This window comes from Aeromonas sp. R2-4 (genome assembly GCF_040908365.1).
Taxonomy (GTDB): domain Bacteria; phylum Pseudomonadota; class Gammaproteobacteria; order Enterobacterales; family Aeromonadaceae; genus Aeromonas; species Aeromonas veronii.
The window spans coordinates 1-57671 of the sequence record NZ_JBFODO010000004.1; the positions used below are offsets into that span (position 1 = coordinate 1).

A 57671-nucleotide genomic window follows, 5' to 3' on the forward strand; every position below is an offset into this window, starting at 1 on the left:
CGACCTTCGGGTTATGAGCCCGACGAGCTACCGAGCTGCTCCACCCCGCGTCCGAATTGTCACCCTCAAGCCGAGCAGTAGCTTGGTGGCGTTTGCCTGCTTTCGACTGTTTACACAATCGCAAGCTGACGAAAGAGTTGGTTGCGGGGGCCGGATTTGAACCGACGACCTTCGGGTTATGAGCCCGACGAGCTACCGAGCTGCTCCACCCCGCGTCCGAATTTTTCTCGAAGTGGCCGAGCAGTAGCCAGTTCGATTTCTCCTTTTCCACCAACCGGTTATACCGGTTTGACGGGTCAGGATCTCAGATGGTTGCGGGGGCCAGATTTGAACTGACGACCTTCGGGTTATGAGCCCGACGAGCTACCGGGCTGCTCCACCCCGCGTCTGAGGTCGCCAATAATAGGCGCCAGCGCACAGATTGCAAGTAAATATCTCAAAAAAAGTTTATTCGTAGATTAATCGGACAAATAGTGCGGTCATTAGCAGCATCATGCTGTTTTTTCAAGCAATCGAGTCCTTGCCAGGCATCCGGCACTACACTCAATAAGGTGAACACTCCTCATTTTGGGTAGGTAGAATATGCGCATCTCCGCCGGTCACTGCCGTCAGTTGGGGGCCACACCCGACAGTAACGGCGTCAACTTCGCGATCTGGGCACGCCTCGCCAGCCGGGTCGAACTACTGCTCTTCGCAAGCGCAGACGATGCGACCCCCGAGGTGATCCCCCTCTCCCCGCGCCTAAACCGCACCGCCTACTACTGGCATATCCATGTGGAGGGGATCTTGGTCGGGCAGCGTTACGCCTATCGCATTCAGGGCCCATGGCGCCCATATGGCGGCACCCGCTTCGATGCCGAGAAGGTGTTGCTCGACCCTTACGGCCGCAGCATCGAGCTTGGCGCCAATTACGATCGATGGGCGGCGGCCCGTCCAGGCAGCAATCTGGCTTGTTGCGCCAAGAACAAGGTGGTCGATACTCGCCACTACGACTGGGAAGGAGACAAACTGCCCGCACACTCCCTCTCCCGCTCGGTGATCTACGAATTGCATCTGGGGGGCTTTACCAAGTCCCCGAGCTCCGGAGTCGATCCGGCGCTGCGTGGCACCTATCTCGGATTGATTGAGAAGATCCCCTATCTGCAATCTCTCGGCGTCACCGCCGTCGAGCTGCTGCCGGTGTTCCAGTTCGATCCTCAGGATGCGCCCAAAGGACTCTCCAACTACTGGGGTTACAGCCCCATGTCCTTTTTCGCCCCCCACGCCCAGTACGCCTGCGGCGATGATCCGCTGACCGAATTTCGCGACATGGTCAAGGCGCTGCACAAGGCCAATATCGAGGTGATCCTGGACGTGGTTTACAACCACACCGCCGAAGGGGGTGATGATGGCCCCACCTTCTCGTTTCGCGGCATCGACAACGAGGCCTACTACATCCTCGACAACAACCAGAAGGACACCAACTATTCGGGCTGCGGCAACACCTTCAACGGCGCCCATCCGGTGGTGCTGCGGATGATCATGGACAGCCTCCACTTCTGGCGTCAGGAGATGCACGTCGATGGCTTTCGGTTTGATCTGGCCGCCATTCTGTCGCGGGATGAATCGGGTCAGCCGCAGGCCAATGCGCCTACCTTGCGCACCATAGATACCGACCCCAACATCGCCGACATCAAGCTGATTGCCGAAGCCTGGGACGCGGGGGGGCTCTATCAGGTGGGGTCACTGGCCGGCGCCCGCTGGCGTGAGTGGAACGGCCAGTTCCGGGATGATGTGCGCCGCTTTCTGCGCGGGGATGACAACAGCGTCACCGCCTTTGTCGAGCGGCTCTGCGGCAGCCCCGACATCTACCACTATCACCACGCCGATCCCGAGAAAAGCATCAACTTCGTCACCTGTCACGACGGGTTTACCCTGTGGGACTGGGCCAGTTACAACAGCAAACACAACGAGGCCAACGGGGAGGAGAACCGTGACGGTTGCGATCACAACTTCAGCTGGAACCACGGCCATGAAGGGGTAACGGAAGATCCCCAGATCAACGCCCTGCGGATGCGCCAGGCCAAAAACATGATGGTGGCGACCCTGCTCTCGGTGGGCTCCCCCATGCTGCTGATGGGGGATGAGCTGCTGCGCACCCAGCGGGGCAACAACAACGGCTACTGTCAGGACAATGCCACCTGCTGGATGAACTGGCTGCCCAATGCCCGCAGTCAGGAGATGTTCCGCTTTATGAAGGAGCTGATCCAGTACCGCAAACACCTGTTCCAGCGCCCGGAGCAGGAGAGCATGCCGCTGTCGCTCACCGAGATCCTGCGCCACAGCGAGATCTGCTGGCACGGGGTCAACGCCGGGCAACCGGATTTCAGCCCCCACTCCCACGCCATCGCCATGTCAGCGCTGTCGAGCGAAACCAAGCTGGCGCTCTATGTGCTGTTCAACGCCTACTGGGAACCCCTCACCTTTAACCTACCGAGCCCCCCCAAGGGGGTCGGCGGCTACTGGCGGCGGATCCTCGATACCGCCCTCCCCTCGCCGCAAGATATCTGCACCTTCGGCATGCCGCTGGAGGGATTGACCCGGGAGTATCTCGCCCAGCCGCGCAGCAGTTGCCTCTTTATCTGCGGGGCCGACGATTTCTATTGATCGATTGCTGTGAATTGATAGTTGCGATTCCTGCAAGCCAGATATGCAAAAGCCCCGAGCCAAGGCTCGGGGCTTTCTCTTTTCAGAGCAAGTATCAGATCAGCTGGTGCAACACACTGGTAGCGGCAATCTGGGCGATCAGCAGGCCGCAAAGCGAAGTGGAGACCACCACAGGCGCGGTATCACGCTGCAGATAGAGCGGACTGAACCAGAGCAGCAGAGAGGCCACCAACAGCGCTGCCTGGGTCACCACCGCCGGGATCAGGGCATCGAGATTGGCCTCACCCCCTTGCCAGCCCACCAGCACTGCCAGCCAGACAAGGCTGGCCATCGCCCCCACCAGACCGGCCAGCGGCAACAGGGTGTTGAATGCCTTGAGACGATGACGGGCCCGCAGCAGCATCAGGTGGGCAAAGGCAGCCCCCAGTATCGCCATCTGCAGCAGGCCGCTCACCCACCCCTGCAGTTGCAGCAGCCCGATGCCATAGAGAGCGAGCGGCAACGCTGGTAGCCAGAGCAGTGTCGAGGGGACTGAACGCTTGCCCTCCAGCCGTGACTGGGCCAGTGACAAGCCGACTCCGAGCACCAGTGCGCCCCCACCACTCCAGATGAGCCAGCTGGCCGCCTTGGCCTCTACCGCCAGCATCAGGGAGAGCGCGGTAATGACCCAGATGGAGAAGAGCTGCTGAGTGATGCGCGAGCGCTGGCCAGGGCAGATATCACCGCGCCACAGCACGATACCGAGGGCGATCAGGGCGCCAAGCGCCATCAATCCGGTGAGGGGAAAGAGCCAAAAAGGGAGTTGGACGAACACGACGCCTCCAGCAGTAAAGATTCGAGGTGCGCCACCGGGGCGCCAGAGAGGGGCGAGTATACCCAAACCGGCGGCTATCCCCAATCGCGACAAACAATCGTGGGCAAACTATCCGGGGCAATTTGCTGCCAGCAGAGCCCACCTTGAGGGGCGCCCTGCTGGCAGCCATATCCATAGTGACGGGATGCAGCGCTGGCGTTAGCCCTGACCGCGGGCCAGCGCCACCACCCGGGCAAACATCTGGCGGATCACCGGCGGAATATGTTCGGCGCCGAGCCGCTCCGCCTCTTCCACCACCGCCAGCGCCATTCCCGGCTTGCTGCGGTGATGAATAGCCTTGTTGATGATGTGACTGGCGCTCCACATGGCGCGCCCGCCCACCCCGGCCTCGCGACGAAACACAGCTTCAAAACCGTTGTGATAGAGGTAGTGCTCGATGTCTGCGGCAGGGAGCTGGGTCAGTCGGTCCCGCTCCCGCTCTCCCTTGAGCTGGCCCCGGGCCGAGGTGGCATACTTGAGCCCCGCCTCGTCGCCATCGGTCAACAGGTGCCACTCGATGCCAAAATCCCGCGCCACCTTGATCAGCGGCGACTGGCCGCACTGGGCAAACTCGATGATCCGCACCCCCTCGGCCCGCAAACTGTAACCGCAGATCTGGGCCAGCTCGGAGAGCAGCCAGATCTCGGTCTCCCCCTCCACCAGCAGCCAGCAACGGGCAAACAGCGACATGGGGCGGTTGATCCGCACGTGGAAGGCGATCTTGCGCAGATCGTCGCTGCTGTAACGCTCCCCCCCCAGCTGGTGACAGAGGATATCCTGCTGACGGCGCACTAGCCGCCGCACCTGATTGAGCGGCAGGGAAGAGAGCAAGTCCCCCGAGTTGGTGGTGAGCAGCTTCTGGCCCGGCAGTTGTTCCAGCAGCCCCCACGCCAGCGCCAGCATAGTCGGGTGCAGCCGGCTCTCCGGGTCCTCCAGGATCATGATGGGACGGGCCCCCTCCTCCAGCTCCCGGTTGCCCCGCGCTTGCAGCAGGGTAGCCGCCATCCCCGCCATCGCCAACTGCAGCGCACGGTTATCGGCGCGGCGCAGCAGGGTATGCAGGTTGCCAGGATTGCGCAACGTCATGGGACGATTGATGATGTCGCGCTGACTGCGCGGCTTGTTCTTGATGGGGGCCAGAGCGTTGAAGTAGTGGTCCATCAACTGGCGCACCGCCTGCAGCGCCTCTTTGAGCTCCGGCTCGCCGATCCGCTGGGGTTCATCGATCAGCTTGTCCGCCAGCTCGCTCAGGCGATGCTCGGAGAGATCTCCCCACTGCAATGTCTCCACCCCGTTGCGAGCGGTACGAGCGTCCCGCAGCCGGAACACCGGGTTCATGGTGATGAGCATGCAGACCAGCTCGTGGGTGTTGGTGATGGGCAGGCTCTTGCCTACCCCGTCGAGAAAGTCGTGAATGGTGAGCACAGAGCCATCCGCCTGCAGCTCGGCGCTGGCGCGATAGTGAATGCGGTGGAATTTGTCCTTGTGCAGCACCCAGGAGGGGCAAAGACGGGCCAGCCGACGGGAGTGCTGACACATCTGGGGTCTGTGCTCACTGAAGGTGAGCACCAGTTGCAAGTGGCGCGCCGGGGCCAATTCGGGATCTTCCGGTTGGTGAAAATCCTCGGCGGTGAACTGATAGGGCTCGGCATCCTGCCCCAGCAGACACCAGAGGGCGCGCAGCAGGCTCGATTTACCCCAGGTATTCTCGCCGATCAGCACTGTGGTCTGATCCAGCCCGAGCGACAGGCGATTTATACCGCGAAAACCTTTGACTTCAATACGTTCCAGAAACATCCAGCCGTGTCCACATCATTGTGATGGGGCAATAGTGGCAAAGTTACCGGAAAAATCCTATCGCAGGCGGGGCTTTTTCAACGTGAACTGTGAGGCACTGCAGGTTCGGGAGGGGTAACAACAGCGGTGCGATCTTGCGGGGCATTCCAGTGGCTGAACCAGAGATGACGGGTACGGATTTGACGTTTGCGATAATTCAATGGGCATTCCTTTCAATGGATAAGTGGTAGAGAGTACACCTCTTTTGCCCAAAGTCTCAGGGTTATCTGTGACGGGAAGATGACAATTGTGCCCGCCACTGCCCCGGCGTCAAACCAAACGCCTCGCGAAAACGATTGCCGAAATGGGCCTGGGAAGAGAAGCCACACTGACTGGCGATACTGGCCAGCGGCTCGGGGCCGGCCAACAGCTGCTTGGCCCGTTTGAGCCGCAGCCCAAGCAGATAGCGGTGGGGCGGGCAGCCGAGACTCTGGCCGAACATGCGGGCGAAGTGGTACTCGCTCAGCCCCGCCTGCTGCGCCAGCTCTGCCAGCGTGACCGAATCGGCCAGATGGGCCTGCAGATACTCCTGCACCCGCTTGATCACCACGGGCGCCAGCCCGCCGCGCAGAGGCGGCAAACCGGGAGCCTCCTCGGTGTGGTGGCGATAGGCGTGGAGGATCAACATCCAGGCGCCGTGGGAAAGCGCCAGCCGATCGACCCCTTGCTGCCACTGCAGTTGCATCAACTGGCGCTGCACCAGCGAAGCCGCCTGCGGATCGTCGATAAAGGTCTTGTCCACCAGTTGCAGGTGGCGCCCCTCCTTGTCACACACCTCCTCGGCGATACGGGTGAGGTGAGCCGGGGTGAAGTAGAGATGAAAGAAGCGAAACTCTTCGCGCACCAGCCACTCGGATCTGTGGTGATCCGGCATGATGCACACCTTGCCGGTGCCGCCGTGGCCACCCGGCCCATCGAGTCGCTCGGTCTGCTCGCCCCCCTGCAGATAGACGCTCAGGGTGTGGTGGCCCGGCTTGTGATAGCGGGTCTGGTCATAGCAGTTGCGCCAACTGGCCACCCCGAGCCCGGGTTCGAGCCAGCAAGCGTCCTCCAGCTGGGCGCCGGTGCTGACCAGTGCATCAAATACCCCTGCTGTTTTCATTCGCCCCTGCCACCTGTTCCGGTTATGTGTACGGGTTATCCCGCTGCCATCCATCTTACCGACCGCGCCCGCAGATGACAGCGCAGGGCGATGAAAAACCGCAAGATGGTGCAATCCAGCCATCAGGGCTCGCCCCATAGTGGGTCATCTCTCCCTGACTCACCGGAACTGTGATGAATCTGATGCTCTATCTTGCCACCGTGCTTATCTGGGGCAGCACCTGGATTGCCATCGCCTGGCAACTTGGCCCCATCCCCATCGAGGTGTCGGTGCTCTACCGCTTCCTGCTGGCAGCAGTTGCGCTGTTTGCACTGCTCGCCGCCAGCGGCCGCTTTCCACGCCTCCCCTGGCACGGCCAGCGTTACGCAGCACTGCTCGGTGCCCTGCTCTTTTCCACCAACTTTCTCTGCTTCTACCACGCCACCCGTTATATCCCGAGCGGCATGTCGGCAGTGATCTTCGCCAGTGCCAGCATCTTCAACGGCCTCAACCTCTGGCTGTTCGAGAACAAGCGCCCCACCCTGCGCTGGTTGCAAGGCTCCTTGCTGGGGCTCTTTGGCACCCTGCTGCTGTTCTGGCCGGTGCTGGCGGATGCGCAACTGGGTGCAAACGGCTGGAAGGGGTTGCTGCTCGCCTGCGGCGGCACCCTCTGCTTTTCGCTGGGCAATCTGGTCTCGGCCCGGGGCCAGCGCCATGGCTACCATGTACTGCAACTGGTGCCCTGGGGCATGGTTTACGGCGTGGTGCTGTTGCTGGGCTGGGTCATATTGCTCGGGCTGCAACTGATGGTACCGACCGATGGCCACTATCTGGCAGCCATGGTCTACCTCGCCCTGTTTGGCTCGGTGATCGCCTTTACCGCCTATCTGACGCTGGTGGGGCGCATCGGTGCCAGCAAGGCCTCCTACGCCACCGTGCTCTTTCCGCTAGTGGCGCTTACCCTATCCACCTTTTATGAAGGCTTTGTCTGGCAGCCGGTCTCGGTGGCCGGAGTGGTGATCAGCCTCATCGGCAATCTGGTGATCTTCGCGCCGCCCTTAAGTGAATGGCGCATTCGACCGGCCAAGGCAGCAAACGACCCTTGCTCCTGAACCAGTCAGCCCCTAAGGTAGCGCTGATCAATCTGTGACGATCCTGATGGCGATAAACAAGGGGGCGAGATGTTACTGGAAGGGCTGGAGACGCTGGGCCTGCTGGCGAGCGAAGGGACCATGGCCAAGGTGGCCAGCCGCCTCTATATCAGCCAGTCGGCAGTGAGCAAGCGGATTGCCCAGCTGGAGCAGCGCCTCGGCAAGAAGCTGATCGAGCCGGAGGGGCGCCAGATCCGGCTCACCCCGCAGGCGCAGGAGCTGCTGGAGAGAGTGGCCCCGAGTCTGGCAGAGATGAAGGGGGTGCTTGCCGATAGTCAGGATCTGGCGGATCAGAGCCCCCTCCCCATCGCCAGCTCCGAAACCCTGCTGGCGGGTTATCTCGCCCACTTTATGCGCGACTATCTGGAGCGCGATCCCCACCTTGCCCTCTCTACCCACCACACCCCGGTCATTCTGGCGCGGGTGCGCAGCGGTGATGCCCTGCTCGGCATCTGCGCCGGTCGGCTCCCACCCGGCCATGGCCTCGACGCCGATCTGCTGCTTGAGGAGCCCTTTTATCTGGTGGGCGAAACGCAGCAGAGCCTGCCACCAGCCAGCGCAGAAAGCAGGCGCAAGATCCTTACCATGGATCTGGAGAACCCCTCCAACCGCTACCTGCGCGAACCGCTGGCTGATTTGGGGCTGGAGCCCGCCATGGAGCTCGACTCCTATCTGGCGCTCATCGAACTCGCCAAGGCAGGCATTGGCCCTGTGCTGCTCCCCGCAGGGCTGCTGGGGCTGGTGGGCGAACAGGGGGAGATGGCCCGCCCACTGCCCGGACTGGGCCGTCCCCTGCATCTGGTCTACCGACCAAACAGCCTAAAGCGAGAGCGGATAGCCAGGCTGGTGAGCGCCCTGCACCAACACTTTCGCCACCGCAGCGACACGCCGAGCTAGCGCTGTAAAACCGCAGATATGACAACGGGGCCCTTGGGCCCCGTTAACAATTGCGATGCGGCAAGCAAGGCGCACATCAGATCCAGGCAAACAGCTCCGGATACTGGCTCCAGACCAGCTTGACAGACATCAGCAAGGAGACGGTCACCAGCAGCGGCTTGATCAGTTTCACCCCTTTTTTCAGCACCATTTTGGAGCCAAAACGAGCGCCGATAAACTGCCCCAGCGCCATGCAAAAACCGACACTCCACACCACCTTGCCACCAAGCGCAAAGAACAGCAGGGAGGCAATATTCGAGGTGAAGTTGAGCAGCTTGGTATGGGCGGTGGCGCGCGCCATGCCAAAGCCCGCCAGCGCCACGAAACCGATGGCAAAAAACGAACCTGTGCCCGGCCCGAAGAAGCCGTCATAAAAGCCGACCCCGCCCCCCACCAGCAGCGCAAACAGCATGGGAGTCAGACGGCGGGAGCTCTCGGCATCGCTTACCCGCGGCGAGAAGTAGAAGTAGCAGGCAAAGGCCATCAGCAGGAAAGGGAGCAGGCGCTCGAGAATGGCAGCGTCTATGGTCTGCACCGCCAGCGTGCCGATAGCCGCACCGATAAAAGTGCAGATCACCGCAGGCCAAATCATGGCCCACTCCAGCAGCCCCTTGCGGGCATAAAACCAGGTGGCAGAGAAGGAGCCGAAACTGCTCTGCAGCTTGTTGGTGCCGAGCACAAGCGCGGGCGGCATGCCGGTAGCCAGCAGGGCCGGCACCGTCAGCAGACCGCCGCCACCGGCGATGGCATCGATAAAACCGGCGACAAGCGCCACACCGAACAGGGCAAACAGGGTAACCAGTTCCAATTCCATCCATAGACCTCACGAGAGCGGGTTGCCCGAAGGGTCGAGCAACCGGATATAACCAAAACGACGTTGTGCGGGGGGGCACAGGCTGTCCGCTATCCTAGCGAGCCACTGACCATGAATCTAACGAAACAGTGGCAGCCAATTGATTCCTGATTTTCATTAATTTGAGCGGCCATGCCCCTGGCCCCCCCTCAGAAGGCCAGTTAGCAAGCCGTTGAAGCGACGTTCGCTTCCTTGATGGCCGCCAGCGCCTCACGGAGATGCTCCTCATCGGCACCGGGGAAACGGCTGACCCGACCGGCCATGTAGCGGCTGCTGAACAGATTGAACCAGTGCTGCAGTGCCTGCCCCGCCTTGAGCTCCCCCGCCACTTCCAGCACACAGGCCGCCACTTCGGCGGTGCAAAGGTGCTCCTCGCAGTTGGCCACCCGCATACCATAGGTGGAGAGCGTATCGGGTTTGATGGCGAGCACCGGAAAACCGTCGAGATAGGGGCTCTTGTTGAACATCTTGCGCGCCTCCGGCCAGGTGCCGTCGAGCAGGATAAAGAGCGGTTTTTTACCCGGTGCCAGCGTCACCTCGCCGGTCAGGCGGGCAGGCTCCTTCTCGCAAGCGGGAAAGACCACATAGGGCTGCCAGACGGGATCGGCCAGCAGGGCCAGCAACTCGGGATGGGGCTGGGTACGTGACCAGAGAAACGCCCAGGTGGTATCCGGCAACACATCGGCGATCAGGCGACCGGTGTTGGAGGGCTTCATCGGCTCGCTATCATACATCAGCAGGCAGAAACCGGCCTCCGCTTTGAGCTCGGGGCGCCACTCGCAGGCACACCAATCCTCGCGCAGCTGACAGGCCGGACAGCGAGCCAGGGTGCCGCCACGGGCAAGAAACGGTCGGGTAGAGATACTCTTGCGCCAGGCCCGCAGGCGGTTGACGGCGTGATCAGGAACAGGCTTCATCTAGGTTCACAACTGGAGTCAAAACAGGAACGGCAGCGGTGCCAACATGTCATGGCGCCACAGGGCGCGATAACAGGGGGGCTGCCGGAAAAGCGCAAGATTGTACCCAGTTACGTGCTGGCGGAACAGCAATCCCTGCCCCTTTCGCCAGACACAGTGCCAACTCCTATTGCCTTACGACTCCTGACAGCTGCGCAGCAGCTCCAGCAACAGGCTGCCATCGCGCAGTGCCTTGTGCACCTGCACCGAAGTGGGCTTGGTGGGATCTTCGTAGAAGTGGGTGGATTCAATCTGCAGCCGCACCAGATATTCGGCGGGCAACTGGCTGGCCAGCGACTGGTGCAGCATGGGGAACAGCAGCCGATCGGCACGGGTGATTTCCCCCCCCAACAGCAGCTTGCCCGGATTGAGCAGGCAGATGAGATTGGAGAGTACCTTGGAGAGGCGACCTGCCGCCTGATGGAGAATATCCTGACAAAGGCTGTTGCCTGCCAGCGCCAGCTCGCACAGCTCGCGGATGGTGACGCTCTCGGGCAAGTCGTGCTCCTGCATCCGCTCGCGCAGATCCCGGTATTGCGCCTCCAGTGCCTGATTGGTCACCAGGGTGCAGGCGCAGCCAAAACCGCCGCAGTAGCAGCGCTGGCCATAGGGCTCGAGCTGCAGGTGGCTGAGATCTCCGAGCAGCGCATTCTCGCTCTCGATAAGCTGACCATTGACCACCATGCCGACCCCGATGTCGTTGTGGACAAACACCAGCACCGCATCGGCACAATTTTTGGCGGCACCCCACTCCCGCTCGGCCTGGATCCAGGTGCGCACGTCACCGCTCACCAGCACAGGTACCGAGAACGCCTGTTGCAGAGTCGGGCCAAGGGGCCAGTTGCGCAGATCGTAGAAGGGGAAGTGCTTGACCATACCGGAGTGGCGCTCTACCTGACCCGGCAGACAGAGGGCGATACAGGCCAGACTGAGGGACTTTCTCGGCAAAAACACCTTGATGGCGTGTACCAGACTGCCCAGCAGATCGGCGCGCTCCTCCTCGGTAAAGAGGTGGCGCTGGCGAGCCAGCGAGCGACCGGAGAAGTCAAACAGCGCCATATCCACGTAGCCACGGCCAAGACGCATGGAGAGAAACTGGAAGCGGCGCTCGTTAATGCGCAGCAAGGTCTGACGACGGCCGCGCCCCACCGAACTTTCACCACAGGTGACCACCAGACCCCCATCGAGCAGTTCCCGGGTGATCTTGGTGATACTGGCTGGCGAGAGACCGGTCAGGCGGGAGAGATCGGTGCGCGACAGCTCCTTGTGCTCTTCCAGGCTGGCATAGACCAGGCCGTAGTTGAGCTGCCGGATCAAATCGATACTACCTTTCACGATCTCATTCATAGGGTATGGGGCAAAGGCTGAAAAAAAGAGGCTGGCAATTTTCACACATTATTGGTCAATCCCCAAATAAAGTGCGGCCTGAACCGGGGGTCAGGCCGCATCTTGTGGTTGCCGTCACGGACCATTGCAAGATCAATAACGGAATTGCGACACCAGTTTGCGCAATTTGTCGCCGGTATTGGCCAGATCGCGGGTGGTACTGTTGGACTCCACCGCCGCGCTGGTCAGCTCGCTAACAATCTGCTGAATGGCCACCAGGTTCTTGTTGATCTCCTCCGATACCGCGTGCTGCTCCTCGGCGGCGGTGGCGATCTGGATGTTCATGTCGTTGATGGTACTGACCGCCATCACCATGCTGTCGAGGGAGCTGGCGATATGGCTCGCCTCCTGCACCGTCTCCTGGCTGCGATCCTCGCTCGCCTGCATCACCTCCACCGCCTGCTTCACCCCGCCCTGCAGACGTTGCAGCATCTCGTTGATCTCCTTGGTGCTCTGCTGGGTACGACCAGCCAGCGAACGCACTTCGTCCGCCACCACCGCAAAGCCCCGCCCCTGCTCACCGGCGCGGGCCGCCTCGATGGCAGCGTTCAGCGCCAGCAGGTTGGTCTGCTCGGCAATGCCGCGAATGACCTCCACCACCGAGCCAATCTTGGCTGTCTCTTGCGCCAATTGTTCGATAACGCCGGAGGCAGTATGCACCTCCCCCACCAGCCGGTTGATACTGTTGATGGCCCCGCTCACCACCCCTCGGGCGGCATCCGATTCACGGGCCGCATCGCTGGTTGCCGTCGCGGCATTGGAGGCACTGGCAGCCACCTCCTGCGCGGTGGAGCTCATCTCGGTCACTGCGGTAACCACTTGGTCGGTCTCGCGACTGTGGCCCTGCATCTGATGGTCATAGTGCTCGCTCAGATGGTGCAACTTGTCGACCGCGCTGAAGAGGTGGTTGCTGGTCTCGCCCACCTGACTCACCACCGACTGGATCCGCTCGACAAAGCGGTTGAAAGCGCTGGCCAGCTGGCCAATCTCGTCCTGACTCTGCACCTTGAGGCGCTGGGTCAGATCCCCGTCACCGTTGGCAATATCGTTCAATGCCAGCACCGCATCCGCCAACGGCTTGGTAACCCGGTTGCCCACAATGACGGTCGCCGCCAGGGTGATACCGAGGATCAACAGGATCACCAGCACACTGCTCTGCAACGAGGCATGCATATTGCTCTCGCGCTCTGCCCGCAGGGCCGCCAGCTCGTTGTCGATATCATCGATATAAAAACCGGTGCCAATGGCCCACTGGTATTTGTCCAGCACCAGAGTAAAGGCCAGCTTGGGGGCATCGCGACCGATGGAGGGCTTGGCCGTCCAGTATTCGGTAAAACCATCCCCCTGACGGGCCGACTTGAGGATCTCCTGGATCAGCAACTTGCCCTTGGCATCCTTGTCGTTCCAGCGGTTTTTCCCCTCCAGCTCGGTACGCACCGGCAGCAGTATGGTGTTGCCCTCGAAGTCATAGACAAAAAAGTAGCCGTCACTGCTGTAACGCAGCGGCCTGAGCAACTCTTTGACCTTTTGACGATTTTCCGGAGAATCCGGCAGGGAATACACGGCATCGACGGCGGTTTTGGCCATCATGATGTAACTGCTGAGCAGCGCTTTACGCTCCTTGATGGCATTTTCCCTCGCCACCACCAGATCAGACTCCAGATCACTCTTGGAGACCATGTAGTTACTGAGATTGACCACTAGGGCCATCAACAGTACGGGGACTGCACCCAGTAACAGGATTTTCTGCTTTAGCGTCATCTTTCACATCCTTGCAGCTGTTTTTATTGGAATTCCTTGCTTACTCATCAGTATAGGTGCTGGCAGGGCGAGCCCAGCTTTCGTTACAATTCCTTTAAACAAATCGGCCAGAACGTGAAAATCATGAATCTTTGTCCTTGCGGCTCAACCCTTTCTCTCGAATTGTGCTGTGGCTCACGTCATAGTGGCGCAGTGGCTGACACCCCGGAACAGCTGATGCGCTCGCGCTACAGCGCTTTTGTGCTCGGTCTGGGAGAGTATCTGGTCCATAGCTGGCACCCGGCCCACCTTGGCAGCCTCACCGCCGAAGAGCTTTCACGCATCGACACCCGCTGGGATGGTCTCGAGATCATCGCCAGCCAGGGCGGTCCGGAGGATGAAACCGGGATGGTGGAGTTCAAAGCCTGGTTTCTGGAGGGGGATGAGCGTCACTGCCTCCATGAGCGTTCTCGCTTCGTGCGTTATCAGGGGCGCTGGGTCTACACCGAGGGAGAGCAGGATCCAGCCCCCCTCAAGGCAGGACGCAACGATCCCTGCCCCTGTGGCAGCGGCAAAAAGCACAAGAAGTGCTGCGGCTGACGCATCACACACCAGACTCGTCAAACAGTGACAAGGGGCATCCGATGCCCCTTTTTGGTGCCTGTTATTCGCCAGCAGCCCACAAACCGATGCGATAACAAGCGTGACAAATGTCACATAATGCTCATTAACGCGCGAGCAAATGAGCGTTTACGAACGCAAATTTGGCCCATATCAAACATTTCCACTCAGAAGCAGGCCACACTGGCCTCATCTGGAAGAGATGAGACGGGCAACAATGAAAAGAATAACTACACAAGTCGTCATCATAGGCGGCGGTGCCACAGGGGCCGGCATCATGCGCGATTGCGCACTGCGCGGCATCGACTGCATCCTGCTCGAGCGCGATGATATCGCCGCCGGCACCACCGGTCGCAACCACGGCCTGCTCCACTCCGGTGCCCGCTACGCGGTGACGGATCAGGAGTCCGCCCGCGAATGCATCCAGGAAAACCGCATCCTCAAGCGGATCGCCAGCCACTGTGTCGAAGACACGGGCGGCCTCTTCCTCACCCTGCCGGAAGATGACATCAATTTCCAAACCACCTTTATGGATGCCTGCGCCCTGGCCGGTATCGAAACCCGCCAGCTCGATCCCCGTGAAGCCCTGCGCATGGAGCCCAACGCCAACCCGGCGATGATCGGCGCCATCCATGTGCCGGACGGCACGGTCGACCCGTTCCGCCTCGCCGCCGCCAACGTGCTGGACGCCAAAGAACATGGCGCCCGCATTTTCACACACTGCAAGGTACTGGGGCTCTTGCGCACGCAGGATCGGGTGCACGGGGTCAAGGCGATCAATACCCGCACCAGCGAAGCGTTCGAGGTGGAGTGTCAGGAGGTGATCAACGCCGCCGGCATCTGGGGCCAACAAATTTGCGAATATGCCGATCTCGGCATCCGCATGTTCCCGGCCAAAGGCTCCCTGCTAATCATGGATTACCGGATCAACCAGTTGGTGCTCAACCGCGCCCGCAAACCGGCGGATGCGGACATTCTGGTGCCGGGCGATACCATCTCCCTCATCGGCACCACCTCCAGTCGCATCGATTACAACAAGATTGACCAGCTCACCGTCGAACCCGAAGAGGTAGAGGTGCTGCTGCGCGAGGGGATCAAGCTCGCACCCATCATGGCCCGAACCCGTCTGCTGCGCGCCTACGCCGGGGTGCGCCCGCTGGTGGCGGTGGACGGTGACGACACCGGCCGCAACATCAGCCGCGGTATCGTGCTGCTCGATCACGCCGAGCGCGACGGTCTCAAGGGCTTCAACACCATCACCGGCGGCAAGCTGATGACCTACCGCCTGATGGCCGAATGGGCCACCGACCTGCTGGCCAAGAAGCTCGGTAACAGCAAACCCTGCCAGACCGCCGAACTGAGCCTGCCCGGCTCGCGGGATCCGGAAAAGGTCTCCGCCCCCGGTCTCTCGGTGCCGGTCGAAGGCTCAGCCCAATACCGCCACGGCGAGCGGGTCATCGCCTTCTTCCGTGACAATCCCAAGGCCAACGCCCTGATCTGCGAGTGCGAAATGGTCACCGCGGGTGAAATCGAATACGCCCTGCGCGAGCTGGATGTGGACAACCTCATCGATCTGCGCCGCCGCACCCGTCTGGGAATGGGGCCCTGTCAGGGCGAGCTGTGTGCCTACCGCGCTGCCGGCCTGATGCAGGAGTATGGCAAGGCGGACGGTCGTCAGGCCTGCGTCATGCTGCGCCAGTTCCTCGAGGAGCGTTACAAGGGAACCCGCCCCGTCCTGTGGGGCGATGCCCTGCGCGAGGCCGAGTTCACCTACTGGATCTACGAAGGGCTGTTTGGCCTGGGGGAGTGGACGGCGCCGCAGCTGGTTGCCGATACCCCACGCGGCTCAACCAGCGAGACCACTCACAAGGAGAGCCGTCATGAAGTTTGACAATATCGTTATCGGCGGTGGCATGGCGGGACTCTCGGCAGCCCTGCGGCTGGTAGAGGCGGGCCAGAAAACCCTGCTGATGGCCTCCGGCCAGAGTGCCCTGCACTTCTCCTCCGGCTCGGTCGATCTGCTCGAAAGCGAGGGAGACCCCCGCGCCGCCCTGCCCGCCTTTATGGCTGCCCATCCGGATCACCCCTACAGCAAAGTAGGAATGCAAAATATCGAAGCGAGTCTGGCCGATCTGCAGCGCCACTGCGCCGAGCAGGGATTGCCGCTGGTGCGCCACGACACCAATCACCAGCGCCTGACTCCCATCGGTACCCTCAAGCGCACCTGGCTCTCCCCCGATACTTGTGCCTGCGTCACCGATGCGCCGATCCCGGATGTACTGCTGCTGGCCACCCTCGAGGGCTTTCGTGACTTTCATCCGGCACTGGCGGCAGCCAATCTGGCGACCCATCCGCGCTTTGCCCACTGCCGCATTCTGACCGGCGAAATCCGCCTGCCCCAGCTGGCCGAATTCAGCCGCAATCCCCACGAATTTCGCTCAGCCGATATCGCCCGTCTGTGTGACAAGCATCATCTGGTGGCCGATCTGGCCCGCGAGATCAGCCGCATGGTGCAGGAGAGCGGTGTACCCGGCTGCCGCCATATCGTGCTGCCCGCCTGCCTTTCGCTGGGGCTGGTAGGCCCGCGTCTGGCGGAGCTGGAGCAGCGTACCGGCTGCACCATCAAGGAAGTGGCCACCATGCCGCCGTCTCTGATAGGTATGCGGATGCAGGAGGCGCTCAAGCGCCGCTTTATGGCCCTTGGCGGCACCTTCCTCACCAGCGAGCGGGTGCTGGGCGCCCGTTACGAAGGTGACCGGGTGGTCGGCGTACATACCCAGAATGGCGATGATCAGCTGTTCGAGGCGGACAACTTCGTGCTTGCCTCCGGCAGCTTCTTCAGCCGCGGGCTGGAATCCCGTCTGCGTGGCATTCGCGAGCCCATCTTCGATGCCGATGTGCTGAGTCTGGAGGAGCGTGACGCTTGGGCCGGTCGCCGCCTGTTTGACCATCACCCTTTCATGGGCTTCGGGGTCAAGACCGACGACAAGCTCAGAGTGCTGCGCGGTGGCAAGCCGCTCGCCAACCTCTATGGCGCGGGCAGTGTCTTGGCCCATTACGACCCAATTCGTGAAGGTTCCGGCTCCGGTGTTGCCGTTGCCACCGGCTGGCAGGCTGCCGGCCATATTCTGGGCGCGGCCCAATGATTACTACGTCCCATATCCCGTGTCTTCATCATCGCCGGGAGGAGAACTGACATGCTACTGGATCACGCCAACCAAACTTTCGATCAGTGCATCAAATGCACCGTCTGTACCGCCTACTGCCCGGTGGCCAAGGCCAACCCCGCCTACCCCGGCCCGAAACAGGCGGGCCCGGATGGGGAGCGGCTGCGCATCAAAAGCCCCGAGCTCTTTGACAGCGCCCTCAAGCACTGCACCAACTGCAAGCGCTGCGAAGTAGCCTGCCCGAGCGGGGTGCGCATCGGCGACATCATCGCCAAGGCCAAACACCAGTACAGCGGCTTCAAACCGGGGATCCGCGAGTTCGTGCTCTCCCACACCGATCTGATGGGCAGCATGTCTACCCTGATGGCTCCGGTGGTCAACTTCACCACCGGTCTCAAGCCGATGAAGCTGGTGCTGGACAAGGCGCTGGGGGTCTCCTCCCACCGCGACCTGCCCAAATACTCCCAGGGCACCTTCCGCGGCTGGTACAAGAAGCAAAAAGAATCTCAGGCCCGCTTTGCGCGGCAGATCGCATACTTCCACGGCTGCTACGTCAACTACAACCACCCGCAACTCGGCAAGGAGCTGGTACAGGTGCTCAACGCCATGAACATCGGTGTGCAGTTGCTTGAGCGGGAGAAGTGCTGCGGCGTACCGCTGATTGCCAACGGCTTCATGGACAAGGCCAAGCAACAGGCGGCCTTCAATATCAAGCAGATGGAGAACTCCCTGCTGGGCAACGAGATGCCGCTGCTGGCCACCTCCTCCACCTGCGGCTTTACCCTGCGCGATGAATATCCCCACCTGCTGGAGCAGGACAACCACAAGGTGCGGGATCGCATCTCGCTGGTAACCCGCTTCCTGTGGAACGAGTTCTACAAGGGCAACAAACCGGCGATGAAGCCGCTCAATCTGCACATCGCCTACCACACCCCCTGCCACATGGAGAAGATGGGGGGCGTCATCTACACCCTCGAATTGCTGCGCGCCATTCCCGGGGTCAAGGTGACGGTGCTGGAGTCCCAGTGCTGCGGCATCGCCGGCACCTACGGCTTCAAGTCGGAGAACTACCAGACCAGCCAGACCATCGGCGAGGGGCTGTTTGATCAAATCAACCGCCTCTCCCCCGATCTGGTGATCACCGACTGCGAGACCTGCAAATGGCAGATCGAGATGAGCACCAGCTTCCGCTGTGAACATCCGATCCACCTGCTGGCCCAGGCGTTGGCCTGAATCCCCGGCCCTTGCGGCCGCATAAAAACAATCCACGCAGAGATAAACAAAGAGCCGGCAATTGCCGGCTCTTCTTTTTTACGCTTCACACACGCTATCAGGGGTGCTGGATGATCAGGCTATGTTGATCTTCCAGCATGCTCTGCAGGATATCGTGGGACGAGGTGCTGGTGAGATTCCAGCTGGTCAGGTCCACATCCTTCAGGGTGATCTGCTGAGTTATCTGGCCATCACCCGCAGGGGAAACCGAGAGATTCACATCGCTCAGGCCATTGCTCCCCGTGGTCACCGAGGCTGAGAGGTGCTTGAGCAGATCATCGACACCATTGCCAGTGACCCCTTGCAGCATGTCAGCCAGATCGATCTTGTCCCCTTGCTCCGGATGGAAGTCAGTGATGGTATCGATGGCGGGCTGTCCCTGACTCCCCTCGTCCCCGTGCTGCCAAACGAAGAGATCGCTGCCAGCCCCGCCGGTGAGAATGTCGTTGCCATGCCCCCCCAATAGACGGTCATCGCCGGAGGAACCAAACAGCCAATCCCCCTGATCGGAACCGACCAGCTCATGACCACTCTGGCCGTGCACCGTGATGGTCTCAAGGGGCGTGCTGACGGTTGAGCCGCCGACTCTCGACTCGGCACTGATCCCCAGCACATGGTCACCGTCGCCAAAACCGCTGAAGTAGAGCGGAACCGAGTGATCGGCCGGGATCAGCCAGTCGCCATTGCCATCGGCATGACCGATGCTCTGACCATGCTCATCCTGCACCTGCGCCCCATTCAGGCCGCTGATGCGGATGGAGAGCTCATCGGTTGCCGGATTGACCACGCTGGCGTTGATGCCAAGGGGGATAACGGCCCCCTGCAAGGCATGGAACGCATGCTGATCCACCGTCAGACCCGGCATATCCGGCTCGGGAGTGACAGTGATGGTCACCTGATCGGTGTCGCTCAGAGAACCGCCCGCACCAGTGTTGCCCTGATCGGAGGTAGTGACGGTAAGGGTATCCTCTCCCCAGAAATCTTTGGCCGGTTCATAGTGCAGGTTGCTTGCCAGCAACTGGTTGAGATCAGCCAGCGACCCCACCAGAGTGATCTCGCTGGTACCCGCTCCCTGCACCATCACGGCACCGGTTGCACCCAGCAAGGTCAGCACACCATGCTCGACCCGCAGCACCATGGAGACAGGCGCACTGCCTGCATCCACATCCTTCACGCTGACACCGGATAGCGACAGAGAACCATCCTCTTTCACCGTCATGCTGCCAGGCAGCTGATTGACCGGCGCATCGTTGACCGGCTGCACCTCGATGGGCAGCACATCGGTATCGCTGAGTGCCCCGCCACTACCCGTGTTCCCCTGATCGTTGGTGACCATGGTCAGGGCGTCATTGCCGTAGAAATCACTGTTGCCCTGATAGGTGACCCCACCAGAGAGCAAGGCATTGAGATCGGCCAGCGTGCCGGTCAGCACCAGCGAACCGGTGCCGTTGCCGACTACCGTCACGCCGCTGCCAGCAGGCAACGTCAGGGTGCCATGTTCCACCGACAGGGTGATCTTGATGGGGCTGTTGCCCGCATCCACATCTTTCACCTGCAAACCGTGGATGACAAAAGGCTGATCTTCCTGCGCGACCTGAGGGGTCGTTGGCAATACGTTGATTGGCGCATCGTTGACCGGGCTTACATCCACATGGATGGTGCCATTGACCTCGGGGCCAAGGGCGCCGTTGTCGAGGCTCTGGGCGGTGATCTTGAGATCCAGTGCACCGTTGGCATCATTGGTCACCAGCTCGACTGCACCCAGCTTGCCGCCCTCGGTAGTGACCTGCCAACGACCGCCACCCAGCTCAACAACCGTCCCCGCCACGCCATTTGGCAATCGGATCTCGGCGCCATCAGGCACCCCTTCGATGGTGACCCGCACCTGCTCGGGCTTGTTCTCATGCACATTACCCGCACTGCCGCCGGTTGGCTGGTTATCCCGGGTCTCCAGCCCCAGATCCAGCGTGATCACATCCCCTTCGGTACCGCTCGCCTGACCCTGAATGTCAGCGATAAGGGCATCCCCCACCGGATTGACGGTGACGGTAAAGCTGCCACTGGTTTCGAGCGGAATGGTGAGCCCCTTGTCCAAGGTAAAGGCGCTCAGCGACAGCTCCACAGTGCCGCTGAAATCAGCTGGCGGGATCAGGGTCAGCTTGGAGAAATCGGTCCCCACGGGTACCTGCCAGACGCCGCCACCATTGTTGACCGCCGGAGCCGACAGGGTGAAGCCATCCGGTACCCCTTTTATCTGTAGCGCGACGATCTGCTCCGAGCCATCATTGTCGATAAGGGTTGCGCCAAATCCGGCAAGGTTGACCGTGCCATCTTCGCTCCCCGTGACGCTGTGAACCGAGAGCTGGGCCGGATCGTTGACCGGTCTCACCTCAAAGCCGACCTGTCCGCTCCAGCTGCCGCTGTCAGTCACCTGTTGGCCGCCGACCAGCGCGGTATCGACGATATCGACCTTGATGTCGAGCGGTACCTGACCGCTGAAGTGCTCTTTGGGCACAAACACCAAATCCTTGAGTGCTGCCACATCGTTGACCACCAGGGTGTTAACCGGCTTGCCACTGCCATCGAGGAAGTAGCCATATTTCGCATCCACCGTGACGGTGACCCGCTCAACGGTTTCGAGGCCGCCGCCCGCGATGGAGGGGCTGATATCGGCCAGTTTGACCGACAAGTCGAGGTGAATGTGGGTGTCTTCCAGATTGTCCGGCTGTCCGTCATGGTTGGTGTCCTGAACGGTCAGAGTCAGTTCCGGATGCTCGCCACGACCACCATTCACATCGACCACGGGGGCCACGTCGACCCGTACCGTGCTGCTGTCGACCTTGATGTCGCCACTGGCGGTATCGGTATTCACCACCTTCACCTCGATATTGAGCGAACCGGCAAAGTCCTGTGGCAAGCCGAGGGTCAACCCCTCCAGGCCCGCCAGTGACGGCGGCACCTTGATGACGTACTCACCGGTCGAGATGTTGTACTCGGCCCCGCTGATGGTGACGCCTGCTGGCAACCCCTTGAGGACAATGGTCACCTCGTCGCTCGCCTGATCGGCGGCGCCGATATGGATCACGCCTTTGAGCTGCTGACCAAAATCAACCCGGATATCCTCCTTGCCCACCAGCACGGCGTTGTCGTCGATATCGACAGTCGCCGCCGGCGTCTTGGGCGTCACTGGCTTGTTTTCAAATTCGGCACTGGTTTCCAGGCTCACTTTGACATGGCTACTGGCATCGCCATCATCGCCCCGGTCGATAACCATGGCATCGATGCGGATCGGTTCGACCTTGCCGACAAACCCGTCCGGCGCATGCAGCTTGAAGCTGCCGAGATTGCCCGCCGGCACGATCCAGCTGCCGTTACCGTTGTTGATGCCGCCAACCACCACAAACTGATCGCCTGCACCACCGTTCAACACCGGCAGGTTGATCACCAGATAGTCGATCTCCTCCACGCTCGAGGGATCGAGGTCGGTAAAGACGAAGCGTCCAGCCAGGTCTATATCAGCACCACTCTGCCCCACGAGAGCTCCACCGCTCTGGGTCAGCACGCCATCGGGCTCCACCACGGCCTGGATATCGACATGCAGATTGCCATCGATCACCTTCTCGGCCACCGCGCCCGAATCCACATCATGCTGGGTCACGGTAACATGGCTCTGGATATTGGTATCCCGATCGCTATCCTCCGGCGCCTTCACCAGCAGTTGCCCCCCGTTGAGCAGGCTGTCGAGCTGGGCGGCAGTCAGGGTGACCTTGCCACTGACCACGGTCAGCTGGCTCTCGACACCGCCGACTCGCAGCCAGATCTGGTAGCCATCCTCCACCCCGGAGAGACTCAGTGCCGTCACCTTCTCGGCGCCGTCAGTAAGGGTCGGATGCCAGTCCAGCACGGTAAACTGATCTTCCAGGCCATGGCTGGTTTTGCTGTAGTCGGTGGCATCGATCTCCGGTTCCACCTTGATATGCAGCGGCACATCGAAGCTCTTGTGGTCGCCATCGTTCTCGGTCACCACCACCTTGGCGATCAGGTTCAAATCCGCCGTGCTGTTATGGGGCGGCTGAATAAGCAGGTTGCCAAAATCGGAGACATCGACCTGATAGGTCGGCTTGCCATGGGCGTCGAGTCCGGCAAAGGTGAGGGTCAGCTCCTTGCCATTGGCATCAAAGACCCGAGCACCTTCCGGCAGCCCTTGCAGCACCACGTTGAGGCTCTCGGAAGTATCGTTCGGGGTATCGACCCACTCGCCCGAGGTGAGGGTAAAGTTGAGCGGTGCCCGTCCATCCTCGCCCACTGTGATGGCATAGCCTGTCCCTTCGGCCTCCCAGCCGGTATTGCCAAGCTCGAAGTGAGGCTGATCCACCACCCCCACCAGATCCACATGAAGGGTCTGGGAGCCGGTCTCCTTTTCGTTCACCACGGTATGGGTCTGGCCGTTGGCATCGGTCAAGGTCGCCGTGTCTTTCACCACCCCCTTGATGGTCAGGTCGAAATCGACGTTGCTGTTTTTCGGCGGTTGCAGCTTGAGTTCGCCAATCCGATCAAAAGGAACCTCATAGTAACCGGCTATGTTCTGTGCAACGGCGGAACCACCCAGCAACAAGGTTGCACCGTCAGGCAGACCACTGATGCGGACAAACATCTGCTCGGAGCCATCGAGTTTGTCACCCAGATGAGCAAGGGCGATCTTGCTGCCCAGATCGAGCAGGGTGTCTTCCTTGCCCTGAATGTCACGCACGGTGAGCTTGGCGTCATCTGCCACCGGATTGACGTTGATCACCAGATCAATTTTGTCTCCCTGCGCCGTACCCTGACCCTGAGCGATCGGGTTCTTCTCGGTGCTGATCGGCGTCACCGACAGCTTGATGTCACCACTGAAATCCTTGCCGGGAACCACAGTCACCTTGTTGATGTTGCCGGCCGAAACGGTGTAGATGCCATTGCTATTTGGCTTGAGCTCGACTCCGTTGAGCATCAGGGTTCCCTTGCCCGCTTCCAGCTTGATCTGATAGGTCAACGTCTCGGAGCTGTCGGTATCAGTCAGGCTCGCCTTGACGTCCAGCTTGATACCCGTGCTGTCTTCATTGGTGTCATAGTGGCGAGTGGTGTTGGCTGTATCCCACAACGGCTTGTCGGCCACACCGCGCACCGTCACAGCCAGATCCCCCGTTACGGCCGCAGGTGCCGCCCCTTCGGTGACACCGACCTGCAGTTGCACCTGAAAGTGCAGCGGCTGACCGCCATTGTTCCAGCTCGACCAGTTGCTTGAAGGCACAAAGGTCACCCCCTGAGTGGTGTAGTGAACATTATCACTGGTCACCATGGCCGCTGGCGGCACGATAAACCACTTGCCATCAGCCGTGGTGGTGAGGGCAACCCCGTTGTAATAGAAGGTGCCATGGGCATTGGTGGGCGCCTGAATCAGGAGCTGGTCCACATGCTCACCGCGATCGAAATCGCCAATATCGAGCTGCATGTTGATAGGGATACCCAGCCTCGGGTCTTGCGCCCCCTGATCTTCGTTACCAATGGCTGCGCTAACGGTAAAGCGCACCGCTTCATCCTGCAGATTGAGAGTCAGTGTGCTGTCTGCACGATCGCCATCGCCATCGACCAGATGGGCTGTCACCACCTGACTGAGCTGACTTGCATCGTGATTGAAACCGGCCGCAGGATTGAAGGAGTAGGAGCCGTCGGCAGAGATGGTCAGGGTTCCCATCACCTGCTTGCCATCGGGGCTCATCACATCTTGTATCAAAGAGCCATTGATGGCGTACGTCTGGCCATTGATGGTAATCGACTCGACACGGGCACCATCCGCACCTTCATTGGCAGTAGGCAGCAGATCGCCGGTCACGGTACTGCTCCCCTCGCTCAGGGTATGAGCCAGCACAGTGCCGATAGGCATGTCATCTTGTACCGTCACGCTCACGCTGACGTTCGGACTACGATCGCCATCATGATCGGTGACAAACAGCGGCACTTCGATGGTCAACTCATCCTTGCCCTGTGCACCGTGATCAAGCTGTCCAACCAGATGGACGCTGTAACTGCCGTTAACATCGAGGTGGACCCAGAAAACGGGTTTGCCCCCCTCGGCCGTAGCCAGATACCAGCCGGTGCTGTGTGCAGCCAGCGTAACCGCTTTGCCACCCGATGTGAGGTGATTGGCCTGATTGAATGCAGCCACATCCAGCTCAAGGGAGGCAACCCGATCCGAACCGGCTGTGATGGTCACCTTGCCACTATCGGTTTCTCCACTCCCTGCAGGTGTGGTCCCCGGATGCTGACCGTTCACTGCATCGAGATCAGACTCCTCGACCCGAACCGATTCAATGGCGGATATGATCGGGTTGATGCCATCAGTCACCGTGACAGTGGCGGTTCCCTGATTTTTGCTGCCATCACTATCGGTGACTTCGACCGAAAGGGTCAGCTCCAGCTTGTTGTCTGCACCGTGATCCAAGTTGGTATGCACCGTTACCTGATAGTCGATGGTTGCAGTGGTATGAGCGGCAATGCTGGCTGGCACAGTGGGGATGGACACCGTCATCACCACCAGACCAGAGCTGGTCACTGCCTGGAAGGTGTGACCATCCGTGCCAACCGCTTTCCAGGTCAATACTTCGCCATTGTGGGTAATGGGCTTGCCGCTGGCATCCATAACCTGACCGGAGAGGGTCAGTCGCACATCGGTCACCGGATCCGAGTCAGCTTTGATGATTATTTTGCCGCTAGCCTGTTGGTCATCCACCGCCGAGTTGGAGCCATCGAAACGCCCTTCGCTGAGGGTTACACCTGTCAGAGTGAGGGTCGGTTTATCTCCTTCACCAATCTGGATATTAAGGGTACCGCTGGTGCTATCGTTGTTACCGCCCGCCTTGTCGTAGTCGTTAACGATCACCTTGATGGGCAGCTCGGTCACGGCGTTGGCACCCTGATGGATCCCCTGATAGAGGGTCACCTGATAGTCAAACCCGTTTTTGCCCGCCTGATCGAGGCTGCCAACCAGCTTGACCTCGAACACCTCGACCCGCTGGCCATCCACCATCACATAGCCCTTGATCAGCTGGCTACCGGGGATGGCGGGGTCCCCATCAACCAGCTCGTATTTGACGGGCTGGCCGAGGGCTGTGAGCGCCGGTTGCTGGCTGCCATCGGCAAAGGCCACCTCCACCACCCGATCCGACCCGGCTTGTACATCGAAGTGACCGGTTTGGCTCAGGCTGTTGCTGCCGGTGAGGTTCCCCTCATCCAGGGTCACACCAGCACCCGGGATAAAGCTCGGTGCCTTGCCATCCACGATGGTGAGCGGCAGCGTGGTACCAATGCGATCGCCATCCTTATCGGCCAGGGTGACGGCAAGCGGCAGGTTGAGGGATTCACTCCCCTTGTGATCCAGCTCGCCGCCCAGGGTGACCTTGGCGGTGACGCTCCAGTTGCCATTGTTATCGACCAGGCTCAGCTCGGCGCGCAGCACCACCTGGCCACCGGCGGTTCCGACCAGCTGGCCGGTTGCGGGATCGACGGCAAAAGTGACCGGGTTGCCATGACTGGTCAATCCGGTCAGGGTGCTCTGGATTGCGGCGATATCAAAACCAAGAGAGTTAGGGTCAAGGGCATCACTGCCGTGCGCGACCGAGAAACTCATGGAACTGACCGCGGCAGCCTCCCCTTGTGCCATCTCGGTGATGGTGGTGCCGGTCACGGCGGAGATGGTCGGATTGGCACCATCTCCCACCGCCACAGTGATGGTTGAGGAGACCTTGTCACCATCGCTGTCGAGCAGGGTAAAGCCTGCCTTGAGGAGGCTGTCGGCACTGCCCTGATCCAGCGGTTGATGGAGGGTAAAGCTGTATTTGCCATCGTTACCGAGGGTCAGCTCAAACACCAGCTTGCCATCTGGGGTACGTCCCTCGATACGATGATCGGCCACCGCGATGGTCACGGCCTGCTTGCCCGAGGTGAACCCTTGCAGCCCCGGCTGATTGGCGTCGAAGGTGATGCTGGCCAGCGGATCGCTGCCCGCCGTGATAGTCAGATCGCCGTTAAGGGTCTGGCCCTGCTGCCAGTTGCTATCTTCGGTGAGCGTGAGGGAGACAGGATTAACCTGCGGCAAGGCACCGTCGGTGATGGTGATATTGAGGGTGCCGAGGTTGCTCTTGTCACCGTCAAAATCTGAGCCCTGTACCTTCAGGCCTATGTTAAGGCTGTTGGTCGCTTCCGGTTCGTCAAACACCCCGGTCAGGGAGACGCTGTATTTGCCATCCAGTCCGATGGTAACGGTGAGGATTGCCTTGCCCTGCCAATCCTTGACGATCAGCTGGTTGTCCTGAACCTCGTAAGTCGTCGCCTTGCCCTGGCTGGTGAGCCCCGCCAGCGCCGGTTGGCTCGCCTCAAAGTTGAGGGAGACCAGACGATCGCTGCCCACCGTCACCGGCAGCTGGCCATCGATGCTCTGGTTGCCACCTTCTTGCAGGGCGACGCCTTTATCGAGACCGAGCACAGGCTCTGCACTATCACTCACCGTGATGGTAGCGGTTCCCTGATTTTTGCTGCCGTCGCTGTCGGTGACTTCGACCGGCAGATTCAGCTCCAGCTTGTTGTCTGCACCGTGATCCAGGTTGGTATGCACCGTTACCTGATAACCGATCTCTGCGCTGGTGTGAGCGGCGATGGTGGCGGGCACTGTGGGGATGGAGACCGTCATCACAACCAGACCACCACTGGTCACCGCCTGGAAGGTGTGACCATCCGTGCCAACCGCTTTCCAGGTCAGGGTTTCGCCGTTATGGGTGATGGGCTTGCCGCTGGCATCCATAACCTGACCGGAGAGGGTCAGTCGCACATCGGTCACCGGATCCGAGTCAGCCTTGATGGTGATTTTGCCGCTCGTCTGCTGGTCATCAGTGGCAGAATTGGCGCCATCGAAGCGCCCTTCATTGAGGGTTACATCGGTCAGGGTGAGGGTCGGTTTCTCCCCTTCCCCAATCTGGATATTGAGGGTGCCGCTGGTACTGTCGTTGTTACCGCCCGCCTTGTCGTAGTCGTTGACGATCACCTTGATGGGCAGCTCGGTCACGGCGTTGCCGCCCTGATGAAGCCCCTGATAGAGGGTGACCTGATAGTCAAACCCGTTCTTGCCCGCCTGATCGAGGCTGCCAATCAGCTTGACCTCGAACACCTCGACCCGCTGGCCATCCACCATCACATAACCCTTGAGCAGCTGGCTGCCCGGGATCAGCGGGTCACCATCCACCAGCTCGTACTGCACCGGTTTACCCAATGCGGTCAGCGCAGGCTGTTCACTGGCATAGGCAAAGGCCACCTCGCCCACCCGATCCGACCCGGCTTGCACATCGAAGTGACCAGTTTGACTCAAGCTGTTGCTGCCGGTGAGGCCCCCCTCATCCAGGGTTACACCGGTGCCCGGAATAAAGCTCGGCGCCTTGCCGTCCGCAATGGTGAGCGGCAGCGTGGTACCGATGCGATCGCCATCCTTGTCGGCCAGGGTGACAGCCAGCGGCAGGTTGAGGGATTCACTCCCCTTGTGATCCAGCTCGCCGCTCAGGGTAACCTTGGCGGTGACGCTCCAGTTACCGTTGTTATCGACCAGGCTCAGCTCGGCGCGCAGCACCACCTGGCCACCGGCGGTTCCGACCAGCTGGCCGGTTGCGGGATCAACGGTGAAAGTAACCGGGTTGCCGTGGCTGGTGAGTCCGGTCAGGGTGCTCTGAATAGCGGCGATATCAAAGCCGAGGGAGTTGGGGTCAAGGGCATCGCTGCCGTGCGCGACCGAGAAACTCATGGTGCTGACCGCGGCAGCCTCCCCTTGTGCCATCTCGGTGATGGTGGCGCCGGTCACGGCGGAGATGGTCGGATTGGCACCATCACCCACCGCCACGGTAATGGTGGAGGATACCTTGTCACCATCGCTGTCGAGCAGGGTAAAGCCCGCCTTGAGCAGGCTGTCGGCACTGCCCTGATCCAGCGGTTGATGGAGGGTAAAGCTGTATTTGCCATCGTTGCCGAGGGTCAGCTCAAACACCAGTTTGCCATCTGGGGTACGCCCCTCGATAAGATGGTCGGCAACCGTGATGGTCACGGCCTGCTTGCCCGAAGTGAACCCTTGCAGCCCCGGCTGATTGGCATCGAAGGTGATGCTGACCAGCGGATCGCTGCCTGCAGTGATAGTCAGATCGCCATCAAGGGTCTGGCCCTGCTGCCAGTTGCTATCTTCGGTGAGCGTGAGGGAGACTGGATTAACCTGCGGCAAGGCACCATCGGTAATGGTGATATTGAGGGTGCCGAGATTGCTCTTGTCGCCGTCAAAATCTGAGCCCTGTACCTTCAGACCAAGGTTGAGGCTGTTGGTCGCTTCCGGCTCGTCAAACACCCCGGTCAGGGAGACGCTGTATTTGCCATCCAGCCCGATGGTAACAGTGAGGATCGTCTTGCCCTGCCAATCCTTGACGAGCAGCTGGTTGTCCTTAACCTCGTAAGTCGTCGCTTTGCCCTGGCTGGTGAGCCCATCCAGTGCCGGTTGGCTGGCCTCAAAGTTGAGGGAAACCAGACGATCGCACCCCTCCGTCACCGGCAGCTGGCCATCGATGCTCTGGTTGCCCCCCTCTTGCAGCGAGACGCCCTTGTCGATGCCCAATGCGGGATCACTGCCATCATTGACGGTCAGGGTCAGGTTGGCGCTGGTGCTGTCGCCATCGATCTCGTTGGCGCTCACCTGCAAACCGAGGGAAAGCGTATCGCTGCCCTGATGATCGAGCGGGCCGGTGAGGGTGACCACTACCCGCCCAGCCAGATCGCTGCCCTGCTGCTGCGCATTCAATTCGGCACGCAGCACCTCTACCCGTTGACCACTGCCATTCAGGTAGTAACCCACCAAGGTGCGATCATCGGCAAATTCAAAGGTCAGAGGATGACCATCGCTGGCAAGACCCGAGCCGTTGAGGGTAGTCAGGGTACTGTTCTGATTACTGAACACCAGCGAATCCACCAGCAGAGGATCGGCGGTGTGTTTGACCACAAAGCTGCTCTCGCCCACCACGGCGGCACCGTTGGTAAAGGCATCTTCGGTCAGAGGAATGGCCGGGATCTCAAAGCTGGGCGGATTGCTGTCCACCAGATTGATCACCAGCGGCGCCTTCACCAGATCGCCGTCGCTGTCTCGATATTCGAGATTGAACGGCAGGCGCAACACGTCCTGACCGTGATCCAGGCTCTGACTCCAGACGATGCGGTAGCTGCCGTCATTGTTGAGGGTCAGGGTGAAGACTGTCGCCCCACCGGCACTGGCGGTCAGGGTCTGACCGTTGATGGTGTAGCCAAGAGGCGCGCCATGGCTGACAAGCCCCAGCCCTTCCAAGGCACTCTGATCGGCGGCGAACTGGACTTGCAGATTGCCATCCTGACCGGCACCGGTATTGAGGCTGCCGGTCGCGGTGATCGGGCCATCGGCCAATCCGGCTTCGGAGAGCGTCAGGGTCTCACTCTGACCGATCAGCGGTGCCCCATCGCTGGCGCTGTTGCCCGCCAGATCGGTGACACTGGCACGCACTTCAAAGGATTGATTGATACCGGAGAGATCAAGACCTGATACCTGCCAGCGGCCATCGGCCCCCACCAGTGCCGAGGTGGTCAACAGCGGCTGGCCATTGCTGTCGACCAGTGTGATGGTGACACTCTGACCCGCTTCCACATTGCTGGTGGAACCGCTCAGGGTGGCGCTGCTGTTGCCAAACAGGGCAGTGGTATCGAGATCATCGATATCGATAAAGGCCTGGGTATCGACATTGATAACAAGGGTATCGCTGGCGCGGTTGCCGGCAATATCCACGGAATTGACCTGAAACTGGTACTGGCCATCGGCCAGGGTCTGCGGCAGCTGATATTGCCAGTTACCGGCGGCATCCACCGTCAGGACGGTGAGCACGCTGCCGCCAAGGCTCAGGGTGACGGTGGCGCCGGGCTCCCCCTTCCCTTGCAGCAGCGGGGTATTGTCGCGGGTCAGATCATCGGTCTGGCTGGCGCCGGTGTCGCTCTCATCGGTGAGATCGAGGGTAATGGTGGTGATGGTATCAAGCAGAGTCTGTCCGGTGTCGCTGGCATTGTTGCCCGCCTGATCCTGGGTGTTGGCCACAATCTGCAACGGGCCATCCACCAGCTTGCCGGTCACATCGCCAAAATTGGCTTCCCACACCAGGCCGGGCAGCACCACAGTCGTCACCGTCAGTGAATTTCCCGCCTGATCGATAAGGGTCACAGTGACCGGCTGGCCTACCTCCACATCATCCACCACACCACGAATGATGACGCCAGCCGCTTCATCGGCGTTGATAATGTTGTCGCTGGTTTGGGGCTCGGTGATGGTGATGGCGGCAAAGAAATCGCGCTCTTCGGAAAACAGCAGCTCATCGCCCACCGGTTGCACAGCATAATCGGTATCAAAACCGGCCTCGGCCAGGGTGGAATCGTTGGTACGATCGACCACCACAAATCCACCCGAGCTGGAACCGGCTACACCACCGATATTACCCGCGGCGGATGCGTTACCGGCGGCGGTCTCCTGGAACAATTCGGTCGGGTCAATACCCTGACGGATCGCCTCTTGCAACGAGGCCAGTTCCGGATCGGTCGGTTGTCCATCAGCAGCAGGCGTCGCGGGCTCAGGTTTGGCGGCCATATCTTGCTCACCAGCAGGATCACTGCCCGGCTCGGCTAGTTGAAAGTGGCCATCTTGGGCAGCTTGCAGGCGATCCCCCGGCTGCAATGCCATCCCCACCTTTGCTCGTATGACAGATCCATCTGCACTGATGACAAACACGGAGCCCTCGAGTTGGGTGATCACCGTGGACTTTTCAATTTGCAACTCTGCCATACAACCTCCAGCAAAACCTTAACCACCAACATCAGTACCTACAGGGTACTTGTCTGTTCAATAATCATACCGCACCAGACTAAGTGGGTCTTTTCGCTATTTTCGACAATGATTGCCATAAAATGGCCATAACTTACAAGATTGAGCATCTAACAGGCCTTTTTAAATGAAATGAGATTTGGATGAACCCAATTCCATCACCTTTATTAACAGGTCTATCAGACTCCATGTGACCATTTCTGTCGTTTGACGATAAATCCACTGCAGCCTCAATAAATGGATCATAATCCGAAGGTCAAAAGATCACACCACAACACCGCAAATTTGCATATTTAGTCAATTATTAGCATATGACATTGCCAGAATGTATGAACAATACGGCAGCAATCCAGGTCAGCAGCAAAAATTGCCAGTACGTAACTGTATCGATCAAACGCCTGCCATCGAATGCTCTGCAGTTAACAACAAGTTGAGTTTCCATAAAATTTAATCCAGATCTCATTTCAGCGATCAATCCTGTTCACCAATTGATCTGGCACAACTCTCCCTCCGATAAATCATCATTAAATTTACCTATTTGTTAGGGTAACCCTCGAGCAATCATATATTGCGCGGTTTTATTCACCCGCAAGCGAATGTCTGCCCACCCCGCCCGACGGGGGGAAGATCCACACCAAGATGGAACGGGTCAGACGAGACCAAAACATTTATCTGGGAGTGATAAACGTGGGTTCACAACACAGGCATATCAAACTGGGCCTCGCCGCCCTGCTGCTGACCAGCTGGCTTGGCACCAGCGGCTGGGCACTGGCTGATGACGCAACCACCAAGGGCAAGATAGAAGCGCGCAGCAAGCTGTTCGCCAAGGATCACGCTGATCAGTTCACCAGCTGGCAAGCCACCAGCGAAAGCAAGGAGCGCACCGATGCGTTGGCGGAAGATCCCAATATGGTGGTGCTGTGGGGCGGTTACCCCTTCGCCAAGGATTACAACAAGCCGCGCGGTCACTTCTATGCCCTGACCGATGTGCGCGAAACCCTGCGTACCGGCGCCCCCAAGACAGCCGAAGATGGCCCGCTGCCCATGGCCTGCTGGAGCTGCAAAGGCCCGGATGTGGCCCGCGTCATCGACGAGAAGGGTGAGGATGGCTACTTCAAGGGGATGTGGGCAAAAGGTGGGCCGGAAGTAGTCAACACCATCGGCTGCGCCGACTGCCACGATACCGCCTCGAAGGAGTTCAAGGAGGGCAAACCTGCCCTGCACCTCTCCCGTCCCTATGCCGATCGGGCCATGACCGCCATCGGCAAGCCGTTCAAGGAGCAGGGGCGCTTTGATCAGCAGTCCCAGGTGTGCGGCCAGTGCCACGTGGAGTACTACTTCAGCGGCCCCACCAAGGCGGTCAAATTCCCCTGGGACAAGGGCACCACAGTGGAGCAGATGGAGGCCTATTACGATGAAATCGGCTTTGCCGACTGGACTCATGCCCTCTCCAAAACCCCCATGCTCAAAGCCCAGCACCCCGAGTACGAAACCTGGCGCGCCGGCATTCACGGCCAGAACAACGTCGCCTGTGTCGATTGTCACATGCCCAAGGTGCAGAACGAGCAGGGCAAGGTCTACACCGATCACAAAGTGGGGAACCCCTTCGATCGCTTCGAGCAGACCTGCCGCAACTGCCACACCCAGAGCAAGGAGATGCTGCAAGGGATCGTCAAACAGCGCAAAGAGGCGGTGATCGAGACCAAGCTGAAGGTCGAGAAGCAGCTGGTACACGCCCACTTTGAAGCCAAGGCGGCCTGGGATGCCGGCGCCACCGAGGCAGAGATGAAGGATATTCTGCAGAACATCCGTCACGCCCAGTGGCGCTGGGACTACGCCATCGCCTCCCACGGGGTGCAGATGCACGCCCCCGAAGTGGCCCTCAAGGTACTTGGCAGCGCGCTGGATAAAGCCGCTGACGCCCGCACCAAGCTGGCACGCCTGTTGGCCAGTAAGGGGATCAGCCACGAAATCGCCATCCCCGACATCTCCACCAAGGAGAAAGCGCAAGCCGCCCTTGGCATGGATATGAAGCAGTTCAACAGCGACAAGGCCCAGTTCCTCAAGACCACGGTCCCCGCCTGGGATGCCGAGGCCAAAGCGGCCGGACGGCTGGCACAGTAACGGCGCCTGCGGGTCCGGCGCCAAGTCGGGCCCGCAGCGGATGGAGGCTTCCTATGGGTGATTTAACGATGGATTTCTTACGACTGATGCTGATGGCAGCCATGCTGCTCACCAGCCTGCAGGGTCAGGCGGCCGAGCCGGCAGCAGCCCCTGTTCCAGCTACACATGAGGTGGAATTTTTACGCAATCCCGACAAGGCCTGCACCGACTGTCACAAGGAGCAGAGCGAGGGGATGCACGGCAAGCATGGTCAGGCGACCAATCCCAACAACCTGGCACCTGTCACCTGCACCAACTGCCACGGTCAGCCCTCCCCTCAGCATCGGGAAGGGGTCAAGGATGTGATGCGCTTCAGCCACAGCCTGAAGGATAAAGAGAGCATCAAGCTTTATCCCATCAGCGAGCAGAATGGAGTCTGCATGAGCTGCCACGAGCCCAAAGTGCTTCGCGAGGCGCTCTGGGCCCACGACGTGCACACCACCAAGCTCACCTGCACCAGCTGCCACCAGTTGCATCCGGCCAAAGAGCCCATGGTGGGGATCCCGGAAAAATCCCGCATCAAGCTCTGCGTCGACTGCCACAGCAAGCAGCATAAGGCCAGCAAGACCCGGCAGGAGCAGTCCAAACCGGCTACCGGCAAGGAGGCATCATGAGCTGCTCTCGCCGTGACTTTATGGCGGGCATGGGCGCGGGGGCCCTTATCATGATGACGGGGACTGCTCGTGCCAACACCCGCTCCCTTGCCACCCCCCTCGCCCACAGCCAGACCATCGACGGGATACGCTATGGCATGATCCACGATGAGACGGCCTGCATCGGCTGCACCGCCTGCATGGATGCCTGCCGGGAGGTCAACAAAGTGCCGGAAGGGGTCTCGCGTCTCGAGATCATCCGCTCAGGCCCGGTCGGTGAATTTCCCGACGCCGAGTACCACTTTTTTCGCAAATCGTGCCAGCACTGCGACAACGCCCCCTGCGTGCATGTCTGCCCGACCGGCGCCTCCCATATTCGCAAGGAGGATGGCATCGTCGATGTGGACCCGGATCTCTGCGTCGGCTGCATGTATTGCCTCGCCGCCTGCCCCTATCAGGTGCGCTTTATCAACCCGGTCACCCGAGTGGCGGACAAATGCGACTTTTGCCGCAAGACCAACCTGGCGGCGGGCAAGGAGCCGGCCTGCGTGGAATCCTGCCCCACCAAGGCGCTGGTGTTCGGCAATCTGGATGACCCGGACAGCCCCATTGCCCAACGGCTGGTGAAGGAGACCACCTATCGCTACAAGCAGGCACTCGGCACCTCGCCCAAGATGTACCGCGTGCCCAAAGGGGAGATAACGTCATGACCATGCAAGCGGCATTTCACTTCCCTTCCCTTGTCTGGGAATTTGTCCGATCGCCATCTACCGCAGTAACAGAGGGAGGAATGGATCATGTTGCATGACGCATTTCACTTCCCTTCCCTTGTCTGGGACTGGCCCATCGCTATCTATCTCTTTCTGCTCGGCATCTCCGCCGGGGCCACCACCCTCTCGGTGCTGCTGCGCCGCAAGGGGGCAGGCAGCGAGAGCGGCATCATCAAGGCGACCGCCATTCTGGCGCCAGTAAGCGTGATATTGGGGCTGCTCATCCTTATCTTCCATCTGGCCCGCCCCTGGACCTTCTGGAAGCTGATGTTCCACTACCAGTTCGACTCCGTGATGTCGATGGGGGTCATGCTGTTTCAGCTCTATATGGCGGTGCTGTTCGCCTGGCTGGCGGTAGTGTTTCGCGCCGAGATTGAGACATTGCGTCGTCACCTGCTGCAAGAGAAGTTCGCCTTTGTGGATGGGCTGATTGGCTGGCTCGCCCGCTTCGAACAGCTGCTGGCGCCGCTGTTGCTGCTGCTCGCCGTGCTGTTGGGGGCCTACACCGGCTTTCTGCTGTCGGCGCTCAAGACCTATCCGCTCCTGAACAACCCGGTATTGCCGGTGCTGTTTCTGGTCTCGGGCATCAGCTCCGGCATCGCCTCCACCATCTTGCTGGCAGTGACGCTCTTCAAGGAGAACCACCACAGCCATGGGGTGAGCTTCGTGCATCGCTTCGAGCGACCCGTGCTGGCGGTGGAGGTGCTGCTGCTGGTCTGCTTCTTTACCGGCCTCTACTTCGGTGGCGGCCAGAAAGAGGTGGCGATGTGGGCGGCCATCGGCAGCGGTTTCTGGGCTCAGGTGTTCTGGCTCGGGGTGGTGGGGATCGGCATGCTGCTGCCCCAGCTGCTGGCCCTGCTGACTCCGGCGCCCCTGCGGGAGCGAAACGGCCATCTGGTGCTGGTCTGCAGCTTGACCCTGGTGGGGATCCTGCTGCTGCGCTACTTCGTACTCTACGCCGGCCAGATGACGGTAGTTTAAAAACCGGTTCACGCTCCTGTTGCAAGGCCGTGATCAAGGCTCATGTGCTGCTCGGAATCCTCATGTATTCACATACACTCCGGTTCCTGCGCTGCTCTTTAACGAGCTTCCGACCTCTCACAACGGATCGTGAACCGGTTATTGAAACTGGGGATAAGCGCCAGCCGCCCTTCGGGTGACTGGCGCTGGTTTGTTGCTGGCCCAATGAATTTCTGGTGATGCCACACCCGTTGCTTTGCAATGTTCTCCGCCAAAGGGAGACGACGCGGTGTGTGTGTCATGACATGAATGAGATCAAAGATTGAACCGGAGGTTATGTGCTGGCGGAGCTCGGCTATCTCTCACTGTTGCTGGCGGCGGCACTCTCCTTGCTGCAGGGCACACTGCCTTGGCTGGGATTACGGCTCGCCTCCCCGACTCTGCTGCGCAGCGCAGCGCCGCTGGCGCTGATCAATGCCGTCCTGCTATTGGCCTCCCTGCTGCTGCTCGCCAGCTGCTTTGGTCAAGATGATTTCACCGTCAGCTATGTGGCCCAGCACGCCAACAGCGCCCTGCCCCTGGGCTTCAAGCTGGCGGCCGTCTGGGGCGGCCATGAGGGCTCCATGCTCTTTTTCGTCTTTGCACTGTCCCTGTGGGGCGCGCTGGTGGCCCTTTGCTCCAAGCGGGTAGATCCGCTTATTACAACCCGGGTATTGGCTATCATAGGGCTGATCGTCGGGCTGTTCGGCCTCTATACCCTGATCTTCTCCAGCCCGTTTGACCGCCAGTTCCCGGGGCCGCTGGAGGGGCGCGACCTCAACCCCATGCTGCAGGATATCGGCCTTATCATCCATCCACCCCTGCTCTATCTCGGTTATGTCGGCTTTGCGGTCAACTTCGCCTTCGCCATGGCGGCGCTCCATTCGGGCAGGCTGGATGGTGCCGTGGCCCACTGGAGTCGCCCCTGGGCGCTCGGCTCCTGGGTGTTTCTCACCGCCGGCATCGTGCTGGGCTCCTGGTGGGCCTACTACGAGCTCGGCTGGGGCGGCTGGTGGTTCTGGGATCCGGTAGAAAATGCCTCCCTCTTACCCTGGCTGCTCGGCACCGCCCTGCTGCACGCCCTGATTGTCTGCGAGAAGCGCGGCGCTTACGGCCACGCCGTGCTGCTGCTCTCCATCTTTACCTTTGCCTTGAGCCTGCTCGGCACCTTCGTGGTGCGCTCCGGAGTGCTCACCTCGGTGCACGCCTTTGCAGTGGATCCCAACCGGGGGCTCACCCTGTTGCTGCTGCTCGGGCTGCTGTTAACCTGCGCCCTCACCCTGTTTGCCCTGCGGGCGGACATTCGCGCCCCCTATGCCCGCTTTGGCTTGCTGTCAAAGGAGGGGCTGCTCGGCGCCGCTATCCTGCTGCTCTGCGTGGCCTGCGCCAGCGTGCTGCTCGGCACCTTCTACCCCATGGTGTTCCAGTCGCTCCATCTGGGCTCGCTGTCGGTGGGCGCCCCCTATTTCAATACCATCTTCGTGCCGCTGGCCCTCTGCCTGATGGGGCTGATGACCCAGCTGCCGCGCCTGCGCTGGCAGCAGCTTGCGGCACATTCCCGACTAAACGCTTTGTTGCCGCCGCTGTTTGGCCTGCTTGGCGGCGGGCTCATTAGTCTTGCCTATCTGGAACAGGGATCGGTTTCCGGTAGCTGGATTGGCCTTCTCGCCAATATGGTGAGCCTCTGGCTGATAGCCAGCCTGTTGCTCCCGCTCTTGCAACCGACGTCGCTGCGCGAGTTCACCCTCAATCGGTTTGGCAGCTTGCTGGCCCACCTCGGGGTGGCGGTGTGTGCCCTAGGCATCGCGCAGGTGAGTCACCACAGTCAGGAGGGGGGCACAGTGCTTGGTGCTAACCAGCCCTACCCACTCGGCGCCTTCGAGTTTCGTTATGAGGGGCGCGAACCGGTGATCGGCCCCAACTACACCGCCGAGCGGATCACGCTTAGCGTGCATAAGGACGGTAAAGAGGTGGCGCGGCTGACGCCGGAGCGGCGCCACTACAGCGTGCGCACCATGAACATGAACGAACCGGGCATCGCGTGGGGAATGCTCGGCGATCTCTACGTGGTGCTGGGTGAGAAAATGGGGCCCGGCGCCTATGCCATGCGGCTGCACTACAAGCCGCTGGTGCGCTGGATCTGGCTCGGCGGCCTGTTGATGATGGCAGGCGGCACCCTGCGTCTGCTCGCCCGCCGACCGCTGCTGGCTAGCCATCCTGCGCCAGCTACCGCCCCCTGCCCTCGGCTTGAGCAGGAGTCCTTATGAATGCCCGTCTGCGCCTGTTCGTGCCGCTTGTGCTCACTCTGGGACTCGGCGTCCTGCTCTGGCTCGGCCTTGGCAACAATCCCTACAGTCAGGATGAAGCAACGCTCGGACGTACCCTGCCTGCGTGGCAGAGCGACAATCTGCTGGATGGGAGTCGGATCCAGACCGCCAGCCTCAAAGGTGAGCCCTTTGTGCTTAACGTCTGGGCCAGCTGGTGCGCCAACTGCCGCGCCGAGCATCCGCTGCTCAGCGAGCTCGCGGGCACAGTCCCCCTCTACGGCCTCAACTACCGGGACAAGGGGGATGCGGCCCGCGCCTGGCTTATCCAGGCGGGCAACCCCTATCGCGCCGTGCTGGCCGACCCCGACGGCAAACTGGCCCTTGAGCTCGGCGTCTACGGCACGCCGGAGACCTATCTCTTCGCCGGCGACGGCACCCTGCTGACCCGTCATACCGGCCTGCTCACCCGGGAGATCTGGCAACGCCAGTTTGCCCCCCTGCTCGACCAGGCGCGAGCGGATGCGCAGATAAAGGCTGCTACAACGGCACACGCAATTGCGCCATCTATTGCAACATCAGCTCGGGAGACACAGCCATGATGTGCCGTTCTCTTGCCCGCGCCCTGCTGGCTCTCGGCATGCTGCTGAGTGCAACTGCATATTCCAGCGGGGTCGATACCTATCAGTTTCGCCACCCCGAGCTGCAAAATCGGGCGCAAGAGCTGGCCCGCGCCCTGCGCTGCCCCCAGTGCCAGAACCAGAATCTGGTAGAGTCCAACTCCCCCATCGCCCGGGATCTGCGGCTAGAGGTCTACCGCTGGGTGGACGAGGGACAGTCTGATGAGCAGGTGATCGCCCGCATGACGGAGCGCTTCGGTGATTTCGTCCGCTACGATCCCCCCTTCAAGAGCAGCACGGCGCTGCTGTGGGGCGGCCCCCTGCTGCTGTTGGGGCTGGCGCTGTTGACCCTGTTTCGCCGCCTGACACGCACAAAGGTACAAGCCATCCCTGTCGTTAGAGCAATGATTGAATCCATTCATCAACCTGCGGCCGATCCCCGCAGCGAATTGAATTGGCTGATCATGCATGGGGAGCAGACAGGTCTCTCCCCTGACCAACCACTCTACCAGGAGCTAGTTGCCGCCCGCCTGGCCAGCGCTATCCCGGCGGCTGAGCTGACCCTGCGCGCGCAACTGGCCAGCCAGCGTGACAATCGCGGCCGCAATAACCGGCAAGGGCTGGCCTTGTTGCTGCTTGGCCTCTTGGCCATCGCGGCTGTTGCCGCTGTGTATCTGTGCACCGGCCGCTATCAGGCATGGCAGGATTATGCATCCCGTCCCGATCCGCTGGCGGGGTTGAGCCCGCGGGATCTGCAGGACAAGGAGCTGGGGAGTCTGCATCAGAAACTTCAGCGCAACCCCGCCGATCTCGACAGCTGGACGGCGCTCGGCCAGCTCTATCTCTATCGGGGCGAATATGACAACGCCCTGCTCGCCTACCAGCGTCTCGCTCTGCTGGAGGGGGGGGCCAGCGCGGCGACTCAAGCCGCCCAAGCCACTGTGCTCTACTATCAGGCGGGCCAGCAGCTGACTCCCGAGGCAACACGCCTGCTGGAGAGCGCCCTCAAGCAAGATGCGGGGGAAGTGAGCGCCCTGATGCTGCTCGCCTCCGATCACTTTCTGCATGGCCGCTACAGCCAGGCCATTGCGCTGTGGCAGCAACTGCTCGATGGCGAGCGCCCTCGCATCAACCGGGCCGCGCTGATTGAGGCGATCCAGACGGCAAGCATAATGGGCGGGTAACACCTTGATTGAAGGAGGGTAATCGTGGTGATATGGCGCCGCGACCACGCAAGTGGCTCAGCACTCTCTTTCAATAGACAAGGATGTCTGGATGCAACTCACCCTGTTAAACGACTCGGGCAAATTCGATGGGCTCGATGACACCATTAGGCACGTTTTTGCCGAGACGGCGCACAAATTGAATGCCTTGTTCGATCTCTCCCAACTGGATGTCACCTTCAGCCCTTTTGCCGAGGGGGATGCTCCCGATTCGGGTATCGGTGGCTGGGCCATCAACATGTATCGAATAGAACTCCAGCTTGATCTGGAACGGCCCGACATCAAAGAGGTGATCATCACCGAATTACCTGCCGTGCTGGCCCACGAAGTCCACCATATCGTGCAAAAGAAGAACAAGGTGGAAGCAGAAACACTGGCCGAAAACCTGATTTTTGAAGGGCTGGCCTGCTACTTTGAGCAGAGGTTCAATGGTGGCACACTCCCCTCGCTGTTCAAGGAGTCTCATCACCATGACTGGCAATCGCTCCTGGCAGAGATGACGCCCCATCTATCCAGCAAGCAGTTCAACTTTTTAGACTTTTTCTACTGCCGTGATAACCGGCCATTTCCCAAATATGCCGGTTACTGGGTGGGGTTCAATCTGGTGGCCAACTATCTGGCCAAAAATGGCCTGAATGAAATAGAGGTCATGGGCCTACCCGCCGAGGCGTATTTCAATTAACACGCCTTCACACTGTTCGTGGCTATCACAGAGCCCAAATCCGGAGAGAAGATCATGATCCCCATTCGCTGCAAGGCCGTCTCCGGCGTTGCCCTTACCACTGTCGATGGCGAAACCAAATTGCTGGTGATGAAACGGGTCAAGGGGGGCTTCTGGTGTCATGTGGCAGGCACGGTGGAGGCAGGTGAAACCGGCTGGCAGACCATTATTCGGGAGTTTGGCGAAGAGACGGGTATCCGAGTCACCGAGCTCTACAACGGCCAGTATCTGGAGCAGTTTTACGAGGCGAGCCTGAATACGATAGAGGTGGTACCGGTCTTTGTGGTCTATTGCCCGCCCCATCAGGCGGTGACCCTCAACGACGAGCACACAGACTATCGCTGGTGTTCCCTGGCCGAAGCCAAGGCGCTGGTGAGTTTCCCGGGCCAGAAGGCGCTCTACGACCATATCTGGCACCACTTTGTCGACAATACCCCCTCTCCGCTGATGCGGGTCGATATCCGCTGACCGCGCACAACTTCCCCCTGTAAATGCAACACGCCCCCGGATGGGGGCGTGTTGTATCTAAAGCCAGCCAAGCGCTTTTGTTAAACCCCACCAATGGCCTACGGCCGCTCGCCAGCGGCCAGACGACGGTTGATATCGGCGATAACCGGGGCGATATCGGCAAGGGTATCAATCACATAGTGCGCCCCCGCCGCCCGCAGTTTGGCCTCGGCCGGTGCGCGCCGGGCGGCGATCTCAGCCTCGCTCATGGCGGCAAACTCTTCCCAAGTGGCACCAAATTCGTTGCCGGAAACCGACAATCCCACCGTCCACATGCCCGCGTTCAACCCTTCGCTGATACCCGGCACGGCGTCATCCACCTTGATGCAACGATGCACCGCGCTCACTCCCAGCTCAATTACGTTGGCCAGCACCATCCAGGGACCGGGGCGACCACCAGCCTTGAGATCGTCGGTGGCGACCCAGTGATCCGGGCGGTAGCCGTGATCGGCCGCAGCAGGTACCAGCGCCTCCATCACCGGACGGGGGTAACCGGAGCAGGAGCCGATTTTCATTCCCTGCCCCCGCAAAGCATCCAGCACCGGCAGCACACCGGGGATGGGGGCGGCAAAGCGGGTCACGGCGGCAATCTGCAGCGGCATAAAGGTGTGATAAATGTGGTCAACCTCGGCGTGGCTCATAGGGTGGCTAAAGCGAGCCTGCCAGCGCGCATCCACCGAAGGCAGACGGCCCAGCGCGGCGATATGATCCCACTTGCCAAGGCCCATGGGCTGGCGCGCCTCATCCAGGGTCACGGGAAAGTCATAGGCGCGGGCGAAGGCCTCGACGAAGATGGAGGTGGGGGCGAAGGAGCCGAAATCGACGACGGTGCCGGCCCAGTCGAGGATCAGCGCCTCCACGTCGGTGGTCGGGTCGATGGCAGTCTGCAAGTCAGTCATGGTGATGTTCCTGTTTCGGTGAAAGTGCGATCTCGCCAAGGGCGCGATCGAGAATGGTGATGGCGCGCACCAGATCGGCGCGGGCGATATTGAGCGGTGGCGAGAGCTGGATGACGTTCCCTTGGGAGACCTTGAAGCTGAGCCCCAGCTCCAGACAGCGGTAGAGCAGCCGTTCGGCGGCCTGGCTGTTGCGGGTGCGACTCTGGTGATCGACCACCAGATCGAGCGCCCACAGAAGGCCGATACCGCGCACTTGTCCTATCAGCGGGTGACGCTCGGCAAGCGCCGCGAGCTCTGCCGCCATAAAGCGGCCATCCTCCTGCGCTTTTGCCAGCAATCCCTCTTCACGGATGGTAGCGATGGTCGCGAGCGCCGCCGCGCAGCCGATGGGGCTCTTCTCGTGGGTGTAGTGACCGAGCGAAATAGCTGCCGCCTGATTGAAACGGTCGCGGGTGATGAGCGCGGCAAACGGCATCACCCCGCCCCCCAACCCCTTGCCCAGACAGATGATGTCGGGCTCGATGCCGAACTCCTCGAAGCTGAACCAATGGCCGGTGCGACCCATGGCATTGGGGATCTCGTCGACGATCAACAGCACCTTGTGGCGATCGCAGATCTCCCGCACCCGCTGCCAGTAGGCCTTCGAGGGCACCTGCACATCGGTGTTGCGGATGGGTTCGGCGATAAAGGCGCCGATCCCTCCCTCCTTCTCGATGACGTACTCCAGATAATCGGCGTAGTGCAGATCATCCCCCTCCCCGCGATACCAGACGCCGCGATAACGGGTAGGAGGCGGGATGCGCTCCACCCCGGCCATCAAGGGGCCCATACCGGCGCGAAAACAGGCCTCGCCACCGACCGAGATGGCATCGAGGGAGGCGCCGTGAAAGGCATCCCACAGGGACACCACCTTGCTGTTGCCGGTGATGAAACGGGCAAGCTTAAGAGCAATCCCCACCACCTCGCTGCCGCCGGGGGCGAACAGCACCCGGTTGAGATCGCTGGGAGCCAGTTCAGCCAGGGTGCGGGCGCAGTCGATGGCAACCTGATGGGTGTAGCGGCGGGGTGCAAACGGCAGATCGGCGAGTTGCTGCTGCACCGCGGCCACCACCCTGGGGTGACCGTGACCCAGCTGATGAACGCTGTTGCCGTGAAAATCGAGGTAACGCTTGCCCGATACACTGGTCAGCCAGCTCCCCTGCGCGCGTTCAAGCAGATCGAGACAGGGGGTGGAGAGGGCCTGATGGAGAAAGTAGCGGCTATCCTCCGCCAATCCGGCCTGTACATCTTCGCTCTGGCCCGCCCACCAGCGCGCCCGCCCCTCACCAAGGTTGATATCCCCTTCGCTGTCGGCGCGGCCACTGCCGTGCAGCTTATGGTCGTGCAAATCGCGGCCACGCAGATCACGACCCTGAGCCAGCATGCTGGTCATCGCGCGTCCCCTTGCCAGTAGCAGGCGCTGGCCATGGCGGCGAGCAGAGCGCGCACCCGCTCCGGGGTCACATCACCGATATTGCCGATACGGAAGCAATCGGCTTGTGAGACCTTGCCCGGGTAGATAACAAAACCCTGTGCCTTGAGCCGCTGGTAGAAGTCGGCGAAGCGGTAGTCAGGGTGGGTCGGAGAGTAGAAGGCGGTGATGATGGGAGATTGCCACTGTTCTGGCAGCAGCGGCGCAAAGCCAAGCGCAGCCATCCCCACCACCAGCGTGCGCTGATTTTCACTGTAGCGCTGATGGCGGGCTTCAATGCCCCCCTCTTCGTCCAGCTCGCGCAGGGCCTGGGCAAAGGCAAGCACGGTATGGGTGGGCGAGGTAAAGCGCCACTTGCCCCCCTGCTGCTCCATGGTCTGCCACTGGGCATGCAGGTCGAGGGAGACCGAGCGGGCACGACCGGCGCAGGCCGTGAGCGCCACGCGACGGGCGATGACGAAGCCAAAGCCCGGAACCCCCTGAATGCACTTGTTGGCCGAGCTGATGAGAAACTCGATGCCAAGGCGCCCCATATCGATGGGGATACCGCCAAAGCTGCTCATGGCATCGACGATCAGGCGGATGCCGCGGCGCTGGCAGAGCTCAGCTACCTCCTCAAGGGGGTTGAGCATGCCGGTGGTGGTCTCGCAGTGCACCATGGCCAGATGGGTGATCTCGGGGTGGCGCACCAGCATCGCCTCGATGGTAGCGGGTTCCGGGCGGGTGGTCTCGCCACAGTCCAGCTCGTGGTGGCGCAGGCCAAGGCAGCGGGCCATCTCCCCCATGCGGGCACCGTAGGCGCCGTTGTTGATGATCAGTAGACACTCATCGACGCCTATCGCCGAGCCCAGCACGCTCTCCACCACATAGCTGCCACTTCCCTGCAGCAGCACGGCGCTGTAGTCACTTTGATATTCCGGGCCAGTGGCGAGGCGCACCAGCTCGCGGCGGATGGGCTCCACCACACCCTGGTTGTAGTCCGCATCCCAGGTACAGCTGTCTTGCAGCATGGCGGCGCGCACCGTGGCGGTGGTCGAGAGGGGGCCCGGGGTCAGCAGCAGGTAATCGACGGCGGCGGGGGCCGCAGGAATATGGGTCATGACTTCGCTCCTTTTGGTATATACCAGAATGAGCGCATTGTGGGTAACTGCCCCGCCAAGGTCAAAGGGGTGGCGCTACGTGCAACAAAAAATTCATTTTCAGCGCCGGGATCGCGATAATCTAGGAAGCCTGAACAACAGGGGCGATACTGGTATCTACCAACGCATGTTGATGTTGCCGTGTAACGACCGGGCAGATGACCTGCCCTGTGCCCAGCCCATTGCCCAACTCATTGCACACTCATTGCATAACCAGGGATTTTCATGAGCAAACCGCAATATCTGCAGATCAAGGATGCCCTCGCCAACCAGATCCTGGCGGGGGGTCTGGCCCCCAACGACAAGCTCCCCTCCGAGCGGCTGCTGGGAGAACTCTATGGCACCACAAGGGTCACCATCCGCGAGGCGCTGGTGCAGCTGGAGGCGAACGGCCTTATCTATCGGGAGGATCGCCGCGGCTGGTTCGTCACCCCGCCGCGCTTTCGCTTGAACCCCAGACGCACCTCCAACTTTCACCAGATAGTGCGGGAGCAAGGGGGTGAGCCGCGCACCGAACTGCTGGAGAAAAGCCGCCAGGCGGTACCGCCCGCGTTGATGGCGCAGCTTCAGCTCAAGCCGTTTGACAGCCTCTTTTTGCTCAAGCGACTGCGCTACGCCAACGGGCGCGCCATCTGCTACTGCGAGAACCACTGCCTGCCAGAGCGGGTGCCCGGCCTGCTGGCACTGGATCTCAACGGCAGTCTGACCGAGATCTACCAGGCCCATTACGATCTCCACTACGCCCGCATGCAGGTACGTTTCTTCCCCACCGCCCTGCCGGACGAGGTGGCCAAGGCGCTGGGGGCCACCGCCGGTCTGCCCGCCCTGCGCCTCGAGCGGCTCAACTTCGATCAGCACGGACGGGTGCTCGACTTCGATCTGGAGTACTGGCGCCACGACAGCCTGGAGATCGAAGTGGATACCCAGGATTAGTCACGGATAAATCAGGAACGGCAAAACGTCACGGGGCTGTCACGGTCACGTCATAAAGATCCCCTAGCCTCTCTCTCGACCAATCTGGTTTATACCAAACCAATTTAACTGGAGAAGAGGATGAAACAGGGAACCCACCTGCTGGCCGCCGCCGTGCTGGCTGCCATGACCGCCCCGGCACTGGCCGCGACCGATCTCACCGTCTACACCGCCTTCGAACCGGAGCAGCTCAACGAGCTGAAAACCGCGTTCGAACGCCAGCATCCGGATATCAACATCAAGTGGGTGCGTGACTCCACCGGCGTTGTCACCGCCCGATTGTTGGCAGAAAAAGCGCAGCCCAAAGCGGATGTGGTATGGGGACTGGCGGCTACCAGTCTGATGCAGCTCGATCAGCAGCAGATGCTCAATGCCTATGCACCGAAAGGGCTGGATAAGCTCGACAGCCGCTTTCGCGACAGCAAGGCCGAGCCGCACTGGATCGGTCTGGACGCCTTCTTCAGCGCCATCTGCTTCAACAAGGTAGAGGCGGAAAAACAGGGGATCCCGGCCCCCACCAGCTGGGCCGACCTCACCAAGCCCATCTACAAGGGCAAGGTGATCATGCCCAACCCCAGCTCCTCCGGCACCGGTTACCTGAGCGTTGCGGGCTGGCTGCAGACCATGGGCGAGCAGCAGGGCTGGCAATTTATGAACGGCCTGCACCAGAACATCGACCGTTACACCCACTCGGGCTCCGCCCCCTGCAAGTTGGCCGCCAGCGGCGAGACGGTGATCGGTATCTCCTTCGACTTCCCGGCTACCAGCCTCAAGGCCAAGGGTGCCCCCATCGAGGTGGTGTTCCCGAAAGAGGGTTCGGGCTGGGATATGGAAGCCGCCGCCATCATCAAGGGCACTCCCAAGCTGGAAGCCGCCAAACAGCTGCTCGACTTTGCCGCCACCGAACAGGCCAACGCCCTCTACAACAAGTCGTTCGCAGTGGTCGCCATCCCCGATGTAGCCCAACCGAGAGCGGGCTATCCGGCGGATATCAAAGGCCAGATGATCGACAACGACTTTAGCTGGGCAGCCCGCGAGCGTAACGCCATCCTGGCCCAGTGGAGCGCCAGCTTCGACGGCAAGACCGAAGCCAAACAGTAAGCGTGAAGGGCGGCGGTTTGTTCACGCCAGACACACCGCTGCCAATAAACAGCAGTCGAAGGCCAACAGCTGTTGGCCTTCGCTTTTTGGTTTTAACTTCCCGAGTTTGTATTGCCTTCAATTAGCGACGCTTCGCCCATCCACACAGAGCCCAGCCACTTGCTGACAGCCCGATGTCATCTGACTGTCATCAAGCTGTCATCCCCCGATCACCTGACCGTCACACTTCACCCGCAAACTGGTATATACCAAATCAGTAGCGAGTCGAACCATGACCCAGCCCTATCTGGACATTCAACATCTCAACAAGCAGTTCGGTGCTTTTCAGGCCCTTAAAGGGATCTCTCTGACCATTGAGCCGGGGGAGTTTATCTGCTTTCTCGGCCCCTCCGGCTGCGGCAAAACTACCCTGCTCAGAGCCATCGCCGGACTGGATCTGCCAGACAACGGCGAGATCTGGCAAGGGGGGCGCAATATCTCCCGCCTGCCGCCCCAGCAGCGCGATTTTGGCATCGTGTTTCAGTCCTATGCTCTCTTCCCCAACCTGACGGTGGCCCAGAACATCGCCTTCGGCCTTGAGAATCAGGGGCTGGCGCGGGATCTCATCAAGGAGCGGGTCGATCACTGGCTGGGGCTGGTGGATCTCACTGCCCAGTCCCACAAATACCCGAGCCAGATCTCCGGCGGCCAGCAGCAGCGGGTAGCGCTGGCCCGGGCCTTGGCCCTCTCCCCCGGCCTGCTGTTGCTGGACGAACCGCTCAGCGCGCTGGATGCGCTGGTACGCACCCATCTTCGCAGCGAGATCCGCGCCCTGCAGCAGCGCCTTGGCATCACCACCATCATGGTGACCCACGATCAGGAAGAGGCGCTGACCATGGCCGATCGCATTGTGGTGATGGAGGGCGGCCGCATCGTGCAGGTGGGCACCCCGCAGGAGATCTACCACCAGCCTGCCAGCCGCTTCGTGGCAAGCTTTGTCGGTACCATGAACTTCCTCGACACCCTGGTGCTGAGCCCCAATCAGGTGCGCCTCAACGAACAACCGCTAACACTTGCCAACCGGGCCGCTGCCGGCAGCAAATTGCAGGTGGCGATCCGCCCCGAGGCGATCACCCTGAGTGCGCCGAGCGAGCTGTCTCTTGGGCAACATGGCGTTGAAGCAACCATCGATCAGGTGGAGTTTCTCGGCGCTGCCCAACGCCTTATCTGCACCGCCGACACCTATCTGGGCCCGCAGCAAATTCTGGTGGAGCGCCCGACCCACGAGCTGCCCCACCACGAACAGGGTGGCTGGCGCAGCGGCATGCGCTGCTCGCTGCACTGGCCCGCCGGGGCGATGCAGCTGTTTGAAGGAGATCGCCCATGACAGCCCCCCTTGCGACCTCCTCCCTGTTGCCACGCGCGACAGCCCGGCAAGACGGCCGCTGGCAGCGCCTTTGTCGCGGCTGGAGCCGGGATCAGCTGCTGCAACTGATCCTGCTGGTGCTCGGCATCGCCCTGCTCACCGGCGGTCTGTTGCTGCCACTGCTCACCATGCTGCAAAAAAGTCTGCAGGATGAGAACGGCCTCTGGATAGGCCTTGCCAACTTCAGCGCCTATTTCGACTCCCCTCATCTGGGGCGTACCATCGGCAACACCCTCTGGCTCGGGGTGCTGATCACCGCGCTGGTGGTGACCATCGCCTTTGGCTACGCCTATGCCCTCACCCGCACCTGCATGCCGGGCAAGCCCCTGTTTCGCCTCATCGGTTTGATCCCGCTCCTGATGCCCTCCCTGCTGCCCGCCATCAGTCTGGTCTACTGGTTTGGCAATCAGGGGATCGCCAAGGGGCTGCTCGGCGGCGAGAGCATCTACGGCCCCATCGGCATCGTCATCGGTCTTGGCTTCTGGTGCTTCCCTCACGCCCTGATGATCCTTATCACGGCGCTCGGTCAGAGCGACGCCCGCCTCTATGAAGCCTCCCGGGTGCTGGGCAGCAGCGGCTGGCGCACCTTTGTCACTGTCACCCTGCCTACCGCCCGTTATGGCCTGCTCAGCGCCGCTATCGCCGTCTTCACCCTCACCATCTGCGACTTCGGGGTAGCCAAGGTGATTGGCGGCCAGTACAGCGTGCTGGCTACCGATATCTACCGGCAGGTGATCGGGATGCAGAACTTCTCGCTGGGCGCCGTTGCCAGCGTCACCCTGCTGCTGCCGGCACTCTTGAGCTTTGCGCTGGAGCACAGGGTACGCAGCAAGATGCAGGAGCAGAGCAGCACCAAGGCGGTGCCCTATCAACCCAAACCCCATCGGCTGCGGGATCTGCTGGCGCTCGGCTGGTGCTCGCTCTGGGCCCTGCTGTTTCTGGCGCTGGTGGGGATGGCGGTTTACGGCTCCCTGGTACAATTCTGGCCCTACAACCTCGGGCTGACGCTGGATCACTACGCCTTTGACAGCAACAGCGTCTACGGCTGGCAGCCCTTTACCAACACCTTGCAGCTGGGCCTCTATACCGCGCTTATCGGCACCGTGCTGGTGATGGTGCTGGCCTGGGCGCAGGAGAAGGGGCGCCACTTTGCGCCGCTGCGCCAGCTGCTGCATCTGCTTGCCATGCTGTCGCTGGCGGTGCCCGGCATGGTGCTGGGGCTGGGTTACATCTTCTTTTTCAACGGCAATCCGCTCTTTGGCAGCCTATACGGCACCCTGCCGCTGATGGTGCTCTCCTGCGTCATCCACTACTACACCGTGGGCCATATGACGGCGCTGACCAGCCTCAAGCAACTGCCCAAGGAGCTGGAGCTGGTGGCCATCTCATTGCGCATTCCGCTCTGGAAGGCGTTCTGGCGGGTCACCCTGCCCGCCTCCCTGCCAGCGCTCTTGGAGATCTTTATCTATCTGTTCGTCAACGCCATGACCACCACCTCGGCGGTGATCTTCCTCTATTCGAGCGACAGCGTGCTCGCCTCCATCGCCGTGCTCAATATGGAGGATTCCGGCGATACCGCCGCGGCCGCCGCCATGGCCACCCTGATCCTGCTGGCCGCCGCCACCGTCAAGCTGCTCCAGCTCTTTTTGAGCCGCGCCCTGCTGGATCGCACCCAGCGTTGGCGCCACCAATAACCTTATCGAGGAGTCATCATGTCCACTCTCCCCTTCTGGCTGGCCGAAGCACTCGCCGCCGAACAACCCGCGCCCCCCACGCCACTTCACGGCAACCACGAGGTCGATGTCTGCATCGTCGGTGGCGGCTTTACCGGGCTGTGGAGCGCCATCGCCCTTAAACAGGCCGAGCCCCACCTGCACGTCATAGTGCTGGAGAAAGATCGCTGCGGCAGCGGCGCCTCCGGGCGCAACGGCGGCTGTTTGCTCACCTGGTCAGCCAAGTATTTGACCTTAAAGCGTCTCTTTGGCGCAGAGCAGGCCGCCTGGCTGGTACAAAGATCCGAGCAGGCGGTACACGAGATCGCCCACTTCTGCGAACAGCACAATATTGAGGCACAGCTGAGGGTCGAGGGCACTTGCTACACCGCCACCAGCGAGGCCCAGCGCGGCCTGATGGAGCCGGTATTGCAGGAACTCAAACGCGCAGACCTTAACCAGTGGCAGACGATTGAAGAGGGTGAACTGGCGAGCCAGAGCGGCTCCCACGTTCATCTGGAGGGGCTCTACAGCCCCCACGCGGGCTCGGTGCAACCGGCACTGCTGGTGCGCGGCCTGCTGCGGGTAGCGCGGGAACTGGGGGTCGAGGTCTATGAGCACTCCCCCATGCGGCGCCTTGAGGCGGGCCAGCCTGCGCGGGTGCAAACGCCACAGGGCGAGGTGCGTGCCCGCAAGGTGGTATTGGCCCTCAACAGCGCCATGGTGCAGCACTTTCGCGAGTTTCGCCGCAGCATAGTGCTGGTCTCCTCCGATATGGTGATAACCGACCCCGCGCCGGATGCACTGGCCGCCCAGCAGCTTGAGCACGGCCGCTCCGTGGTGGATGGCCGCACCTTTGTGCATTACTACCGCTCCACAGCGCAAGGACGGCTGATGCTGGGCAAAGGGGGCAACACCTTCGCCTTTGCCAACCGCCATCTGGCCGAGTTCGATGCCCCTAGCCGTTATCTTGCCCCCCTCACCCGCACCCTGCGCCGCTTCTTTCCAGCGCTCAAAGAGGTGCCCATCGCCGCCAGCTGGTGCGGCGCCTCCGACCGCTCGGTAGATGGCCTCCCCTTCTTCGGCCACTGGCGAGGGCAGCCCAATATCGTCTATGGCCTCGGCTACTCTGGCAACGGATTGGCACAAAGCTGGATGGGCGGTCAAGTACTGGCGGCCCTGGTGAGAGACGAGGTGCGGGAGGAAGACAAGCCGTGGCGTAACTGCGCCCTGGTAAGCGGCCCGCGTGGCTATTTCCCGCCAGAGCCGTTTCGCTGGCTGGGCGCCATGGCGGTACGCAACGCCATCCGGCGCAAGGAGCGGGCGGAAGATGAGAACCGCCCAGTGGCCTGGTATGACAAACAGCTGGCCAAACTTGCCGATGCGGCAGGCAAGGCGGATAAATAAGTTATTTCACTTGACCTTGATATTGCACCAGGCTCTAACGCTTGGCCTCTCAGGCGACCTCATCGTGGATGAGCTATCAACATCTTCATCGGCAATCATCCATAACAATGTGCTGACCCGAAGGTCAGCACATTGTTACAACTCTAATTAAAAATTCACAGCGGCGTTAAATCTAATATCCCAGAGGTCAAGGTCCTGACGCCCGATACTGTAATAACCGGTAATAACTTCAAAACGCTGATGACGCTGAGGAGCTACCGCCAGTGCAATCCGTGCAGATCCACTCCACGGGGTCGTACTTTCCATTGTCAGATTTTCATTCAGGATCTGACCATCATTGGGACGCTCAATATCATAACGAACCCCAAGACGCAGGGCCGGTATAATTTGAACACCATCGGTTGTGGTGAAAATACGACTGATATCCCCTGATGCTTCACTGGTGGCATATTCAAAAGAGTTTTCATTAACCCGCAATGTCACGTTATAAATCTGGTTTGCATAAGGCAATGAGCCTGTGTAATCAAACGCATCGGATTTATTGTGACTGTAAAAGAGGGCAAGCTTGGGCCGCAGCAGATATTCACCAACGTCGTAGCCACCGGTCAGGTTGGCTGAGATCAACCCGGTCGTTGTCTTGAAACTCCCTTTAAGTACGTCGAGTTCGGTATCGTTATCAGTTCGTCCCCATGCAGCCCAGCCATCCAGCAGCCAGTGCGTATCTAGCCTATAGCCGCCATATGGCCCAACAAAGAAACTGTCCCCCTCATTTCGTACCGAACTGCCAAACGTGCCAAGAGAGGTTTTGCTATTGGCAAATGCAATACCGCCCAGCCCGTCTTTACCAAGGGATCTGTGTATACCGATCAAAAAGCTGTTGGCATGTCCGGATGTGTCTATCTCGCTACGATCATCGGAGACTCCGGTATGGCGTACATCAGTCCATACCTGCCACAACCCCTTTTGACCGGCAATAACTTCAAATTGGTCAAGCCCGACAACGACACGATCTGAAATACTGAGGGAGCCGCTCAAATAGCCCATCAAGGCATCTGCACTGATACTGGTCACAATATTGCGGATCGGGTCACTCCCACCACCGGTGCCACCACCACTACCACCATTGCTGCCATCCCCACCGCCAGTTCCGCCACCAGTGCCACCATTGCCGCCATCCCCACCGCCGGTTCCGCCACCAGTGCCACCATTGCCGCCATCCCCACCGCCGGTTCCGCCACCAGTGCCACCGTTACTGTCTCCCCCATCGATCGGGGGAATATTTGGAAATACCGGATTGTTCTGGTTTCTCGAATCGAGGAAGCAGTTGAAAGAACCATCTGCATTGAGGAGATCCAGTTTGTGAGTCCCGTTAAGGTCATCAAGTACTACAGGTGAGACACTCAAGTGCAACGACGCGCGGTTTGCATTCCAGCTATCGATTTCAGATACCCCGGGAGCAGAGAGGCGAAAATTACCCCCGGAACCTGGACTTGAAAGCCATAGTGATACCGAATTGTCAGCCGAACGCCCAAGAAACTCTAGATGCTGCCCCGGTTGCCTGTTCGGGCAATCCGCCGCCCATGCTGTTGGCAAGCAGATACTGGTAAGGCAGCCAATTCCCAAAATACGTGAAATCATTATGTCCTCCTGACACTACGTTATCTCACTGACATCCTTGCATGACTTTTAGCATTACCCACAAACAGGTCACTCGATGCAATGGGTAAAGGAACAAATCAATCTGACAAGTTCAAATCGCAGACTATTTTAGTATCCACACTGTTTCTGGTCTCCTGTAATAAAATTCGTTTAGCGCCTGAATCGCGATGATTGATTAAATCAAACCACTTTAAAACCCATAAAAAAAGCCGCCCATCGGGCGGCACTTTTATTAGAGATAACGGGCTAACAGGAATTACCAGCCGGTTACTTCGCGCAAGGCCTTGCCGATATCGGCCAGGGAGCGGACGGTTTTCACGCCAGCATCTTCCAGCGCGGCAAACTTCTCGGCGGCAGTACCCTTGCCACCGGAGATGATGGCGCCAGCGTGGCCCATCCGCTTGCCGGGAGGGGCAGTAACACCGGCGATATAGGAGACCACCGGCTTGGTGACGTGGGCCTTGATATAGGCGGCCGCGTCTTCCTCGGCGTTGCCGCCGATCTCGCCGATCATCACGATCGCTTCGGTCTGCGGGTCGTTCTGGAACATCTCCAGAATGTCGATAAAGTTGGAGCCCGGGATGGGGTCGCCACCGATACCGACGCAGGTGGACTGGCCAAAGCCCTCGTCAGTGGTCTGCTTGACAGCTTCGTAGGTCAGGGTGCCGGAGCGGGAGACGATGCCCACCTTGCCCGGCTTGTGAATGTGGCCCGGCATGATGCCGATCTTGCACTCACCCGGGGTGATCACACCCGGGCAGTTCGGGCCGATCATCCGCACGCCGGTCTCTTGCAGCTTCACTTTGACGTCCAGCATATCCAGCGTCGGGATGCCTTCGGTGATGGTGACAATCAGCTTGATGCCCGCATCGATCGCTTCCAGGATGGCATCCTTGCAGAACGGCGCCGGAACATAGATGACGGAGGCGGTGGCGCCGGTCGCTTCGACCGCGTCACGGACAGTGTTGAACACCGGCAGGCCCAGATGGGTGGTGCCGCCCTTGCCGGGGGAGACGCCGCCCACCAGCTGGGTGCCGTAGGAGAGCGCCTGCTCGGAGTGGAAAGTACCCTGACCGCCGGTAAAGCCCTGGCAGATGACTCGGGTGTCCTTGTTGATCAGTACGCTCATCAGTTGGCCTCCGCTGCTTTGACGACTTGCTGCGCGGCATCGGTCAGACTCTTGGCCGCAATGATGTTGAGGCCGCTCTCGGCCAGCTTGATACCACCCAGCTCGGCGTTGTTGCCTTCCAGACGGACCACGACGGGCACCTTGACCCCCACTTCCTTGACCGCACCGATAATGCCTTCCGCGATCATGTCGCAGCGCACGATGCCGCCAAAGATGTTGACCAGCACCGCTTTGACGTTGCTGTCGGAGAGGATGATCTTGAACGCCTCGGTCACCCGCTCCTTGGTGGCGCCGCCGCCGACGTCAAGGAAGTTGGCCGGCTTGCCGCCGTGCAGGTTGACGATGTCCATGGTGCCCATGGCCAGACCCGCGCCGTTGACCATGCAGCCGATGTTGCCATCGAGGGCCACATAGTTCAGCTCCCACTGGGCGGCGTGCGCTTCGCGGGGGTCATCCTGTGATGGGTCGTGCATCTCGCGCAGCTTGGGCTGACGATAGAGGGCGTTGGCATCGATGTTGATCTTGCCGTCCAGGCAGTGCAGGTTGCCCTGCGCGGTGATCACCAGCGGGTTGATCTCCAGCAGCGCGAAGTCGCAGTCGAGGAACATCTGACCCAGACCCATGAAGATCTTGGTGAACTGTTTGATCTGATCGCCGACCAGACCCAGTTTGAAAGCCAGTTCGCGGGCCTGATAAGCCTGCGGACCCACCAGCGGATCGATGGCCGCCTTGTGGATCAGATGGGGGGTTTCGTGGGCGATCTTCTCGATATCCACGCCACCTTCGGTTGAGGCCATGAAGACCACGCGGCGCGAACCACGGTCAACTACGGCGCCCAGGTAGAGCTCTTTGGCGATGTCGGTGCAAGATTCCACCAGGATCTTGGTGACCGGCTGGCCGTTGGCGTCGGTCTGGTAGGTCACCAGATTCTTGCCCAGCCAGTTCTGGGCGAAGGCACGGATCTCATCCTTGCTCTTGGCCACTTTCACGCCGCCCGCTTTACCGCGGCCACCGGCGTGTACCTGGCATTTGACGACCCAGGTATTGCCGCCAATCTTGTCGGCCGCTTCGGCTGCTTCTTGTGGGGTAGCACAGGCATAACCTTCGGAGACCGGCAGGCCATACTCGGCAAACAGCTGTTTTGCCTGATATTCATGCAGATTCATAGATGCTCTATCCGTGTTGTAGGTATTTCCGTCCGGGGCTGGTGTTTCTCAATCCCCTGTGAATGGGGGCCTGGGCGGCCCCTCGTTATCTTTCAATCGCTCGGGTATTACTCAAACGTCCAGCAGCACATCCTGCTCGGGGCGCAAACCCCTTGCCCGGGTGCCACAGGCTTAGACGTCCAGCAACAGACGGGTCGGGTCTTCCAGCAGCTCCTTGACGGAGACCAGGAAGCCTACCGATTCGCGTCCGTCGATGAGACGGTGATCGTAGGAGAGCGCCAGATACATCATCGGCAGGATCTCGACCTTGCCGTCAACGGCCATCGGGCGATCCTGGATCTTGTGCATGCCCAGAATAGCGCTCTGGGGCGGGTTGATGATCGGGGTGGACATCAGGGAGCCGAACACGCCACCGTTGGTGATGGTGAAGTTGCCGCCAGTCAGTTCATCCACGGTCAGCTTGCCGTCACGGCCCTTGCCCGCCAGATCCTTGATGGCCTTCTCGATGTCCGCCAGGCTCATGTTGTCGCAGTCGCGCAGCACCGGCGTCACCAGACCACGGGGGGTGGAGACGGCGATGCTGACGTCGAAGTAGTTGTGGTAAACCACGTCATCACCATCGAGCGCCGCGTTCACTTCCGGATAGCGCTTGAGGGACTCCACCACCGCCTTCACGTAGAAGGACATAAAGCCGAGCTTGATGCCGTGCTTCTTCTCGAAGATCTCGCCGTACTGCTTGCGCAGATCCATGATGGGCTTCATGTTGACCTCGTTGAAGGTGGTCAGCATGGCGGTGGTGTTTTTCGCTTCCAGCAGACGCTCGGCAATGCGCTTGCGCAGACGGGTCATCGGTACCCGCTTGTCGGTACGACCACCCAGCGGGGCAACCTTGGCTGCCGGGGCTGCAGTTGCGACCGGTGCGGCTGCCGCAGGCTGGCTCTTGGCCTTGATGAAGGCTTCCACATCATCCTTGGTGATGCGACCGCCTTTGCCGGTACCGGTCAGCTTGGTCACGTCGATGTCGTGCTCGCCAATCAGGCGGCGCACCGAGGGGCTCAAGCCATCGGCACCATCATCGGCCACCGCTTCAGCGGGTTTCTCTTTGGTCTCTTCACCGGCCACCGGAGCGGCGGTGAGGATGGCAATCAGTTGACGGGACAACACGGTTGCCCCTTCCCCTTGCAGAATATCCCCCAGCACACCGGCTTGCGGTGCCGGCACTTCCAGCACCACCTTGTCGGTCTCGATGTCGACCAGCACTTCGTCACGGGCGACCAGATCGCCCGGTTTTTTGTGCCAGGTGGCGATAGTGGCATCGGCCACTGATTCCGGCAGATCCGGTACCTTGATTTCGATAGTCATCCAATCAGTTCCTTTTTACTTCTATGCCAGAGGCTTTACAGGGTAAGGGCATCTTCCACCAAGGCTTTTTGCTGCTTGGCGTGGACAGACATGTAACCGACGGCCGGTGAGGCTGACGCGGGGCGACCGGCATAACGCAGGGTGGCTCCGGCTGGCAGCACGCCATCGTAGTGGTGACGGGTGCAGTACCAGGCGCCCTGGTTCTGCGGCTCTTCCTGACACCAGACAAAGTCGGTGACGTGGCTGTAATCGGCCAGAATGGCGCGCACTTCCTCTTCCGGGAAGGGGTAGAGCTGCTCAATTCGCACCAGTGCCACATCTTGCTGCTCGGCCTTGCGACGGGCATCGAGCAAGTCGTAGTAGACCTTGCCGGAGCAGAAGACCACGCGCTTGACCGCTTTCGGATCCAGCGCATCGATCTCGCCGATGGCGTTCTGGAAGGTGCCTTCCGCCAGCTCTTCGAGCTTGCTCACCGCCAGCGGGTGGCGCAGCAGGGATTTGGGCGTCATGACGATCAGCGGACGGCGCATCGGACGTACCACCTGACGACGCAGCATATGGAACACCTGCGCTGGGGTTGAGGGCACGCACACCTGCATGTTGTGCTGGGCACACATCTGCAGATAACGCTCCAGACGAGCGGAGGAGTGCTCCGGCCCCTGCCCCTCGTAACCGTGCGGCAGCAGCATGGTCAGGCCGCACATCCGGCCCCACTTCTGCTCACCGGAGGAGAGGAACTGATCCACCACTACCTGGGCACAGTTGGCGAAGTCGCCGAACTGGGCTTCCCAGATGGTGAGGCCAGCCGGCTCGGCGCTGGCGTAACCATATTCAAAGGCCAGTACCGCGTTCTCGGTCAGCACAGAGTCATACACCTCGAACGGGCCCTGCTCGTCGTGCAGGTTGCACAGCGGGGTGTAGGTGCTGGCATCGGTCTGGCTGTGCAGC

At 60.6% G+C, this 57671-nt stretch carries 37 protein-coding genes and 2 tRNA genes (1 of these 39 running past the window's edge); 21 read left to right on the forward strand and 18 right to left on the reverse strand.

Features of this window, described 5'->3' with window-relative positions:
- Window positions 1-138: 138 nt before the first annotated feature.
- Window positions 139-215: transfer RNA gene (locus tag AB5Z05_RS01635), tRNA-Met, on the reverse strand.
- Between the two features lie 94 nt (window positions 216-309).
- Window positions 310-386: transfer RNA gene (locus AB5Z05_RS01640), tRNA-Met, on the reverse strand.
- A gap of 196 nt (window positions 387-582) precedes the next feature.
- On the opposite strand from AB5Z05_RS01640, the gene glgX reads away from it, so the two are divergent.
- Window positions 583-2646 carry a glycogen debranching protein GlgX gene (gene glgX, locus AB5Z05_RS01645; RefSeq protein ID WP_368149949.1) on the forward strand — a complete coding sequence of 688 codons (2064 nt, stop codon included), beginning with the start codon at window positions 583-585 and terminating at the stop codon, window positions 2644-2646.
- A 94-nt stretch (window positions 2647-2740) separates the two neighbouring features.
- On the opposite strand, the gene AB5Z05_RS01650 is transcribed toward glgX, so the two are convergent.
- The 3 genes from AB5Z05_RS01650 to AB5Z05_RS01660 form a co-directional block, all read right to left on the reverse strand.
- Window positions 2741-3460 carry a hypothetical protein gene (locus AB5Z05_RS01650; protein ID WP_201941635.1) on the reverse strand — a complete coding sequence of 240 codons (720 nt, stop codon included), beginning with the start codon at window positions 3458-3460 and terminating at the stop codon, window positions 2741-2743.
- A gap of 198 nt (window positions 3461-3658) precedes the next feature.
- Window positions 3659-5296 carry an ATP-dependent endonuclease gene (locus tag AB5Z05_RS01655; protein WP_107684874.1) on the reverse strand — a complete coding sequence of 546 codons (1638 nt, stop codon included), beginning with the start codon at window positions 5294-5296 and terminating at the stop codon, window positions 3659-3661.
- A 262-nt stretch (window positions 5297-5558) separates the two neighbouring features.
- Entirely contained in the window at window positions 5559-6437 is an 879-nt protein-coding gene (locus tag AB5Z05_RS01660; RefSeq protein ID WP_159143798.1) for a helix-turn-helix domain-containing protein, read from the reverse strand.
- Between the two features lie 173 nt (window positions 6438-6610).
- Between AB5Z05_RS01660 and AB5Z05_RS01665 the strand changes: the two genes are divergently transcribed.
- Both AB5Z05_RS01665 and AB5Z05_RS01670 read left to right on the forward strand, forming a co-directional pair.
- Window positions 6611-7528 carry a DMT family transporter gene (locus AB5Z05_RS01665; protein ID WP_368149950.1) on the forward strand — a complete coding sequence of 306 codons (918 nt, stop codon included), beginning with the start codon at window positions 6611-6613 and terminating at the stop codon, window positions 7526-7528.
- 69 nt (window positions 7529-7597) lie between these two features.
- The gene (locus AB5Z05_RS01670) at window positions 7598-8464 is read left to right on the forward strand and encodes a LysR family transcriptional regulator (protein ID WP_368149951.1); all 867 of its coding nucleotides are present in this window, start codon (window positions 7598-7600) and stop codon (window positions 8462-8464) included.
- Window positions 8465-8540: 76 nt separating this feature from the next.
- Here AB5Z05_RS01670 and AB5Z05_RS01675 read toward each other — a convergent pair whose 3' ends face one another.
- From AB5Z05_RS01675 to AB5Z05_RS01690, 4 genes are all read right to left on the reverse strand, one after another.
- Entirely contained in the window at window positions 8541-9317 is a 777-nt protein-coding gene (locus AB5Z05_RS01675) for a TSUP family transporter (RefSeq protein WP_323927944.1), read from the reverse strand.
- Between the two features lie 200 nt (window positions 9318-9517).
- Complete coding sequence (locus tag AB5Z05_RS01680) at window positions 9518-10273, reverse strand: tRNA-uridine aminocarboxypropyltransferase (protein WP_368149952.1); 756 nt, start codon at window positions 10271-10273, stop codon at window positions 9518-9520.
- A gap of 174 nt (window positions 10274-10447) precedes the next feature.
- Window positions 10448-11659, reverse strand: coding sequence for an ROK family transcriptional regulator (locus AB5Z05_RS01685; RefSeq protein WP_005333476.1), 1212 nt, complete (start codon window positions 11657-11659; stop codon window positions 10448-10450).
- 132 nt (window positions 11660-11791) lie between these two features.
- Complete coding sequence (locus tag AB5Z05_RS01690; RefSeq protein WP_100645734.1) at window positions 11792-13459, reverse strand: methyl-accepting chemotaxis protein; 1668 nt, start codon at window positions 13457-13459, stop codon at window positions 11792-11794.
- 123 nt (window positions 13460-13582) lie between these two features.
- Between AB5Z05_RS01690 and AB5Z05_RS01695 the strand changes: the two genes are divergently transcribed.
- The 4 genes from AB5Z05_RS01695 (at window position 13583) to glpC (ending at window position 18459) form a co-directional block, all read left to right on the forward strand.
- The gene (locus AB5Z05_RS01695; RefSeq protein WP_139478004.1) at window positions 13583-14038 is read left to right on the forward strand and encodes a YchJ family protein; all 456 of its coding nucleotides are present in this window, start codon (window positions 13583-13585) and stop codon (window positions 14036-14038) included.
- Between the two features lie 238 nt (window positions 14039-14276).
- On the forward strand, window positions 14277-15950 hold the full coding sequence (gene glpA, locus AB5Z05_RS01700; RefSeq protein WP_368149953.1) for an anaerobic glycerol-3-phosphate dehydrogenase subunit A: 1674 nt from the start codon (window positions 14277-14279) through the stop codon (window positions 15948-15950).
- Window positions 15940-17205 carry a glycerol-3-phosphate dehydrogenase subunit GlpB gene (gene glpB, locus AB5Z05_RS01705; RefSeq protein ID WP_139732243.1) on the forward strand — a complete coding sequence of 422 codons (1266 nt, stop codon included), beginning with the start codon at window positions 15940-15942 and terminating at the stop codon, window positions 17203-17205. Before glpA ends, glpB begins: the two co-directional genes overlap by 11 nt.
- A 51-nt stretch (window positions 17206-17256) precedes the next feature.
- The gene (gene glpC / locus AB5Z05_RS01710; protein WP_075115084.1) at window positions 17257-18459 is read left to right on the forward strand and encodes an anaerobic glycerol-3-phosphate dehydrogenase subunit GlpC; all 1203 of its coding nucleotides are present in this window, start codon (window positions 17257-17259) and stop codon (window positions 18457-18459) included.
- 97 nt (window positions 18460-18556) lie between these two features.
- On the opposite strand, the gene AB5Z05_RS01715 is transcribed toward glpC, so the two are convergent.
- Window positions 18557-31402 carry a retention module-containing protein gene (locus tag AB5Z05_RS01715; RefSeq protein WP_368149954.1) on the reverse strand — a complete coding sequence of 4282 codons (12846 nt, stop codon included), beginning with the start codon at window positions 31400-31402 and terminating at the stop codon, window positions 18557-18559.
- 720 nt (window positions 31403-32122) lie between these two features.
- Between AB5Z05_RS01715 and nrfA the strand changes: the two genes are divergently transcribed.
- The 9 genes from nrfA to AB5Z05_RS01760 all read left to right on the forward strand — a co-directional run bounded on the left by nrfA (window position 32123) and on the right by AB5Z05_RS01760 (window position 41262).
- Window positions 32123-33565 (forward strand): ammonia-forming nitrite reductase cytochrome c552 subunit, encoded by a 1443-nt coding sequence (gene nrfA, locus AB5Z05_RS01720; RefSeq protein ID WP_368150001.1) that lies wholly within the window; start codon window positions 32123-32125, stop codon window positions 33563-33565.
- Window positions 33566-33618: 53 nt separating this feature from the next.
- Complete coding sequence (gene nrfB / locus AB5Z05_RS01725; protein ID WP_368149955.1) at window positions 33619-34218, forward strand: cytochrome c nitrite reductase pentaheme subunit; 600 nt, start codon at window positions 33619-33621, stop codon at window positions 34216-34218.
- The gene (nrfC, locus tag AB5Z05_RS01730; RefSeq protein WP_368149956.1) at window positions 34215-34907 is read left to right on the forward strand and encodes a cytochrome c nitrite reductase Fe-S protein; all 693 of its coding nucleotides are present in this window, start codon (window positions 34215-34217) and stop codon (window positions 34905-34907) included. The genes nrfB and nrfC overlap by 4 nt, the downstream gene beginning before the upstream one ends.
- A gap of 87 nt (window positions 34908-34994) precedes the next feature.
- Window positions 34995-35948 (forward strand): cytochrome c nitrite reductase subunit NrfD, encoded by a 954-nt coding sequence (gene nrfD / locus AB5Z05_RS01735; protein ID WP_368149957.1) that lies wholly within the window; start codon window positions 34995-34997, stop codon window positions 35946-35948.
- 317 nt (window positions 35949-36265) lie between these two features.
- Entirely contained in the window at window positions 36266-38233 is a 1968-nt protein-coding gene (nrfE, locus tag AB5Z05_RS01740; RefSeq protein ID WP_368149958.1) for a heme lyase NrfEFG subunit NrfE, read from the forward strand.
- Window positions 38230-38832, forward strand: coding sequence for a DsbE family thiol:disulfide interchange protein (locus tag AB5Z05_RS01745; RefSeq protein ID WP_368149959.1), 603 nt, complete (start codon window positions 38230-38232; stop codon window positions 38830-38832). Before nrfE ends, AB5Z05_RS01745 begins: the two co-directional genes overlap by 4 nt.
- Window positions 38829-40034, forward strand: coding sequence for a heme lyase NrfEFG subunit NrfF (gene nrfF, locus AB5Z05_RS01750; RefSeq protein WP_368149960.1), 1206 nt, complete (start codon window positions 38829-38831; stop codon window positions 40032-40034). Before AB5Z05_RS01745 ends, nrfF begins: the two co-directional genes overlap by 4 nt.
- Before the next feature lie 91 nt (window positions 40035-40125).
- On the forward strand, window positions 40126-40755 hold the full coding sequence (locus AB5Z05_RS01755; protein WP_043824168.1) for a DUF2268 domain-containing putative Zn-dependent protease: 630 nt from the start codon (window positions 40126-40128) through the stop codon (window positions 40753-40755).
- A gap of 54 nt (window positions 40756-40809) precedes the next feature.
- Window positions 40810-41262 (forward strand): NUDIX pyrophosphatase, encoded by a 453-nt coding sequence (locus tag AB5Z05_RS01760; RefSeq protein ID WP_279487554.1) that lies wholly within the window; start codon window positions 40810-40812, stop codon window positions 41260-41262.
- Between the two features lie 98 nt (window positions 41263-41360).
- Here the strand turns inward: AB5Z05_RS01760 and phnX are convergent, their stop codons facing one another.
- From phnX to phnW, 3 genes are read right to left on the reverse strand one after another with little or no spacing between them, the layout of a single operon-like run.
- Complete coding sequence (gene phnX, locus AB5Z05_RS01765) at window positions 41361-42200, reverse strand: phosphonoacetaldehyde hydrolase (protein WP_368149961.1); 840 nt, start codon at window positions 42198-42200, stop codon at window positions 41361-41363.
- Window positions 42193-43632, reverse strand: coding sequence for an aspartate aminotransferase family protein (locus AB5Z05_RS01770; RefSeq protein WP_368149962.1), 1440 nt, complete (start codon window positions 43630-43632; stop codon window positions 42193-42195). Before AB5Z05_RS01770 ends, phnX begins: the two co-directional genes overlap by 8 nt.
- The gene (gene phnW / locus AB5Z05_RS01775) at window positions 43629-44771 is read right to left on the reverse strand and encodes a 2-aminoethylphosphonate--pyruvate transaminase (RefSeq protein WP_368149963.1); all 1143 of its coding nucleotides are present in this window, start codon (window positions 44769-44771) and stop codon (window positions 43629-43631) included. The genes AB5Z05_RS01770 and phnW overlap by 4 nt, the downstream gene beginning before the upstream one ends.
- Window positions 44772-45035: 264 nt before the next feature.
- Between phnW and phnR the strand changes: the two genes are divergently transcribed.
- The 5 genes from phnR (at window position 45036) to AB5Z05_RS01800 (ending at window position 51407) form a co-directional block, all read left to right on the forward strand.
- Window positions 45036-45743, forward strand: coding sequence for a phosphonate utilization transcriptional regulator PhnR (gene phnR, locus AB5Z05_RS01780; RefSeq protein ID WP_021231304.1), 708 nt, complete (start codon window positions 45036-45038; stop codon window positions 45741-45743).
- A 120-nt stretch (window positions 45744-45863) separates the two neighbouring features.
- Window positions 45864-46883 (forward strand): putative 2-aminoethylphosphonate ABC transporter substrate-binding protein, encoded by a 1020-nt coding sequence (locus tag AB5Z05_RS01785; RefSeq protein ID WP_005352506.1) that lies wholly within the window; start codon window positions 45864-45866, stop codon window positions 46881-46883.
- Window positions 46884-47154: 271 nt separating this feature from the next.
- On the forward strand, window positions 47155-48249 hold the full coding sequence (locus tag AB5Z05_RS01790) for a putative 2-aminoethylphosphonate ABC transporter ATP-binding protein (protein ID WP_368149964.1): 1095 nt from the start codon (window positions 47155-47157) through the stop codon (window positions 48247-48249).
- Entirely contained in the window at window positions 48246-49982 is a 1737-nt protein-coding gene (locus tag AB5Z05_RS01795; RefSeq protein WP_368149965.1) for a putative 2-aminoethylphosphonate ABC transporter permease subunit, read from the forward strand. Before AB5Z05_RS01790 ends, AB5Z05_RS01795 begins: the two co-directional genes overlap by 4 nt.
- An 18-nt stretch (window positions 49983-50000) precedes the next feature.
- The gene (locus AB5Z05_RS01800) at window positions 50001-51407 is read left to right on the forward strand and encodes an FAD-dependent oxidoreductase (protein ID WP_368149966.1); all 1407 of its coding nucleotides are present in this window, start codon (window positions 50001-50003) and stop codon (window positions 51405-51407) included.
- A gap of 147 nt (window positions 51408-51554) precedes the next feature.
- On the opposite strand, the gene AB5Z05_RS01805 is transcribed toward AB5Z05_RS01800, so the two are convergent.
- The 5 genes from AB5Z05_RS01805 to sucA form a co-directional block, all read right to left on the reverse strand.
- Window positions 51555-53045: an autotransporter outer membrane beta-barrel domain-containing protein gene (locus AB5Z05_RS01805; RefSeq protein ID WP_368149967.1), complete on the reverse strand. Its 1491-nt coding sequence runs from the start codon at window positions 53043-53045 to the stop codon at window positions 51555-51557.
- A 277-nt stretch (window positions 53046-53322) separates the two neighbouring features.
- A complete protein-coding gene (gene sucD, locus AB5Z05_RS01810; protein ID WP_005333542.1) occupies window positions 53323-54195 on the reverse strand; it encodes a succinate--CoA ligase subunit alpha in 873 nt (290 codons plus the stop codon).
- Window positions 54195-55361: an ADP-forming succinate--CoA ligase subunit beta gene (gene sucC / locus AB5Z05_RS01815; protein WP_005361097.1), complete on the reverse strand. Its 1167-nt coding sequence runs from the start codon at window positions 55359-55361 to the stop codon at window positions 54195-54197. The genes sucD and sucC overlap by 1 nt, the downstream gene beginning before the upstream one ends.
- A 171-nt stretch (window positions 55362-55532) precedes the next feature.
- Window positions 55533-56723 carry a 2-oxoglutarate dehydrogenase complex dihydrolipoyllysine-residue succinyltransferase gene (gene odhB, locus AB5Z05_RS01820; protein ID WP_005333546.1) on the reverse strand — a complete coding sequence of 397 codons (1191 nt, stop codon included), beginning with the start codon at window positions 56721-56723 and terminating at the stop codon, window positions 55533-55535.
- 35 nt (window positions 56724-56758) lie between these two features.
- Window positions 56759-57671, reverse strand: the 3' portion of a protein-coding gene (sucA, locus tag AB5Z05_RS01825; protein WP_139732041.1) for a 2-oxoglutarate dehydrogenase E1 component. The gene runs 1895 nt beyond the window's last position; only the last 913 of its 2808 coding nucleotides appear in the window; its start codon lies beyond the right edge, outside the window; it ends in the stop codon at window positions 56759-56761.

Coding starts and splice junctions, on each gene's coding strand:
- glgX (WP_368149949.1), top strand. CDS start 583: ATGCGCATCTCCGCCGGTCACTGCCGTCAGTTGGGGGCCACACCCGAC.
- AB5Z05_RS01655 (WP_107684874.1), bottom strand. CDS start 5,296: ATGTTTCTGGAACGTATTGAAGTCAAAGGTTTTCGCGGTATAAATCGC.
- AB5Z05_RS01660 (WP_159143798.1), bottom strand. CDS start 6,437: ATGAAAACAGCAGGGGTATTTGATGCACTGGTCAGCACCGGCGCCCAG.
- AB5Z05_RS01665 (WP_368149950.1), top strand. CDS start 6,611: ATGAATCTGATGCTCTATCTTGCCACCGTGCTTATCTGGGGCAGCACC.
- AB5Z05_RS01670 (WP_368149951.1), top strand. CDS start 7,598: ATGTTACTGGAAGGGCTGGAGACGCTGGGCCTGCTGGCGAGCGAAGGG.
- AB5Z05_RS01675 (WP_323927944.1), bottom strand. CDS start 9,317: ATGGAATTGGAACTGGTTACCCTGTTTGCCCTGTTCGGTGTGGCGCTT.
- AB5Z05_RS01680 (WP_368149952.1), bottom strand. CDS start 10,273: ATGAAGCCTGTTCCTGATCACGCCGTCAACCGCCTGCGGGCCTGGCGC.
- AB5Z05_RS01685 (WP_005333476.1), bottom strand. CDS start 11,659: ATGAATGAGATCGTGAAAGGTAGTATCGATTTGATCCGGCAGCTCAAC.
- AB5Z05_RS01690 (WP_100645734.1), bottom strand. CDS start 13,459: ATGACGCTAAAGCAGAAAATCCTGTTACTGGGTGCAGTCCCCGTACTG.
- AB5Z05_RS01695 (WP_139478004.1), top strand. CDS start 13,583: ATGAATCTTTGTCCTTGCGGCTCAACCCTTTCTCTCGAATTGTGCTGT.
- glpA (WP_368149953.1), top strand. CDS start 14,277: ATGAAAAGAATAACTACACAAGTCGTCATCATAGGCGGCGGTGCCACA.
- glpB (WP_139732243.1), top strand. CDS start 15,940: ATGAAGTTTGACAATATCGTTATCGGCGGTGGCATGGCGGGACTCTCG.
- glpC (WP_075115084.1), top strand. CDS start 17,257: ATGCTACTGGATCACGCCAACCAAACTTTCGATCAGTGCATCAAATGC.
- AB5Z05_RS01715 (WP_368149954.1), bottom strand. CDS start 31,402: ATGGCAGAGTTGCAAATTGAAAAGTCCACGGTGATCACCCAACTCGAG.
- nrfB (WP_368149955.1), top strand. CDS start 33,619: ATGGGTGATTTAACGATGGATTTCTTACGACTGATGCTGATGGCAGCC.
- nrfC (WP_368149956.1), top strand. CDS start 34,215: ATGAGCTGCTCTCGCCGTGACTTTATGGCGGGCATGGGCGCGGGGGCC.
- nrfD (WP_368149957.1), top strand. CDS start 34,995: ATGTTGCATGACGCATTTCACTTCCCTTCCCTTGTCTGGGACTGGCCC.
- AB5Z05_RS01745 (WP_368149959.1), top strand. CDS start 38,230: ATGAATGCCCGTCTGCGCCTGTTCGTGCCGCTTGTGCTCACTCTGGGA.
- nrfF (WP_368149960.1), top strand. CDS start 38,829: ATGATGTGCCGTTCTCTTGCCCGCGCCCTGCTGGCTCTCGGCATGCTG.
- AB5Z05_RS01755 (WP_043824168.1), top strand. CDS start 40,126: ATGCAACTCACCCTGTTAAACGACTCGGGCAAATTCGATGGGCTCGAT.
- AB5Z05_RS01760 (WP_279487554.1), top strand. CDS start 40,810: ATGATCCCCATTCGCTGCAAGGCCGTCTCCGGCGTTGCCCTTACCACT.
- phnX (WP_368149961.1), bottom strand. CDS start 42,200: ATGACTGACTTGCAGACTGCCATCGACCCGACCACCGACGTGGAGGCG.
- AB5Z05_RS01770 (WP_368149962.1), bottom strand. CDS start 43,632: ATGACCAGCATGCTGGCTCAGGGTCGTGATCTGCGTGGCCGCGATTTG.
- phnW (WP_368149963.1), bottom strand. CDS start 44,771: ATGACCCATATTCCTGCGGCCCCCGCCGCCGTCGATTACCTGCTGCTG.
- phnR (WP_021231304.1), top strand. CDS start 45,036: ATGAGCAAACCGCAATATCTGCAGATCAAGGATGCCCTCGCCAACCAG.
- AB5Z05_RS01785 (WP_005352506.1), top strand. CDS start 45,864: ATGAAACAGGGAACCCACCTGCTGGCCGCCGCCGTGCTGGCTGCCATG.
- AB5Z05_RS01790 (WP_368149964.1), top strand. CDS start 47,155: ATGACCCAGCCCTATCTGGACATTCAACATCTCAACAAGCAGTTCGGT.
- AB5Z05_RS01795 (WP_368149965.1), top strand. CDS start 48,246: ATGACAGCCCCCCTTGCGACCTCCTCCCTGTTGCCACGCGCGACAGCC.
- AB5Z05_RS01800 (WP_368149966.1), top strand. CDS start 50,001: ATGTCCACTCTCCCCTTCTGGCTGGCCGAAGCACTCGCCGCCGAACAA.
- AB5Z05_RS01805 (WP_368149967.1), bottom strand. CDS start 53,045: ATGATTTCACGTATTTTGGGAATTGGCTGCCTTACCAGTATCTGCTTG.
- sucD (WP_005333542.1), bottom strand. CDS start 54,195: ATGAGCGTACTGATCAACAAGGACACCCGAGTCATCTGCCAGGGCTTT.
- sucC (WP_005361097.1), bottom strand. CDS start 55,361: ATGAATCTGCATGAATATCAGGCAAAACAGCTGTTTGCCGAGTATGGC.
- odhB (WP_005333546.1), bottom strand. CDS start 56,723: ATGACTATCGAAATCAAGGTACCGGATCTGCCGGAATCAGTGGCCGAT.